Annotated in this window: 42 protein-coding genes (2 of these 42 running past the window's edge); 26 read left to right on the forward strand and 16 right to left on the reverse strand. The window is 40.9% G+C overall.

All coding sequences use genetic code 11. The features are described from left to right. The 5 genes from LXL81_RS04140 to LXL81_RS04160 form a co-directional block, all read left to right on the forward strand. Nucleotides 1–187: the final stretch of a hypothetical protein gene (locus LXL81_RS04140; RefSeq protein ID WP_234645441.1), read on the forward strand. 293 nt of this gene lie to the left of the window's left edge; only the last 187 of its 480 coding nucleotides appear in the window; its start codon lies beyond the left edge, outside the window; the stop codon is at nt 185–187. A gap of 66 nt (nt 188–253) precedes the next feature. Continuing rightward, the gene (locus LXL81_RS04145; RefSeq protein WP_234645442.1) at nt 254–3,280 is read left to right on the forward strand and encodes a two-component regulator propeller domain-containing protein; all 3,027 of its coding nucleotides are present in this window, start codon (nt 254–256) and stop codon (nt 3,278–3,280) included. 3 nt (nt 3,281–3,283) lie between these two features. Then, entirely contained in the window at nt 3,284–4,090 is an 807-nt protein-coding gene (locus LXL81_RS04150) for a LytTR family DNA-binding domain-containing protein (RefSeq protein WP_234645443.1), read from the forward strand. Between the two features lie 244 nt (nt 4,091–4,334). Then, entirely contained in the window at nt 4,335–4,808 is a 474-nt protein-coding gene (locus LXL81_RS04155; protein ID WP_234645444.1) for a DUF6252 family protein, read from the forward strand. A gap of 139 nt (nt 4,809–4,947) precedes the next feature. Continuing rightward, the gene (locus LXL81_RS04160; protein WP_234645445.1) at nt 4,948–5,376 is read left to right on the forward strand and encodes a DUF1810 domain-containing protein; all 429 of its coding nucleotides are present in this window, start codon (nt 4,948–4,950) and stop codon (nt 5,374–5,376) included. Nucleotides 5,377–5,440: 64 nt separating this feature from the next. Here the strand turns inward: LXL81_RS04160 and LXL81_RS04165 are convergent, their stop codons facing one another. Then, the gene (locus tag LXL81_RS04165) at nt 5,441–7,606 is read right to left on the reverse strand and encodes a PAS domain-containing protein (protein ID WP_234645446.1); all 2,166 of its coding nucleotides are present in this window, start codon (nt 7,604–7,606) and stop codon (nt 5,441–5,443) included. A 424-nt stretch (nt 7,607–8,030) separates the two neighbouring features. Between LXL81_RS04165 and LXL81_RS04170 the strand changes: the two genes are divergently transcribed. From LXL81_RS04170 to LXL81_RS04185, 4 genes are all read left to right on the forward strand, one after another. Further along, nucleotides 8,031–8,627 carry a TetR/AcrR family transcriptional regulator gene (locus LXL81_RS04170; protein WP_234645447.1) on the forward strand — a complete coding sequence of 199 codons (597 nt, stop codon included), beginning with the start codon at nt 8,031–8,033 and terminating at the stop codon, nt 8,625–8,627. 404 nt (nt 8,628–9,031) lie between these two features. Next, complete coding sequence (locus tag LXL81_RS04175; RefSeq protein WP_234645448.1) at nt 9,032–10,186, forward strand: efflux RND transporter periplasmic adaptor subunit; 1,155 nt, start codon at nt 9,032–9,034, stop codon at nt 10,184–10,186. Between the two features lie 40 nt (nt 10,187–10,226). Beyond that, nucleotides 10,227–13,409 (forward strand): efflux RND transporter permease subunit, encoded by a 3,183-nt coding sequence (locus LXL81_RS04180; protein WP_234645449.1) that lies wholly within the window; start codon nt 10,227–10,229, stop codon nt 13,407–13,409. A 44-nt stretch (nt 13,410–13,453) separates the two neighbouring features. Further along, entirely contained in the window at nt 13,454–14,860 is a 1,407-nt protein-coding gene (locus LXL81_RS04185) for an efflux transporter outer membrane subunit (RefSeq protein ID WP_234645450.1), read from the forward strand. A gap of 252 nt (nt 14,861–15,112) precedes the next feature. Here LXL81_RS04185 and LXL81_RS04190 read toward each other — a convergent pair whose 3' ends face one another. The 6 genes from LXL81_RS04190 to LXL81_RS04215 form a co-directional block, all read right to left on the reverse strand. After that, complete coding sequence (locus LXL81_RS04190; RefSeq protein ID WP_234645451.1) at nt 15,113–18,268, reverse strand: efflux RND transporter permease subunit; 3,156 nt, start codon at nt 18,266–18,268, stop codon at nt 15,113–15,115. Between the two features lie 65 nt (nt 18,269–18,333). Then, on the reverse strand, nt 18,334–19,473 hold the full coding sequence (locus tag LXL81_RS04195; RefSeq protein WP_234645452.1) for an efflux RND transporter periplasmic adaptor subunit: 1,140 nt from the start codon (nt 19,471–19,473) through the stop codon (nt 18,334–18,336). 22 nt (nt 19,474–19,495) lie between these two features. Then, nucleotides 19,496–20,863, reverse strand: coding sequence for a TolC family protein (locus tag LXL81_RS04200; RefSeq protein WP_234645453.1), 1,368 nt, complete (start codon nt 20,861–20,863; stop codon nt 19,496–19,498). Nucleotides 20,864–20,934: 71 nt separating this feature from the next. Next, nucleotides 20,935–21,588, reverse strand: coding sequence for a TetR/AcrR family transcriptional regulator (locus LXL81_RS04205; RefSeq protein WP_234645454.1), 654 nt, complete (start codon nt 21,586–21,588; stop codon nt 20,935–20,937). Between the two features lie 172 nt (nt 21,589–21,760). Next, nucleotides 21,761–23,473, reverse strand: coding sequence for a sodium:solute symporter (locus LXL81_RS04210; protein ID WP_234645455.1), 1,713 nt, complete (start codon nt 23,471–23,473; stop codon nt 21,761–21,763). Continuing rightward, nucleotides 23,470–23,613 (reverse strand): hypothetical protein, encoded by a 144-nt coding sequence (locus LXL81_RS04215; RefSeq protein WP_170982851.1) that lies wholly within the window; start codon nt 23,611–23,613, stop codon nt 23,470–23,472. The genes LXL81_RS04210 and LXL81_RS04215 overlap by 4 nt, the downstream gene beginning before the upstream one ends. Before the next feature lie 426 nt (nt 23,614–24,039). Between LXL81_RS04215 and LXL81_RS04220 the strand changes: the two genes are divergently transcribed. Next, nucleotides 24,040–25,551 carry a porin family protein gene (locus tag LXL81_RS04220; protein WP_234645456.1) on the forward strand — a complete coding sequence of 504 codons (1,512 nt, stop codon included), beginning with the start codon at nt 24,040–24,042 and terminating at the stop codon, nt 25,549–25,551. 79 nt (nt 25,552–25,630) lie between these two features. On the opposite strand, the gene LXL81_RS04225 is transcribed toward LXL81_RS04220, so the two are convergent. Beyond that, entirely contained in the window at nt 25,631–26,404 is a 774-nt protein-coding gene (locus tag LXL81_RS04225; protein ID WP_234645457.1) for a tryptophan-rich sensory protein, read from the reverse strand. A 341-nt stretch (nt 26,405–26,745) separates the two neighbouring features. Here LXL81_RS04225 and LXL81_RS04230 point away from each other — a divergent pair, with 341 nt between their 5' ends. After that, nucleotides 26,746–27,402 (forward strand): RNA polymerase sigma factor, encoded by a 657-nt coding sequence (locus tag LXL81_RS04230; RefSeq protein WP_234645458.1) that lies wholly within the window; start codon nt 26,746–26,748, stop codon nt 27,400–27,402. Between the two features lie 150 nt (nt 27,403–27,552). Next, the gene (locus LXL81_RS04235) at nt 27,553–28,689 is read left to right on the forward strand and encodes a BamA/TamA family outer membrane protein (RefSeq protein WP_234645459.1); all 1,137 of its coding nucleotides are present in this window, start codon (nt 27,553–27,555) and stop codon (nt 28,687–28,689) included. A gap of 18 nt (nt 28,690–28,707) precedes the next feature. On the opposite strand, the gene LXL81_RS04240 is transcribed toward LXL81_RS04235, so the two are convergent. Next, nucleotides 28,708–29,766 (reverse strand): tyrosine-protein phosphatase, encoded by a 1,059-nt coding sequence (locus tag LXL81_RS04240; RefSeq protein WP_234645460.1) that lies wholly within the window; start codon nt 29,764–29,766, stop codon nt 28,708–28,710. A gap of 324 nt (nt 29,767–30,090) precedes the next feature. Here LXL81_RS04240 and LXL81_RS04245 point away from each other — a divergent pair, with 324 nt between their 5' ends. The 4 genes from LXL81_RS04245 (at nt 30,091) to LXL81_RS04260 (ending at nt 36,389) form a co-directional block, all read left to right on the forward strand. After that, nucleotides 30,091–33,126, forward strand: coding sequence for an amidohydrolase family protein (locus tag LXL81_RS04245; protein WP_234645461.1), 3,036 nt, complete (start codon nt 30,091–30,093; stop codon nt 33,124–33,126). Between the two features lie 63 nt (nt 33,127–33,189). Continuing rightward, nucleotides 33,190–34,686 carry a M20/M25/M40 family metallo-hydrolase gene (locus LXL81_RS04250; RefSeq protein WP_234645462.1) on the forward strand — a complete coding sequence of 499 codons (1,497 nt, stop codon included), beginning with the start codon at nt 33,190–33,192 and terminating at the stop codon, nt 34,684–34,686. 317 nt (nt 34,687–35,003) lie between these two features. Beyond that, entirely contained in the window at nt 35,004–35,927 is a 924-nt protein-coding gene (locus LXL81_RS04255; protein WP_234645463.1) for a hypothetical protein, read from the forward strand. Between the two features lie 90 nt (nt 35,928–36,017). Then, the gene (locus LXL81_RS04260) at nt 36,018–36,389 is read left to right on the forward strand and encodes an OmpA family protein (protein WP_234645464.1); all 372 of its coding nucleotides are present in this window, start codon (nt 36,018–36,020) and stop codon (nt 36,387–36,389) included. Between the two features lie 124 nt (nt 36,390–36,513). On the opposite strand, the gene LXL81_RS04265 is transcribed toward LXL81_RS04260, so the two are convergent. Continuing rightward, nucleotides 36,514–37,860 carry a peroxiredoxin gene (locus LXL81_RS04265; RefSeq protein ID WP_234645465.1) on the reverse strand — a complete coding sequence of 449 codons (1,347 nt, stop codon included), beginning with the start codon at nt 37,858–37,860 and terminating at the stop codon, nt 36,514–36,516. A gap of 224 nt (nt 37,861–38,084) precedes the next feature. On the opposite strand from LXL81_RS04265, the gene LXL81_RS04270 reads away from it, so the two are divergent. Continuing rightward, the gene (locus LXL81_RS04270) at nt 38,085–38,711 is read left to right on the forward strand and encodes a hypothetical protein (RefSeq protein ID WP_234645466.1); all 627 of its coding nucleotides are present in this window, start codon (nt 38,085–38,087) and stop codon (nt 38,709–38,711) included. A gap of 62 nt (nt 38,712–38,773) precedes the next feature. On the opposite strand, the gene porV is transcribed toward LXL81_RS04270, so the two are convergent. The 5 genes from porV to LXL81_RS04295 form a co-directional block, all read right to left on the reverse strand. Then, on the reverse strand, nt 38,774–39,865 hold the full coding sequence (gene porV, locus LXL81_RS04275; RefSeq protein WP_234645467.1) for a type IX secretion system outer membrane channel protein PorV: 1,092 nt from the start codon (nt 39,863–39,865) through the stop codon (nt 38,774–38,776). 366 nt (nt 39,866–40,231) lie between these two features. Next, nucleotides 40,232–41,350, reverse strand: coding sequence for a transporter (locus LXL81_RS04280; RefSeq protein ID WP_234645468.1), 1,119 nt, complete (start codon nt 41,348–41,350; stop codon nt 40,232–40,234). Nucleotides 41,351–41,491: 141 nt separating this feature from the next. Further along, entirely contained in the window at nt 41,492–42,046 is a 555-nt protein-coding gene (locus tag LXL81_RS04285; protein ID WP_234645469.1) for a hypothetical protein, read from the reverse strand. A 137-nt stretch (nt 42,047–42,183) separates the two neighbouring features. Then, a complete protein-coding gene (locus tag LXL81_RS04290; protein WP_234645470.1) occupies nt 42,184–43,296 on the reverse strand; it encodes an AI-2E family transporter in 1,113 nt (370 codons plus the stop codon). A 40-nt stretch (nt 43,297–43,336) separates the two neighbouring features. Then, complete coding sequence (locus tag LXL81_RS04295) at nt 43,337–44,143, reverse strand: transglutaminase family protein (RefSeq protein WP_234645471.1); 807 nt, start codon at nt 44,141–44,143, stop codon at nt 43,337–43,339. Nucleotides 44,144–44,382: 239 nt separating this feature from the next. Between LXL81_RS04295 and LXL81_RS04300 the strand changes: the two genes are divergently transcribed. From LXL81_RS04300 to LXL81_RS04330, 7 genes are all read left to right on the forward strand, one after another. Then, on the forward strand, nt 44,383–44,961 hold the full coding sequence (locus tag LXL81_RS04300; protein WP_234645472.1) for a phosphatase PAP2 family protein: 579 nt from the start codon (nt 44,383–44,385) through the stop codon (nt 44,959–44,961). A gap of 206 nt (nt 44,962–45,167) precedes the next feature. Further along, the gene (locus LXL81_RS04305) at nt 45,168–47,141 is read left to right on the forward strand and encodes a DNA/RNA non-specific endonuclease (protein WP_234645473.1); all 1,974 of its coding nucleotides are present in this window, start codon (nt 45,168–45,170) and stop codon (nt 47,139–47,141) included. A gap of 177 nt (nt 47,142–47,318) precedes the next feature. Further along, nucleotides 47,319–47,849 (forward strand): hypothetical protein, encoded by a 531-nt coding sequence (locus tag LXL81_RS04310; protein WP_234645474.1) that lies wholly within the window; start codon nt 47,319–47,321, stop codon nt 47,847–47,849. A gap of 329 nt (nt 47,850–48,178) precedes the next feature. Beyond that, nucleotides 48,179–48,577: a LytTR family DNA-binding domain-containing protein gene (locus LXL81_RS04315; RefSeq protein ID WP_234645475.1), complete on the forward strand. Its 399-nt coding sequence runs from the start codon at nt 48,179–48,181 to the stop codon at nt 48,575–48,577. A 196-nt stretch (nt 48,578–48,773) separates the two neighbouring features. Then, the gene (locus LXL81_RS04320) at nt 48,774–49,634 is read left to right on the forward strand and encodes a sugar phosphate isomerase/epimerase (RefSeq protein WP_234645476.1); all 861 of its coding nucleotides are present in this window, start codon (nt 48,774–48,776) and stop codon (nt 49,632–49,634) included. Nucleotides 49,635–49,773: 139 nt separating this feature from the next. Continuing rightward, nucleotides 49,774–50,586 (forward strand): sugar phosphate isomerase/epimerase, encoded by an 813-nt coding sequence (locus LXL81_RS04325; protein WP_234645477.1) that lies wholly within the window; start codon nt 49,774–49,776, stop codon nt 50,584–50,586. Nucleotides 50,587–50,716: 130 nt separating this feature from the next. Next, nucleotides 50,717–54,958 (forward strand): hybrid sensor histidine kinase/response regulator, encoded by a 4,242-nt coding sequence (locus LXL81_RS04330; RefSeq protein WP_234645478.1) that lies wholly within the window; start codon nt 50,717–50,719, stop codon nt 54,956–54,958. 51 nt (nt 54,959–55,009) lie between these two features. On the opposite strand, the gene LXL81_RS04335 is transcribed toward LXL81_RS04330, so the two are convergent. Then, on the reverse strand, nt 55,010–55,759 hold the full coding sequence (locus LXL81_RS04335) for a DeoR/GlpR family DNA-binding transcription regulator (RefSeq protein WP_234645479.1): 750 nt from the start codon (nt 55,757–55,759) through the stop codon (nt 55,010–55,012). A gap of 68 nt (nt 55,760–55,827) precedes the next feature. On the opposite strand from LXL81_RS04335, the gene LXL81_RS04340 reads away from it, so the two are divergent. Further along, a complete protein-coding gene (locus tag LXL81_RS04340; protein WP_234645480.1) occupies nt 55,828–56,976 on the forward strand; it encodes an MFS transporter in 1,149 nt (382 codons plus the stop codon). A 52-nt stretch (nt 56,977–57,028) separates the two neighbouring features. Further along, a protein-coding gene (gene xth, locus LXL81_RS04345) for an exodeoxyribonuclease III (RefSeq protein ID WP_234645481.1) crosses the window boundary here: on the forward strand, nt 57,029–57,671 show its 5' portion. The gene runs 128 nt beyond the window's last position; only the first 643 of its 771 coding nucleotides appear in the window; its start codon is at nt 57,029–57,031; its stop codon lies off the right edge, out of view.

A 57,671-nucleotide genomic window follows, 5' to 3' on the forward strand; every position in this document is an offset into this window, starting at 1 on the left:
ATCAGAAAATGGAGAAATTACACGGACATTTCAGGGAGGATATCAAAAAAGAGCAAAGGGATTGATGTTGATTTCCGGTATCTGGAAAAGTACAAATAGTAAAATGATGTCGAAATCTGATGATGACAATATTTTGCCGGATTCTGATCTGTTTCAGGCAGTCTTTTTACCTGGTAAAAGGCAGTAAATGTTGACTTTAACCTTTTTTTTGCTTACAATTAAAAAGTAATTATATCAAATCCCTGGCTGATTTATGAGGTACTTTCAGGCATTCCTGCTCTTGTTTTTTACCTCAGGGCCGCTTCTTGCTCAAATGCCCTCTCTTACGCTCGAACATATTACAACCAAGGAAGGGCTTCCGTCCAACGAAGTCTGGTCGTTGACTAATGACAAACAAGGCTTTTTGTGGATTGGTACCGGCCGGAATATTTGCCGGTATGACGGATACAATTTTCTCAGGCTGGACAGTCTTAAACTGGGATATTGCTCGGGCGTATCGACCGACTCCAAAGGAAATATTTATACTTCCAACGATACCAAAGGTTTGTGTAAAATCGATGCGAAAACGTTGGCAGTAACCACTGTGGTGATCAATAATTATGATGATTCCGACCCAACCAATGATTTGCATGAACAATGCATGGTCGATAGCTTTGACCAGGTTTGGGTTTGTGATTACACGTCGGTGAAAAGATATGATACCACAAGCGGAAAACTTCACCGATACACTTTTTCACAAACGGCTTCCGGCGGTGATGTTTACCAATATGCCAGCTTTTTTGAAGATTCAAAACATACACTCTGGGTTGTTTCTGAAATAGGTCTTTATAAATATGATCGCCAAGCAGACAAGCTTGTCTGTATGCTTGGTAAGGAAGCAATTTTGGCAAAAAATCGTATACCGGTTCGATTGTCAAAAGCTTGTGAGGACAGTGAAGGGAATTTTTGGATAGGCAGTTATGAATATGGCCTGGTGCGTTTTTCGCCAAATGATCAGTCTTTTAATATACGAAAAGCAGGTTTTGAACATAACTATGTAATCTGCGTTCAGCAATCTCAGGACGAAAATGGTCAAAAGCTTCTTTTTGTAGGAACAAATGATGGGATCAGTATTTTTTATCCTGATCGTAATGCGTTATATCATCTGCCTGAATTTTATAAGAACGGAATAAGGGTGAAGGCCATGATTGAAGATAAAATCAACCGGATTCTCTGGATTGGAACCAGTGACGGCGTCTACAAATATCGATATGGCAATGCCGGAATTAAAACCATTGCAATTCCTGCTGGTGTGGTCCGGCTTCCGGTTCAGATCACCACAATTTTACCTGCACCGGACGAAACTTTTCTTTTAGGCCTTTCACATTCCGGCGCCTTAATCTGGAAACCTTCCGAAAATTTTTTTAAATTATTACCATACCCAGCCGAGGCATTCACACAGCAAATGCGATGGATTCTGGGCCGTCCTTATGCTTTTACAGATAAAGGTGTTTTTACGGGAGATCTTAAAAAAGGAAAGTTTACTGCCTTTCAACCGACATTGTCATTGTTCAAAAATACAGATTTCAGAGATGGATTGTTAGATAAAAAAGGCCGGTTATGGATTGCAAATCTGAATGAAGGATTAAAAGTGATGGATCCGGTTACGAAACAGGAAATCAAATTATGGTCCGCCAAAGAAAGCAGGAAACTGTTGAATCTGACTTATTTGAAGGGAATACTCGAAGGAGCAGATGGCCGGATCTGGGTTGCAACTTGCTCACGCGGGTTATTTTTTTTCGATGAAAAATCGGGGGAATTTGTGAACATAGAAACGCTACCAGAAAACAAAGGAAAATTAATAGGAGGGGATTGCATTAACGGAATGCAAAAAGGACCAGACGGATCCATACTGATTGCGAGCTGGGGCGGTGTTTCAAAAATTTCGCCGACCGGTAGGATTATAAGCACATTTGAGTTCAAAACGGATGCGCTGAACGATACCTATTGTGCCAATATCGCAGAAATGCCAGGTGGGAATCTTTGGTTCAGTACCAATGAAGGCATCCACATTGCCAACCCTAAAACCCACAACATACGTTATCTGACAACAATAGAAGGATTGAAAAACAACGCTCCGATAGGTTTTTATCACAGTGCGGGCAACGAACTTTTTTTAGGCCACACAAATGCCATTAACATACTGGATGTAAATCAGTTAAATAATAATGTGGTGACACCAGGTGTCGTTATTAGTTCCATTGAAATAAAAGGTAAAACATTACATCAGGATCTAACCAAAGAGATTTTTCTGGGACCGGATGATAACGCCATCACTTTCAATTTTTCAACATTAAATTATGAGCCTGCTTCAAAAAACTTTTTCAGCTATAAACTCGAAGGTTTTGAACCGAACTGGATTGACCTGGGCAATCAGCATACTGTTTCTTTTACCAATCTTCCTTCCAAACCATACCGGTTGCTGGTCAGGAGCAGAAATAGTTCTGGTAAAATAAGTGAAACACCGCTTGTCGTTAAATTCCGGGTGGAGCCTTATTTTATCAATACCTTGTTTTTCAGAACACTCATCGGACTGGCCATAGCAGCCATGATCGTGGCGATGATGCGGTGGCGGGTCAACACCCTTGCGGAACGTAACCGGCTTGATCTCCAGGTTGCAGAATGGAGACTAAAAGCCCTTCAGTCACAAATGAACCCCCATTTCTTATTCAATTCACTTAACTCCGTACAGAATTATTTATTAACCAACCGGGGCGTTGAAGGGGCTAAATATTTGTCAAAATTTTCAAAACTGGTACGGCGCATCATGGAGAATTCCAATCATCAGTATCTTTCCTTTGAACAGATCATTGATACGCTGCGCATGTATGTGGAGATAGAATCTTTTCGATTCAATCATGAATTTAGCTATACTTTTGATATTGAAGATAATGAAGCACTGCTGGATGCGCACCTGCCGCCGATGCTATTGCAGCCTTATGTAGAAAATGCAATATGGCATGGATTGATGCCAAAGGAAGGTGAGAAAAAATTGAAAATAACAGCCAGGATTCTGGATAAACATATTGTCTGCACAATTGAAGACAATGGTGTAGGCCGCACCTTTGCACCGCGGACAGAGGGGCATATTTCCCGCGGGGAGGAAATGACAAAGGGTATTTTTGAATCACTACGGCACAAAGACAGTGACGCAAAAATAGAATTTATTGATCTGTTTGATGCCAGTAATAATCCGGTCGGCACAATGGTGAGCATGACTATTCCACTTGAAAATGTATGACATATGAAACAAAATTTACGCGCTGTTATCATTGATGATGAAACCAACGCAAGGGAAGCGCTGGCTAACCTGCTCAGGTTGATGAATCCTGACGTTGAAATTTGTGGTGAAGCAAAAAATGCTGATCTGGGAATTGAGCTTATAAAAGAGAAAAATCCCAACCTCGTTTTTCTCGATATTCAGATGCCCGGAAAATCCGGATTTGATTTACTGGCCTCTTTCGAAAAAGTGGATTTTGGTGTTATTTTCACTACCGCCTATCAGGAATTTGCCATTCGTGCATTCCGGTTCAGTGCCATAGATTATCTTTTGAAACCTATCGATCCGGATGAGTTGCAGGCTGCCGTTGAGAAATACAAATCCCGGCAAGCCAGTATAAATCCGCAGCAGATTGCGATTTTACAACAGCAGTTGGACTCGCCGGGTACTATGCGTCTGGTTAATCGTCAAAAGAACGACAATCAACGGATTGCACTGCCAACAGCGGAAGGCATTCATTTTGTTCAGATGACAGAGATTATTCAATGTGAGTCACTGGGATCTTACACAAAGTTTCATCTTATCAAAGGACCGGCCATCGTGGTTTCCCGGCTTTTGAAGGAATATGAAGAGATTCTGGACAACTATTATTTTTTTCGCGTGCACCAATCCAATATCGTCAATCTTGAACATATCAAACGTTATGTCAAAGGTGACGGCGGCCAGGTGTGGATGAGTGATAATACTGAAATTGAGGTTTCCCGCCGTCGTAAGGATGAATTTTTGGCACTCTTGTCGGATTTTTATGTCAATTCCGGGAAGTTGAAATGACGTAATTGATTGATAGTTTTTGTAAAATATACCGCTTCAGATGATCTCAAAGATTACCATTTTTTAACCAATTGTGCAGCATTTCTCACCGGCTTTAAAGTAAAACCTGCCTTACATATATTCTGAAATTTGGAAGCTTTCGGTTGTATTAGTTTTGAAATGTCAAAGGGAAACAAAGACGGAAAATTAAAGTCTTTTTACTATTTCCCATGTTCTCATTCTTAACAAACAACTTTTCAGTATTATGAAAACTTCTTCAATTTTGGTATTTTTTGTTATGATTTGTCTTGTAGGTTTTACCTCTTGCAGTAAAAAATCGGACGATGTCACCCCGGATCCGGCTGCTGTGGTGGGCTTTAAAGTGAAAGTTGACGGAAATAATTACACACCGGATTATGCCTATGCACTGGCAAACTTTCCAGGAGCAAACGGCTATTATGCCATTTATGGAATGGATAGTAAAACGAGTGATGTCGTTGCAATTGCGCTGCCAAATTCCGCAGCAGAAGGAACATACCCGATCAACGAAGTAAATTTTGGTATTATCACAATCAATAAGGAAGATTTTTCAACGATAAATGGAGGAAGCGGAAGCATAACGGTTACCAAAAAAACAGAAACCAGCCTGACGGGTACTTTCAGTTTCACAGCTTATGACGCGTCAGGTTCTAAAAAGAGAACGTTAACAGAAGGAAGTTTTAACGTTAATGTTCGATAAGGTTTACAAAACGCTTCATTCAAACTAAGTTATCGGCTGCCATAAGGCGGCCTTTTTTGTTGGCTCGTTTTTTGTATCAGCGAACCAGAATTTTAGCAATAAGTTAAATTTTGATATTCGTTAAACAAAGGATCTTATTATGAAAGCAGAAAATGACCTTGATAAGTTTATAAACGCACAGCATCGTGATTATGAACCGGCGCTTGCGGAAATCAGAAACGGCAGGAAACAAGGCCACTGGATATGGTATATTTTTCCACAAGTCGCCGGTCTTGGCATGAGCAGTACTTCCGAATTTTATGGTATCACCGGCATTGAACAGGCCAGCCGCTATCTGGAACATGCGGTGCTCGGAAAAAGACTGATAGAAATTTCAAATGCTATTTTGGGAGTAAATGGAAAAACAGCTAATCAAATTATGGGAAGTCCCGACGACTTAAAGCTGAGGTCAAGCATGACTCTATTCAACCTGGTAAAAGATACCAATCCGGTGTTTCAGGCTGTGCTTGACAAATACTTTGGTGGAATTCCTGATCAGAAAACAGTTGATATCATTAAAACAACTTAAAAATTTAAAGTTACAGATGGACTTGCAGCTTAAACGTCAGGGGTAGTCTCAATCAGATTTAACTTCAAACAGGTAAATAAATACAGAAAGTCGCTCCTTCACCTGGTTTGCTAATGGCGGTAATTCCTCCGCCATGATTGGCTACAACGCGTTCACAAATGGCCAGACCAACGCCAGTTCCCGGGAATCGGCTTTGATTATGCAATCTTTGAAACACCTTGAAAATACGATCCAGGTATTGCGGCTCAAAACCGATACCGTTATCTGTTATATTGATTTGATGAAACTCAGGTGCGCTGCTGAAAGGCTGGACTTCTGCGGGTAATTCAGTCCTTTTCTTTTTGAAATGTTGAATCCTGATAGCAGGTTTTTGATCTTCTGGTGTAAATTTGATCGCGTTCGAAATCAGATTCTGAAACAAATGCACCAATTGGGATTTATCACCTTGCAGATCCGTCAGTTCATTGACTTCAATAAATGCTTTTCTTTGCTCAATTTCGAGCGATAAAGTTTCCAGCGCATCTGTTACAACAGCGTTCAACGAAACATTGTCAAATTTTTGCTGACTGTTGTCGACCAAAGAGTAAGTTAAAACATCTCTGATGAGCGACGACATTCTGGCCGCCGCAGCACTAATTCTTTGCAGCAGATTTGAAGACGGTTCATCAAGCTGATTTCCCATTTTTTGCGTTAACATGGAGCTGAATGTCTGTATTTTACGCAAAGGCTCCTGCATATCATGGCTTGCAATATAGGCGAACTGCCGAAGGTTACTGTTCAGACGGACAAGATCCTCATTCACCAGTGTTAGCTCCTGTGTACGCTGGTTAACGCGCTCTTCAAGCTCCTGCGAAAACTGACGATACCGTGCTTCGCTTGCTTCTATATTTTGCCGGTTTTTTACCTGACCCGTCACATCCGTGGCTATCACCAGTATACCTGATATTTTACCGTTGTTATTTTGCCTTGGCTGATAAGTCAGATCAACAAAAATCGTTTCCTTTTGATTGCCCCTTGTAATCATTACAGGCGTTTCGGAAACAATGTAAGGCTCGCCGGTTGCCATAACTTCCTTCAACAAATCATCAAAACCCTGACCCACCAATTCCGGCATTGCCACTAACATAGGTTTACCAATAAGTTGTTCCGGCGTCCGTCCTACCAGTTCTGCATAAAATGGATTAGCCATGGTGTATGTCAGCTCCGACTCGTCTATAAGCGCAATGGCCACGGGCGATTGCTCAAATGATGACAAAATCTGGCGCTGGGCTTCATCAATTTTTTGTTGGGCCAAAACCCGGTCAGTAACATCGATAGCCATATCCATAACGCCATAAATTTCTCCGTCTTTGTTGCGTACTGGCTGGTAAGTGAAATCAAAATAATGGCTTCTCAATACACCGTTTACAACAAGTTGCGCATGCATATTCACAGCTGTGTATGGTTCACCTGTTGTCAAAACATTATGAAGGATGTCAAGAAATGGCTGTCCTTTAAGTTCCGGAAGTACTTCTGCAAGAGGTTTTCCAATAGCCGAGGAGTTTCTTCCCCAATAACTTAACATCAGGTCATTTGCCAGCTCTATGTCGAAATTCTGGCCAGTTAATAGACAGGTTGCAACGGGGGCCTGATCAATAAGAGAACGGAAACGTGCTTCACTTTCGGCCAGCGCAGCCCTTATTTTTTTCTGCTCTTCAATTTCTGCCCGCTGGCGTTCGTCTTTTTGTCTTAATTCTTTATTTTGTTTTCGGATTTTAAGAAGATTGACTACCTGTCTGGCCAGAATTTTCAGCGCCGACTTTTGAGATTCACTTAATTCTTTTGGAACATTATCAATCACACACAAGGAGCCCAGGGCAAACCCGTCTTCGTCAACCAGCGGAGTACCTGCATAAAATATAACATGAGGATCTCCCGTCACCAGTGGATTATGCGCAAAGCGCATATCTTTTCTTGAATCGGTAATGATAAATGTTTCGGTAGGATTGTTTATCGCATGCGCACAAAATGAATAAGCACGAGGGGTTTCCCGCGCCGCAAGACCATGATTTGATTTAAACCACTGTCTGTCTTCATCAACTAAACTAACCAATGAAATAGGAGTTTGACATATTTCAGCAGCTAACTGAGTAATATCGTCATAGTCTTGTTCAGGCAAAGTATCCAGAATATCATAGCTTCTAAGGGCATTAATTCTTACGTTTTCCTCAGCAGATAGATATTCATTCATTGGGTATGAAAAATTTAGAGCATGACTTTGAGCTCATAGCGATATTTTTGAATCAAATTATGGCGGAATTAAAAATATCTAAAAAATGATGCCAGGGCACATTTATGGTGCAGGTCATCATTTGTTTCTGATATCGCGTGACCAAATGACCTTTTAAAATTGAACCCTTCTCTATATACTAAAAAACAGACCCATTAGATTTAATCGAATTCGTTATGACATTGGTTTTTTATTAAATGCCTTTTTCCATCGTTATAGCAGGGATTGTAGATGAAAAAATAAAACCAATAAATAATAATCGTCGTTTACTGTTTGATTTACAGCTGAAAGAAGAAAAAAATTAAGTCATAATATTAAAGTTTGCTATTAATCAAAATACGATTTACATTTGTTTGACATTTTAGTTAAACAAAATAATTAAACCATGGCGGTCAGAGATACGGGGGCGGAGCAAAAGATAAAGGATTCAGCGAAAAAGATGTTTTTTAGTGAGGGAAAACTGCATGCAACCACCCAGGACATCGCTGACGCGGCAGGTGTTAACAGGACTTTGTTAAACTATTATTTTCGAACGAGAGAGATTTTGTTTGAAACTGTTTTTAAAGAAGCAATGCAGGAGATGGGTGTGAAGCTGGATTCTGTATTTCTATCAAAAACTCCTTTTTACGAAAAAATTGAAATGTTTATCGATGTTTTTACGGCTGAAATTACTGCATATCCATACCGCGAAATCTTCTTGATAACCGAAATACATCGGCAGGATGTCAAACATTTGAATACGGGGCCAGGACATAGCCAGATTTTTAAAACATTTTTTGTCGAAGTCCAGTCGGCCATTGATGGCGGGATTTTGAGGGCTTCCACAACACCTTTAAATTTTACCATGAACCTGTTTTCAATCATGGCGTATCCTGTCATTATGGAGCCGCTGTATCGGAATATGTTTGATCTTAATGCAGAGCAATTTGCTGAAAATCTAAAAACCCGAAAGGCTGAGATTTTAGATATGCTTTTTAAATAAGTATATTTTTTTGACCAAAATTTAACAAAATTGTCAAACTAAATCGTTGAAAATCATGATTGAGTTGTTTATAATTTCAATGGTTTATCGGGAAATTTCGACGCTCTGTCGTGATTTTACTGGTTTGTAACCTGTCTGTTTTCTATTATAAAAGTTTATTTGTCCTTTTGTAATGAATTATGTGCTATCACTGGATAATGAAAGTGCAGGACTTAACGGCTGATAATCATCTGATTTCGGTCTAAACTTTCAAACAATTGGACAGTATAAACTAAATAGTAAATAATATTTTTTTCTCTCAAATCATATAAGTAGCGAAATGCCTTTATATCAATATTAACAAAATTGTCAAACTTAAAAGTTTATCTATTTAGATAAGAAATATGAATTTTAATCCTGAAAATATGAAAAATCTTCTCTCCCTGATAACAGCATCCCTGGCTGGTATTTTATTTTTGGCATCTTGTGGAGGTGAAAAAAAAGAGAACCAAGGACAGCCAGGTCCGCAGGCTTATAAAGTGCTGCAAGTGGAGCAGCGGCCAACTTCTTTATACAATGATTTTCCTGCATCCATCCAGGGTGAGCAGAATATTGAAATCCGTCCCAAGGTCGACGGGTTTATCAAGAAGATTTTTGTAGATGAAGGACAGGCGGTTAAAAAAGGACAGTTATTATTTACGATCGATGCGCCGCAGTATGAGCAGGATGTTCGCAATGCAGCTGCGGCAGTAAGTAGTGCCGAGGCCGCCGTAAATACAGCGCAGCTTCAGGTCAATAAAACGATCCCGCTTGTCAAAAAAGAGATCATCAGTAATTTCGAACTTGAATCCGCACAAAATTCTTTAAAATCCTATACTGCTGCCCTGGCGCAGTCACGGGCGACTTTGGCCAATGCTAAAACGAACCTGGGTTATACACGTATAGTTAGTCCCGTTAACGGTGTGGTGGGTGCGTTGCCCTATAAATTGGGCAGCCTTGTGAGCAGCACAACAACAGAGCCATTAACCACCATTTCAAACATCGGAAAAGTATATGCTTATTTTTCCATCAATGAAAAAACGCAGTTAACATTTTTAAGGGAGGCCCAGGGAAAAACTTTTGCTGAAAAGCTTAAAAATCTCCCTGAGGTTTCATTAATCCTTTCAGACGGAAGTGAATATGAACCCAAGGGCATTATTGAAACGGTGAGCGGGCAGGTTGATACCCAGACCGGTTCTTTTAATGTCAGGGCAACTTTTCAAAATCCGCAGGGCCTTTTACGCTCGGGAAACAGCGCTTCGGTCAGGATACCTTCGCGTACCACATCGGCGCTTTTGATTCCGCAAAGTGCGACCTATGAAATACAGGGTAAGCTTTTCGCCTATGTGGTTGGCGATTCCTCCGCGGTTAAATCGGTGGAATTAAAAGTTCAGGCTACACCTTCCGGACAGGCTTATGTGGTACAGTCAGGGCTTAAAGCCAAGGATATTATTGTAATTGAAGGTATTACCGGACTTGCCGAGGGGACAAAAATAAAGCCGGTTTTTGTGAATGCGGACAGTCTTAAAACACTGAAATAGTTGCTTTTTATAAAGGTTTTATAACTTAAAAAACATCGTTATGTTAAAAAGATTTATCGGGAGACCCGTGCTTTCTACGGTCATCTCGGTCCTTATCGTCATACTCGGAATTATAGGGTTAACCTCACTTCCGGTTTCCCAATACCCGGAAATCGCACCTCCAACGGTTCAGGTTTCAGCTTCTTATCAGGGTGCCAATGCCGAGGTAGTTTTGAATAGTGTGATCGTTCCGCTGGAAGAGCAGATCAATGGCGTTGAGAATATGACTTATATGACTTCCACGGCCAGCAATGATGGTTCTGCGTCGATCACTATCAACTTCAAATTGGGTACAGATCCGGATCTGGCTGCTGTAAATGTGCAAAACCGGGTTTCCCGTGCAACAAGCCTCTTACCACAGGAGGTTACCCAGGCGGGTGTGACAACGGCAAAAAGACAAAGCAGTAATGTTTTGATCTTTTCAATATATAGTGACAATGCTGCTTACGACGAGACATTCCTTCAAAATTATGCAAACATCAACATCGTTCCCGAGATTAAGAGGATCAACGGTGTGGGAGATGCGAGCGCATTTGGAACAAAGGATTACACGATGCGTATCTGGCTCAAACCAGATGTGATGGCCAGTTACGGACTTATTCCTGACGATATTAATGCAGCACTTTCTGAGCAAAACATTGAAGCAGCACCCGGCCAGCTTGGCGAAAAAGGGAAACAGGCTTTTCAATATACCCTAAAATATAAAGGCCGGTTAAAGGATTCGCAGCAATTTGGTGATATCATTATCAGGACTACGGCTGATGGAAATATACTCCGCCTGAAAGATGTAGCGCGACTGGAGCTCGGCGCGCAGAGCTATTCAAGCACAACAACGATGAACGGAAAAGCCGCGGTGGGTGTGGCCATAAACCAGACTGCGGGCTCCAATGCACAGGAAGTGATTGAAAATTCTGTTAAAGTGCTGGAAGAAGCCTCTAAAACTTTCCCAAAAGGAATTCACTATGAACCGCTTGTAAATGTCAATGACTTTCTGAATGCCTCCATTGAAAAAGTAATCCATACGCTGATTGAAGCATTTGTTCTGGTGTTTTTGGTTGTATTCCTGTTTTTGCAGGATTGGCGGTCAACGCTTATTCCCGCAATTTCAGTTCCGGTTGCTATTTTGGGTACCTTTTTCTTTCTCAATTTATTTGGATTTACCATTAATTTGCTGACACTTTTTGCCCTGGTACTGGCTATTGGGATCGTGGTTGATGATGCCATTGTCGTTGTTGAAGCGGTACATGCCAAACTGGATCAGGGTTATCGATCGGCCAAAAAAGCAAGTATGGACGCCATGAGTGAAATCTCGGGTGCTATTATTTCGATTACACTGGTTATGTCTGCGGTTTTTATTCCAGTAAGTTTTATCAGCGGTTCGTCCGGTGTTTTTTATAAACAATTCGGTCTGACACTTGCCATTGCGATTATTCTTTCAGCAGTTAATGCCCTGACATTGAGTCCTGCACTTTGTGCTTTGTTCCTAAAACCTCATACCGAAGGCGAGCACGCGAATAAGGGATTTGTACAACGCTTTTATCTGGCTTTCAATACAGGTTTTGAAAAAACAACCGATAAATATAAAAAGTCAGTCAGTGTTTTGATCAAAAGAAAATGGATTGGATTGGCTCTGATCGCTGTTTTTAGCGGCGTATTTGTTTATCTGATGAATACAACGCCGACTGCTTTTGTGCCGAATGAGGATATGGGAACGATCATGTCCGATATCAGTTTGCCAGCATCGGCATCTTTGGAACGAAGCGAAGAAATCACCAGACAGGTTCAGGAAATAGCTTCGTCAATTCCGGAAGTGCAGTCGGTTTTAAAAGTAACAGGCCGGGGAATGATCAGTGGTTCCGGAAGTAACTATGGTATGGTGATAATGAAACTGAAACCCTGGGATGACCGGAAAGAAAAGCAACAAAGTATAGATGCGGTGATCGGTCAGCTTTTTGCCAAAACGGCAGCAATCAAAGATGCACGGATAATCTTTTTTGCGTCGCCAACGATACAGGGTTTTGGAACTACCAATGGTTTTGAATTTCAGTTGCAGGATAAAAGTGGTGGCAGTGTAGCCAAGTTATATAAAGTCAGTCAGGATTTTCTGGCTGCATTGGCAAAAAGGCCTGAAATTCAGTATGCTTCAACGTCCTTCAACCCAAATTTTCCGCAGTATGAAATTCAAGTGGACGTAGCAAGGGTCAAAAAATCAGGACTTACGGTTAATGATGTGCTGGGGACTTTACAGGGATATTTCGGAGGGATTTATGCTTCGAATTTTAACCAGTTTGGAAAACAATACCGTGTTGTTTATCAGGCAGATGCCCGATACCGTGATAATCTGGAAAGCCTGAATGCGATCAAAGTCAGAAATGCAAGCGGCACAATGGCACCTATTAGTGAGTTTGTTTCACTTCAAAAAGTATACGGACCGCAGGCGATCAGCCGCTTCAATCTTTTCACGGCAGTAAGTATTAATGGTGCTCCAAATGCAGGTTACAGCTCAGGAGATGCCATCAAAGCCATTGAAGAAGTGGCGGCAAAATCGCTTCCTACGGGTTATGGATATGAATTTTCAGGAATGACACGGGAAGAAATGTCAGCTGGAAGCCAGATTGTTTTCATCTTTATGCTTTGTATTGTATTTGTATATTTCTTGTTGAGTGCTCAGTATGAAAGTTACATTCTTCCGTTTGCGGTGCTTTTATCTTTACCAATCGGTTTGGCCGGCGCATTCATTTTTGCGACTGTCTTTGGTGTCAGCAATAACATATATCTCCAGATAACGCTGATCATGCTGATTGGTTTGCTTTCGAAAAATGCCATTCTGATTGTAGAGTTTGCCTTGCAGAGAAGAAGAGATGGCGAAGATATTTTCCAGGCTGCCATTGACGGCGCCATCGCCCGTTTCCGTCCGATCCTGATGACTTCTTTTGCCTTTATACTGGGTCTTATTCCCCTGATGGTTGCTTCCGGTGCGGGTGCAACAGGTAACCGCTCCATTGGTACAGGTGCTGTGGGTGGTATGCTGATCGGGACGATTTTCGGGGTATTCGTCGTACCGGCACTTTTTGTGATTTTTCAGGGAATTCAGGAAAAAATATCCGGCCCTCCAAAGGATTATGATCTGATAGAAGAAACAGACAATCACGAAAAAACAATAGCCCAAAACATCTCTCAATAATCATTTTTTGATGTGAGAAAGTTGAAAATATAAAGAACAGGAAAATGAAACTGAAAACATCCAAACAAATCATCAGCGTTTTGCTTCTTACAGGAATTATGGTTTCCTGTAAGATCACAAAACCATATAGTACGCCAAACCAGGAAAATACGGGATTATTTAGAGGAGCATCCACGAATGATACGGCAACAATCGCTGATCTTCCCTGGCAGAAACTGATCTCGGACACCACACTGCAAAGCCTGATCAATGAAGGCTTGCAAAAAAATCTTGATCTGAAAATTGCCATTCAGCGTATCAATCAGGCTGATGCGTCTTTGCAGCAAAGTAAAGCTGTTTTTTTCCCAAGTCTGGAAGGTGGTCTGAAAGCAACTAATACGAAATCTTCTGCCGCTGCATTGAATTTTCCGGCAGGTCTTAATATCAATCTGAACACAGTTACTTATCAGGCGTTGTTAAGTTCAAGCTGGGAGGCTGATGTTTGGGGAAAATTGAAAAGCGGAAAAAAAGCAGCTTTGGCGACATTTCTGCAAAGTGAGGCGTCGAAACGAGCCGTGCAGACGCAGCTGATTTCTGATATTGCAGTCAGTTATTATGACCTTCTGGCTTATGATCAGCAGCTGGTTATAACAGAGCAAACTTTGAAAAACAGAATTGAAGATCAGGAGACGATGAAAGCTTTAAAAGATGCCGCCATTGTGACTGGTGCCGCAGTTGTGCAAAGTGAGGCCAACCGATATGCCGCAGAAGTATCCATTCCCGATTTAAAAAGAAGTATCCGGGAAACGGAAAACGCGCTGTCGATTCTTTTAGCCAGGGAACCCGGACCGATTGAAAGAACAAAACTTGAAGACCAGCAACCCTATACCGACCTATCCGTTGGTGTGCCGTCGCAGCTTTTAAGAAACCGTCCGGATTTGCAGCAGGCTGAATTTGCTTTCCGTGCTGCTTTTGAAAATACGAATGTGGCGCGTACCTATTTTTATCCCGCTTTAACGATCACAGCCAGTGGCGGACTTTCAAGTTTACAGGTTAAAGATTTTTTCAACAAATCCATTTTCTACACTTTGATAGGAGGGATCACCCAGCCGATCTTTTCACAGGGAGCAAACAAAGCGCGGTTGCGAACCAACCAGGCTCAACAGCAAGAGGCTTTTTACAGCTATCAGCAAAGCTGGCTTAATGCAGGGCAGGAGGTTTCCAATGCTTTGTATCTTTACAATGCCGCAACAGCCAAGGAAGATTCCAGAGCCAAACAAATTGCTGCCTTGCAAAAATCTGTTGAGTTTACAAAAGACCTGTTGCAGTATTCATCAGCGACAAACTATACGGATGTACTGACTTCCGAGCAAACATTGCTTTCCGCACAGCTGAGCGGCGTTAACGACCGTTTGCAGAAATTGCAGTCGGTTGTGCAGCTTTACAGGGCGCTTGGAGGTGGCTGGAAATAGGAAGTGATCCGTTGCTTGGGGCCACTGACATTTTAGCTTTAATTTCTGTCTTAGTAAATCAATCCCTGGCCTGCAATAGCAGACCGGGGATTTCCTTTTGATAACTGTGATGAAAGTTAATTCGCTGCTAACACGTTTTTAATCACCAATATTGAATTGATTCTGATCGTGATTGGTAATTTAAATCATAACAAAACAGGCGCGAATGCCAATGCATCCGCGCCTGTTTTGTTATATATTAAAGTCTGACTTTTAAATTAATCTTGACTCACGATCCTGTCTCTTTTTCTTTTGTTTGTAAGCAATTTTTTCAATCGCTACAAAAAGAACAGGTACTACAAAAATCGCCAGCGAGGTTGCTGCAAGCATCCCTCCGAATACCGTCCAGCCAATGGTTTTACGGGATTCAGCTGCTGCTCCACTTGCAAAGGCCAGCGGAAGTACCCCAAGGATAAAGGCAAGGGAAGTCATAATGATCGGGCGCAAACGAAGCTGAACCGCTTCCAGTGTTGCCTTCACTAATTCCATTCCGCCATCGACACGTTCTTTGGCAAATTCCACAATAAGAATCGCGTTTTTGGCTGCAAGCCCGATCAGCGTAATCAAACCGATCTGCGCATAGATGTTATTGGTAAGATTTGGTAGTAAAGTCAGTGTAATAATCGATCCCAAAGCACCGATAGGTACTGCAAAAAGTACAGAGAACGGAATTGACCAGCTTTCATAAAGCGCAGCAAGGAAGAGGAATACAAAGACAATGGAGATGGCAAAGATGGTCGTCGTTGCATCACCCGCTTTTATTTCTTCCGAACTCATACCTGAGAATTCATAGCCATATCCATCCGGAAGCGTTTCCGCTACTTCTTTAAGCGCCTGAATAGCCTGACCAGAACTGAAACCTGGTTTTGGAACACCGTTGATTTCAACAGAACGATATATGTTATAGTGGGAGATAAGCGCAGGGTTTTCAACTACCTTGCTGGTAAGGATCGCAGATAACGGAATCATATTACCTTGCGAATTTCTCACATAAAACTTGTTAAGCTGGTCCAGATTTGAGCGGAAACTACTGTCGGCCTGCACCATAACCCGGAAGTTACGTCCGTAAAGGTTGAAGTCGTTCACATAGGTACTACCCAAAAGCGTAGACAAGGTACTGAAAACGTCATTTACCTGAATACCCAGTTTTTTAGTCTTGTCACGATCCACGTCAATTTGGTATGATGGCGTTTTCGCGTTAAAGAAAGTATAGGCCATTCCAATTTCAGGACGCTGGTTAACAGCGGCAAGGAATTTCTGAGTTACGCCTTCAAACTTCTTGATATCATCCGTACTTGTTGTCTGTTGCAGTTCAAAAGTAAAACCGGAAGTCTGACCAAGACCAGGAATTGCCGGAGGAGCAATGGCAAGAACCCGCGCTTCTTTGATATCGGCTGTACGCTGCTGAATTTGTTTGATCACAGACTGCACATGGTGTTCTGCTCCTTTACGATCAGCCCAAGGCTGAAGCGTAACAAACATAGTACCCACATTGGATTTATTCGAGAAGCTGATTACGTTAAGACCCGCAAGACCACCGACTGTTTTAATTTCGGGTATAGCCTGAACACGTTTCATAACTTCTTTGATCATCGCAATGTTACGCGTTGTGGAAGCACCTTCCTGCATTTCATAGGTTACAAAAAGACGTCCTTCATCTTCAACCGGGATAAAGCCGGAAGGTTTGTTTTTAAATAAAAATACAAGTCCGACGATCAGACAAACCATCATGATCAAAACGTAAGGCGTTCCTTTAATCCATTTGGCAACGCCTCTTGTATAGGATCGTGAAACACCATCGAACCATTTATTGAATTTGTCAAAGAATTTTTCCAGCCAGTTCTTTTTCTCATTGGCACCTTTGGTTGGTTTAAGCATCATCGCACAAAGCGCCGGTGTTAAAGAAAGGGCAACAAAAGCGGAAAGAAGTACTGAAACTGCAATCGTGATTGCAAACTGCTGATAAAGGCGACCTACAATACCTGGTACAAAACTTACCGGCACGAACACCGCCGCAAGAATAAGAGCAATCGCAATTACCGGTCCGGAAATTTCATCCATCGCTTTTTTGGTCGCGTCTTTTGGAGACATCCTGCCGTGGTCAATATTATGCTGGACGGCCTCCACCACCACAATCGCATCATCCACCACAATACCAATCGCTAATACGAAGGCAAAAAGTGTCAGCGTATTAATCGTAAAACCGAAAGGAATAAAGAATATAAATGTTCCGATCAATGATACCGGGATCGCAAGAATCGGAATCAATGTTGCCCGCCAGTTTTGAAGGAAAAGGAATACCACAATGACCACCAGAATCATCGCTTCGGCAAAGGTGTGTAATACTTCTTCAATCGAAACACGCACAACGGATGCCGTTTCAACAGGAATTACGTAATCTATATCTTTTGGAAAAGTCTTTTTCATTTCCGCCAGTGCCGCCATAATACCGTCGTAGGTATCAAGCGCATTTGCACCCGGTGCCTGATAGATCAAAACGAAGGCAGCAGGTTTTCCATTAACAAAGGCGTTGGCATTGTAGTCAAACTTACCAAGTTCAACACGGGCCACATCTTTCAGATATACTACGCTTCCTTCACTTGGAGAAGAGCGAACGATGATGTCATTAAATTGCTGCTCCGTGTTTAAACGGCTGTTTGTAAGTACACTGTATTCAAAAGCCTGAGCCGTTGGCTGCGGTGTTGATCCTACGGTACCTGCTGCAATCTGAAGGTTATTTTCTGCTAGGGATGCAATGATATCCGAAGGTGTCATGTTTAAACTGGCAAGCTTGTCAGGGTTCAGCCAGATACGCATACCGAAGTCATCCGCGCGGGAAACAATATCACCCACACCTTTAACACGCTGAATTCTGTCTTTCAGATAAATGTTGGCATAGTTACCAATAAACTGCGCACTGTGTGTTCCTTTTGGTGAATACAAAGCAACGGCAACCATGATGGCAGGCTGTCTTTTACGCACCGTAAGTCCCAATCTTTTTACCACATCCGGAAGAGCCGGTTCAGCCACACTCACACGGTTTTGCACATCAAGTGCAGCAATGTTAACATCCGTACCAATATCAAAAACAACGTTAATGCTGCTTTGACCGCTACTGGTACTGTTAGAAGACATATAACTCATGCCGGGCGTACCATTCACCTGCGTTTCGATTGCAGTTGTAGTCGTCTGCTCGACCGTCTGGGCGTCGGCACCGGTAAAAGTACCCGAGATGGTTACCGTTGGCGGCGTTACATCAGGATACTGGGCAACGGGCAGTGTCGTTAAGGAAATAAGGCCAACCAGTACAAGCACGATTGAAGCAACAATCGCTGTAACGGGCCTTTTTATAAAAATATCTGCAATCATTTTTTTAGTATTTAAGGAAATCAGAAGGAGGCTGATATGATAATATCAAATCCTGTTTGTCTAACTTATTTTTTTGCAGGGGCTGCTGCTGCGGCCGGTGGTGTTCCCGTAGAAATTTTTGCTCCCTCACGTAAATTCTGAACACCTTCCACAGCAATTTTTTCTCCTGGTTTCAAGCCTTCTTTTACAATAATGTTAGTGCCGATCGGCTCTCCTAAGGTAAGTTTACGCTGACTGACCTTACTTGAATCCGCTTCAACATATACAAAGAATTCACCCAATTGCTCTGTTACTGCCTTGTAAGGAATCATTACAGCGCCTTTTGAAGCAGTATTCAAAACCCTTACTGTTCCTGTCATCCCGGCACGAAGCATGTTATCTTTATTCGGGAAAGTCAAACGTGTTTTGATAGATCCGGTCTGAGGATCAACCGCGCGGTCAATCAAAAGAATTTTACCAGGATAAGGATAAATATCAGTTCCAAAAGCAATTGTAAACGTTGAGTCATTCGATTTTGCGTTTTTCAAAAGATTGGTGAAACGGTAGATTTCCTTTTGGTCAACGTTAAAATCGACGGCAAGCTGTCCGTCTGATGAAACCGTATTCAGAACAGTTTGTCCGGCAGTGACAGCCGCACCCACTTTTACAAGCGATATTCCAATCACACCATCAAAAGGCGCTGTAACCTTGGTATATCTGACACTGGTATTTGCCGCTGCAATATTTGCTCTGGCTGCATCTTCCTGTTTCTTAGCTACTTCAAGTGCTGCATCAGCATTGTCAACAAGCTGTTTTGCAACCGCATCGTTTTTGTCAAGCTCATGATAACGGTCAGCATCTTTCTGTGCTTTAACCGTGTTTGCTTTTTGTACGTTTAAATTGGCAACAGCCTGGTCGTAGTTTGCAGAATAAAGCTGCGCATCCACTGTATAAAGCAATTGTCCTTTTCTAACACGTGCACCGTCCTGAAAATGAATGCCAGTAATAAAACCAGTAACCTGAGGGCGAAGCTCCACAACATTAAGCGCATTTACGGTTGCAGGATACTGATCATGATAAACAGCATCGGTAGATTTCACTTCTTCCAAAGTTACGTTGACCGCCGGCGGACCTTGCTGAGCAGGCTGATCGTTCTTTTTTGCGCAGGATACCATTACCAAAACTGATAATGCCGCTGTATAATATTTTGTTGAATTTAAAAACATGGTATCAAAGGGATTTCAATAATTAATAGTTTAACTGGCCCAGGGCTTTTTGTACGTCGATCTTGTTGGCTAACACCTGATAGAGTGCGTTGTAATAATTAATTCTGGCCAGACGCAGATCGGTTTCAGAAGTAATTACTTCCAGATAGGTTTTGATACCTGATTTATACTGAAGCTGAATCACATCGTATACTTCCTTTGCCAGGTCAACATTGTCTTTCTGGGCTAGAAGCGTAGCAAGGCTTCCTTTATAATAACCAAGCGCACTGGCATATTCCGAATTCACATTGTTTTTCAGATTCGTTATGTCAAGATTGGTCCTTTTCAGCTGCCACTCTGCGGAGTTGATATTATACTTTCTTTTCCCGCCCTGAAACAGAGGTAAACTTAGAGTTACCGCAGCAAAAGATTGAGGATAATTATTAATGTAAAGATCTCCAAACTTGTTGTTCTGATAGTTTAAGTTATAAGCTCCGTTTGCCGCTACTGTTGGGAGGAAACTCATTTTATTATAACTGACATTAGCCTCCTGAAGTCTTTTCTGTGTTGTTAAAAGCTGATATTCAATTCTGGAATTCAAATCCGGACCCTGAATGGTATCAATCAGCATTTCTCTTTCCATCTGAAGCGTGTCGTAGGTAATCTTCAAATCCTTCTCAGCCGGATAACCCATCAGTGCTTTCAGATATTCAAGTTTCCCTTTCAGAATATCTTCGTTGCTTTTCTTGGATGCCTTGGTGTTGTTAAGAGAAATCATCGCTCTTTTGTAATCAATCTTGTCAGTCACACCTGATTTGTATTGATTCTGAGCATCCTGCAAGCTTCTTTCCAGGCGAACTATATCTTCCTGGGAAACATAGATTTGCTGCGAAGTTGCCAATACGTCATAAAATGCTTTGGAAACATTTACTGCCAGATCAACTTTGTTTGCCGTTGTAGTCTGGCTGGCCTGAAGCTGCACATCTCCGCGGGTTCTTTTTGCCAAGAGCACATCACGGTTAAAAATTGCCTGTGAAAGTGTAAACTGGGCAGCAGAAGTATTATTCACACCAAGTTTTACAGGGTTTCCGCCAATGATACTCGTCTGAATTAAAAAGTTGTGCTGCAAGCTGTAATTGAAATTGATCTGCGGATACCAGTCAGCCAGTTTAGTTTTAACTGTGTTTTCTGTAATGCGCTCGTCAATAACAGATTGGCGGATCAACGGCTGGTTTTTCATAGCATACTGAAGAATTTCTTCCAGCGTTCCGTTTGAAATCGAACCTTGCTCAGTGCCTTCAGTTGCAGTCACTACCTTAAACTGGGCGGCTGCAAACAGGGGCGATAAAAGCACAAGGGTAATACTTAGTGCTAAAAGCCTGATTGTTTTAGCGTTATAATAACAATTCATGAAAAGGAGAACGTTAATTGGATAATGATAAAAATGGTGTTAATACGTCCAGGGGTCAGTCTATTCTAGCTCTAACCGTCAATTATGTGGTTTAATTCCTGAACAAGCGTGAAGTGAAAAAATTTTTTGAGGTGAACACTGAGTTTTTGCCTGAGATGATTTTCCAGATCCTGCTGCGTGGCATTCTGAAGACCGTTAACTTTCCTGTAAAATCGCTGCGTGCTAATCGCCTGATTAATAGTGCCAAAAAGGGTTGTTGACAACATCAATACATCCACATCGCTTTTAAATTCTCCGGAAAGCTGTCCTTCCTCAATGATTTTTGTCATGGCAGCAAGGTTGTTGCTCTTCATTTCATCCAGCAGATCAGAGATTATCGGCGTGCGGGAATCACCTGCCAGTTGCTCGCGCAGCACAACATTATGGAAGCACTGCTTTTCTATTAAACGGTTAATGACCCAGTCGATCATCAGATTGACTTTCTGAACCGGCGACAGGTCAAGATCTTTTAACAGATAATCAAGTTTGGATATAAACTCGTGCGAACGGAGAGAGAAAAGGGCTTCAATGAGTTTCTCTTTTGAGCCGAAATAATACGATATCATCGACACATTCACCTCTGCCTCCTGGGAAATATCTCGGATAGAAGTTCCTGAGAAACCTTTCTCAGAAAATAGCTTTTCAGCTATTTCGATAATCTTTAATTGTTTTGGATTGTATTTCATCTTGGCTTTACCGGCATTTGATAGTAAGCAATTGCCAGATAACAGGCCAAAGGTAGAAGAATAGAATATTAAATCAAACGTTTGTTTGAAAAAATCAAACAGTTATTTGATAAATAGAAATTAATATTTGTAAAAGACAAATAGTACAAAAAACAAATACGCCAAATATAATTTATATAGCAGCCTGTGAAGAATTTTCAGATGATTGCTGCGGCCATATTTTTTCAATAATAAAAGCAAAACCGATAACAAGAACGCATCCAATCAGGTTTAGCCACAGAAATGCGGTTAGATCCTTCCAATAACTGAGCACGACAAAGATCTCGCCGAGAATTGAAGCGTAAAAAACAGCGCGGCCACCAATATTTTTGAAGTAAAAGGCAACCAGGAAAATTCCTAAAATCACACCATAGAATAATGACCCCAAAACGTTAACTGCTTCAATCATACTTCCCAAACGACTGGCATATTGCGCAACGACAATACAGAAAATGCCCCAGAAAAAAGTTGCCCAGCGGGAAGCTTTCACGTAATCTACATCTTCATTATCCTTATGGTACATGCGTTTGTAAATATCCATCACAGTACAGGAAGCGAGTGAATTATACGCCGCAGCAACCGAGCCCATGGACGCAAGCAGGATCACGGCGATCAATAGTCCAAGCATACCGACCGGCAAATAATCGATCACAAAACGCAGAAATATATAATTTACATCATTCACCTCTCCGCCATTCGCTTTTGAAAGTAGTTTTTGTGCCTTACCACGAACTTCCTTTACCATATTTTCGTCAGCAGCCAAAACAGTCCGCGCTTGGTTCACCGCCGACTCATCTTCTTTATTAAGCGCACTCGTAAGTGCCAGCACGTGCGGACGTTTTTCTTTTTGTATTAAAGCATGCTGGTCTTCTAGTATTTTAAAATCCTGCGCGAATTCAGTTTTTCTGATCTTATCAACTTCAACCTGATTAAAAAACAGCGGCGGATTTGTGAATTGATAAAATGCAAAAACCAGTACACCAACCAGCAGTATCAAAAACTGCATCGGTATTTTCAGCAGACCATTCATCGCAAGTCCAAGTTTGCTTTGTCCCTGCGAGCTTCCGGTAAGGTATCTTCCGACCTGCGATTGATCCGTTCCAAAATAGGATAATTGTAAAAAGAAACCGCCGATAAGGCCAGACCAGACATTATATCGATTGTTTAAATCGAAGCTGAAATCAATCAGATTGGTTTTGCCCATTTTTCCTGCAACATGTAAGGCATCAGTAAAGGAAACATTGTCCGGAAGTAGCTTTACAACCATAAAACCGGCAATGACCATTCCCACAGTGACAATACCCATTTGTTGTAAATGTGTATGCGAAACGGCCTGTGCACCACCGGAAACGGTGTAAAGCATTACAATTCCACCGGAAATAATATTAGTAAGTGTAATGTCCCAACCTAAAATTGATGATAAAATCAGCGAAGGCGCATAGATGGAAAGGCCTGTTGAGAGCCCTCTTTGCAATAAAAAAAGAAACGAAGTCAGTGTGCGGGTCCGCAGATCAAATCTGCCTTCCAGAAATTCATAGGCGGTAAATATTTTGAGTTTCCCAAATTTGGGTACAAACGTGATACAGAGCACAACCATTGCCAGCGGCAGTCCAAAATAAAATTGCACAAAACGCATTCCGTCCGTATAGGCCTGCCCGGGTGCTGAAAGAAAGGTGATCGCACTGGCCTGTGTCGCCATCAGCGACAAAGTAACATGATACCAGGGCAGCGATTTGTTGGCAAGTAGATAGGAATCGATACTATTATTTTCACGGCTTTTGTAAATACCGTAGGCAACAATAAACGTAAGTGTCAAAGAAAGTACAATCCAGTCAAGATAGCTCATTCGAAGTGGGTCATAAACAGGTAAAAAAGAGCAATAAGCACGACCAATGTGGCAATCAGAAGTTTGTAGAGCTGAGGCCAGGAACTGACAAATGGCGGCAAACCATCGCGGTCCGGGTCGGTGCTTTCTTTTTTATCCATTATAAAGGTTCAGGGTTTTGTTTGACAGCAGTTTTTACTGTTTTGCAAAAATAGAACGGTTTTTGGTTTGTTTTAGCATAAAAATCCGGACGATCTGGTCCATTATCATTTGTTAACAACTTAAAGGTGTAAAGCTTCAATCCTGGGAATAGGCCGCAAAGGCTCTGCGTCCAGGCAATTTTATGATTGTAGAAAAGATGGGTCAATAAAATCTTAAACGTTGTCTTTCATGGTCAGCTGTACTCTTTATGCCTCATTTATTACAAAAACATAGCTTATCTCGCTTTAAAAAGCATGTTTATAGTTTAAAAATTTGACTAGGAATGATCAATTTCTTGAAATGATTACAGTTTTAATCGGGTTTTTTCAATTCTTTTCATAGGTACAGTTGTTTGATATGACTTTTAAAAATCAAATAAAAACAATATGAAAAAGTTATTTATCATCAACATAGCGATCATTTGTTTCTCCATAAGTGCATACGCTCAGGAAGTAAATAAGGATTCGCTGCAATCGTTAAAGGACGAAAAGAAGAACATTGAGATCAGCAAAATTATCAATGACCGCAAGACTGAATTAGCGAAAAACCAGAATGATCTGACTGAAAAATCGAAAGATGTAGAGAAGACGGCTGCGGAAGCTCAAAAGGCAGCAGATGAAAATAAGGCACTGGCAGCCAGGTTGGGAAAAGATCCTCAAAACAAGAAGTTGGCAAGCGAAGCCAGCAAGGCAGCGCGTAAAGCAGAAAGAAGCGCGAAAAAAGCAAGAAACGCAGCGGACGATCAGGAAAAATTAACCAAAGATATTGCATCGTTACAAAGTAAAATTGCAGAAGATGAAGCAAAACTTGGCGTACAGTCCACGGTGGTATCATCAAGTTCGCAGCCGGTAAATAATGCAGATCAGCGTGGCAATGCGCAGCCAATGGCTAATGGTGCCATGCAAGCATCCCCTGCAACTTCTTCTTCGCAGCAAGGAAATTATGGAACGACAGCTCCCCAGGTTATTACACAAAATATTAATGTAGACTCGTTGCGGTCCGTTCAGGGTGCGCAGGGAATTGCTCAGAAAGTAGTTGAGTCTACTTATAAAAATTATCCGCAGCAAGCAGGGCAGCCATCAATTATTATTAATAACATCATCATTCCGTCTGATTATGAGCGTCCGAAAGGTGCTGCTAATAATGGCCGGCCTGAAATGACTCAAATGAGTGCTCAGGAACGTGAAGATTATGAAGATTACCGGGCATGGAAGAGACAAAGAAATGCTCAAAATTTTGATAAGGCAGACAAACGCCGTTTTTCGGATAACCGTAAGGAAAACCAGGAAATGGAAACTGAGGAAATGCCTTCAAAAAATGACAGACTAACTTTCAAGGAACGTTTCGGTGAAAGAGCACCAAGAAATTCTGGTTTGTGGGTGATTCCTGTTGTGGGTGCGCATGCGTCAAGTTTCAAAGCTGATTTTAGTGATGGAAAGGCGGATGGCCGTATTGGCTGGAATGCCGGTCTTGATTTCCGGATTCATGAAAAGAGATTTTTCATTCAGCCAGGTGTGCATTATTTCAGCTCTTCTATGCAGATCAGTACGGAAGACAGTTTGTCAAATGCTCCATTACTTTCCGGCCCGAGACTTCATTCTCTGAAAGTACCGTTATTACTTGGAATTTATCTTACCAAAGCAAACAAAGGATTTTTCAAGATGAATATTAAAGGCGGTGCAACGGGTACCTATGTTCTGGCTGTTGATAAAAGCAACCAGAGACAATTTGACAGAGATAATATCGAGGATTTTTCTTACGGCTTGAATGCAGGTTTAGGTCTGGAATTTGGTCTGATCTCTTTGGATATTTCACATGAGTGGGGTATGACAACTTTGTTCAAAGACAGTAACAATAAAAACAACGTGCTGAGAGCTACCATCGGTTTGAAGCTATAATTTTAATTGATATAAAAAATGCCCGTGAAGAAGATCTAATCTTTTTCAAGGGCATTTTTTTTATAAATCGATTATTAGTTTACATAATGAAAGCTTTCCCCCGGTTCTTGTAACTGTGCGCACCGCAGCTGATAAAAATAATGACAGAAGCAATGATAGCCGCATAAGCCACAGATTTATCAACTTCCCAGTTTGCCACAGCCACTGCAATTAGCGCCCAGATTCCAACGGAAGCAGATTCACGCAAATTGCGGGTCCAGGTTACAAAAAGATTGATCATCATCGCTGCTACGATCATGATTATGGTCCAGTTCGCAGCAGAAATTCCGAAACCGTCCCATTTGATTTTAGTAAGATAAGCAGCAATGTTAGCTATGATGGCGACGGTGATCCAGCCAAAATAAATGGCAAACGGCCACCATTCCAGTGCCACCCTTTTGAATGTAATCAAGTCAAATTCCATTCGCGTACGAACTACGATACTGCACAGTGAAAGCAGCAAGGCGGTCATGATAATGACGGAAGCACCGGTATAATCATATAACCAGGCCAGAATCCACAAACAGTTTGCTATACAGGAAATCACAAACATCCATCCGATTTTTTCAACTACATCCGGCGTTTCTTTTTGATTGAAAAGTCCCCGGCTTTGATAAATCGCGAAAGCGATCAGGCCGATATAGATCAGTCCCCAGATCGAAAATGCATAACCCGCCGGGGTAAATAGATTCTGATATTTCGCCGAAACACTCGCCATTGTACTTTGGTTGAAAACACCTGTATTTGACAGGTAATTCATGATAATGGTGATCATCAGCGCAATGATATTTGATAATTGCAGAGTCTTTTTCATAGTTGGATTTTTGAGAATTATGGATCGCCAGGCCTTGGTATTGTACTGTTTTGTAATTGTACGTATAAATAGCCAGCATGCCAAAAACGGACACTTCTTCGCTATTAAAATTATACCGCTCCCGATAATTTCAATTAAACAATATGGAATTCAGAGGTGAAATACGCCTCTTTATCTGGTATTTCTTTCTCTTGGTCAGAGTGGTTTTCTTTTGTTGGCGCTAATGATTCCCTTTGTAACATAGAAATACAAGACCTGACGCTGCTGTAAATTATAAACTTCTCTTATGATTAAATTTTTTACAAAAAGACACCGTAAGCTTGGTCCTAAATTTGTGAACAATGAATATTATCAGTTTTAAAAACAACCATAAAGGTAGCTCAAACAGCGATGAGCAAAATTTCGAAGCCATCATAGCAGGCTGCATAGCGCAAAATAATCAGGCGCAGCGACTTCTTTACAAGCAGTATTTCGGGTATGCAAAAAGTATATGTTTGCGTTACACATCCTGCGCCGAGGAAGTAGACGAAGTTTTGAATGAGGGTTTTTTGAAGGTTTTTACGCATTTGAAAGAATATGATTCCACCTACCCTTTCAGGGTCTGGATCAGGACGATCATGATCAATACTGCAATAAGTTATTACCGGAAAAATAAGAAACATAATGAAAAACGGGCGTCTTATGAAGATGCGCCTTATCTGGGATTTGAAGAAGATATCGTCAGCCAGATCACCGCAGAAGAAATCCTGCTGCTGATTCAGAAGATCAAACCAAAATACAAAAATGTCTTTCTTCTGTATGTCGTGGATGGCTATAACCACAGGGAAATAGCAGATCTGATGGAAATGAATGAAGCTACTGTCAGGTCACATTATGTTCGGGCCCGTGTACAATTACAACAATTGATCAAACAAAATTACCCGCACCTTTTTCCTGTTGACTGGTCGGCGAGAATAGCTCAGGACAGATATTCTGATGCGATTCAGGCAGCTGGCTGATCTTTTCAGCATTACCAGATTAAATGATTTCTTTACAATCGTTTGGAAACTTGATTTTCGAATCTGATTACTGCCGGAAGTTTATAAAAAACGTATGGCTCAATTTTTTAGTAAGATTTAATATCTACTCAAACTAAAAAATAAGGCCTCTTGAAGCTAAGATACATTTGTTTGTTTTTGTTTATATGTATACCCGTTGAAGAAATTTTCGCGCAGAAAAAGCCTGGATTTATAAAACGTTTTATACAAAAATCTGTTTCAGATACGACTTCCCCCGGCAAACCTAGCTTTCGGATCTATCCGACCTTGGCCTATGCACCGGAAACCAGCTTTGAATTCGGATTTTCTTCGCTTTTTTTATTTCAGGCCAAACAGGATTCTTTAAACCGGCTGAGCGAAATTCAGGCTTTTACTTTTGTAACACTCGAAGCGCAGTATGGCATCTGGCTCGATAATGCGATTTATGGAGACAAGGACAAATGGTTTATCCTGGGGAGAACACGGTTTCAGCGGTTTCCCCTTTTGTATTATGGCATCGGACCGGAAACAAACGGAAAAGAACCGGCATTAATTGATGCAAATTATATTTTGCTGAAACAGCGGGTTTTAAGAAAAATAATTCCAAATCTTTTTCTGGGCCCTGAGGTTGATTATCAGCAATTATACAATACAAAATTTAACCAGCCCGATGGTCACGATGTTTACGAGCCGCCTCTGGGAAGCCATGGAACGAGAAATCTTGGACTCGGAGCGGCACTTGTTTTTGACAACAGACATAATGTACTGAATGTCAGAAAAGGATTTTTTGGTGAAGTTTCATTTCTGAAATATAATCAGCGGCTTGCCAGCGATTATAATTTTTACGGAGTCAATCTGGATATAAGGTCTTCGCACAAAACAAATGACCGCAATGTATTGGCCTGGCAGCTGTATGGCAATTTTATGACGGGTGATATTCCTTTTAACCAGCTTGCGTTGATGGGTGGGGAAATGATCATGCGCGGTTTTTATACCGGGCGTTACCGTGACAAAAATATGCTCGCCTTTCAAACTGAACATCGCTGGCTTCCATTCAAATTCAGCAAGCGCATAGGAGGGACGGTTTTTGCCGCCGCGGCGGTGGTGGCTCCACAGGTAAATGAATTTAGCTGGAAACATATCAGGCCTTCCGGCGGTGTGGGATTAAGGTATTTATTGTTTCCCAAAAAAGACATTTTCCTGAGACTTGATGTTGGATTTACCAAAGAAGGCCCCGGGTTTTATCTTTTTACCGGAGAAGCATTTTGATGGTTAAAAACAGATTGGTTAATAAGTCAGTTTGCGGATCAGCTCATTTCTTAATTTGTCATTGATCTTCAATTCATTTTTAATGAAGTTATCGATGCCGCCATATTTTTTGTCGATAACCTCAAAGGTTGCATAGAGATATTGCTCGTCTACTTTCATAAAGTTTTCAATCACTTTTGTATTGATGTTACGCTTGACAAGTTTGGCCAGCTTTATCTTTCCCAGCATTTTTTCGATCTTCTCTTTGCGGTAATAATTGGAAAGAAGATATTCATCCATAATCGTTTTTCTATCCACTTTCAGTATCGACAGAATCAAGGCAGAAGTCATGCCGGTGCGGTCTTTTCCGGCTGAGCAATGATATAAAACCGGCTTGTCGGAGGCCAGGATTTTTTGAAGAAGATTACGCACCGTCGGAAGATTTTCCAATACACATCCTTTGTATAGTGCAAGGGTAAGTTCAATGGATTTTTCCTCAGAAATTTCACCGTTCAAAACTTTGCTTTTCAGCTGAGCGAGTAAATCGCCATTATCTTTAACGGTTGAAAAATGAACATAATGAACATTCTCAGGCAGCCGATCTTCTTTTCCCTTTATTTCATTTGCCGTTCTTAAATCGTAAACGGTCTGGATATGCAGATCATTGAATTTCCGGAATTCACTTTTCCGCAACCCGGCCAGATTATCAGAACGGAATATTTTACCCCATCTGACGGTTTTTCCTTCCATTGTTTTGATGCCGCCGAGATCCCTGAAATTGATTACATTTTTAAAATAAATGTACCGGTTCGAAACAATTATGGTATCCTCTCTGGAAATTAAATTGAGGTAAGGTCTTGTCTTATAATTTTTTAAAACGACAGGACCGTCATGCTGATCCCATTTATAAGTTTCAGATGTATCCCGGAGACTGATTTTGGAAACTTCGTTTTTATCAAAATGCAGCGTATAATCATTCCGGTAGTTTTCCAGATAATTTTCCTCTTTCAGAGATTTTTCAGTATATGAATTTGGAAGTTTTACACTGCATGAAGAAAACAGAAGTAAAAAATAAAATATTAAAAACAGATTCCTCATTCTGAAAAAATAGCAATTGATTATAAATGAAGTCTTTTTTTATGGAAATAATTCCATTGACTTTATTATGTCATCAGCAGGCTACTTGGAGCATTTTGTGTTCAGATCTTCAATCACAACATGGTAATTGCGGGGAACATATTTACACATATTTTGTATAATTGGATTATATGGATATAATATATTTTAAATTTTGAATTATGATTAGTAGTTAAAATATAATTCTGTTATTTATCGATAAAATAAAATTTTATATTGAAATTGATTATGAAGTAAGTTGAAATCTGTTTAAACTAAAAAACTTAAATATAAAATCAGTTTCAAATGATAAAAACCGCCGGGTTATTCAGGTCTTTTTCAAACAAAAAATACATTGAACGTTTTCTTGCATTTACTGTGCTTTGGGGAGCTATAATATTTTCAGCCAATCATGCAAAAGCAGGCATTGCTGCTGATTCCATCAAGGTCACATTGACGGAAGGTACCAACATGGCCACCGATTTATCTCCCGACAAAAAACTTATAGCAGTTGATATTCAGGGAACTATATGGACTATTCCGCTTACCGGCGGTGATGCAAAAGCATTGACTGACGGAATGGGCGATGACCGCCAGCCACGTTGGTCGCCGGATGGTAGCCGTATTGCCTTTCAGTCGTTTCGTGATGGGTATTATCATATCTGGGCCGTCAATAAAGATGGTTCGGGATTAACCCAATTGACTTTTGGCGTTTTCGACGAACGCGAACCGGAATGGTCGCCGGATGGTAGGTTTCTTGTTTTTTCATCAGACCGGGGCGGTAATTATGATATCTGGAAAATGGATCTTTCCATAAGAGCCATGACGCAGTTGACGACCGATCCTGCCAATGATTATTTCCCGGCTTATGCCAGTGATGGAAGTAAAATCGCTTTTGTTTCTGAACGTAAATCTGCACCCGGAATTTATGTTTTAAATACAGATGGTTCTGAGAAAGTGGTCGTTAAAAATACAGCTAAACTAGCCGGGCCATCCTTCAACCAGGCAGGAACGCATATTCTTTTCAACACATTTACCGGTGATTATAGTAATTTGGAAAGTGTTGAAATTTCAACCGGTCAGGCGACAGCTTTAACACTTCACGGCGAAGATGTATTTCCTTTCCGCACAAGCTGGATATCTCCCCAGGAATATTTATACAGTGCCGACGGAAAAATCAAACGGGCAAAAACAGGTGAAAACACAGGCCGGAGTATTGCTTTCAAAGCCATTGCTATCGTAACAAAACCGTCTTACACCAGAAAAACATACGATTTTAATAGTGGTAAACCGAAAAGGGTAAAAGGAATAAAAGGACTGAATGTGTCGCCTGACGGGAAAAGTTTTGTGTTTTCTGCCTTGGGTGATCTGTGGATTTTGCAAAAAGGAACAATGATTCCAAAACAATTAACGAAAGATGCTTTTCTGGATGCGGATCCAACTTTTTCACCGGATGGAAATACGATAGCGTTCCTTACCGACCGTTCGGGAGCGATGAATCTTTGGCTTCATGATGTAAAAACAGGAAAACAAACACAACTTGCAAAAACAGAATACGATATTAATTATCCGGTTTTCTCACCGGATGGCACAAAAATCGCCTTTTACCAGGCCGATTCTAAAAACGCCTGGGGACGGGGAACACTGCAGACAATTGAAGTAAAATCGGGAAAAATTGAAAAGATACATGAATCACTTTTTGTACCCAGTCAGCCAAGCTGGTCGGCAGATGCAAAAACGATCGCACTTTCGGGATTAGAAGTTTATTCGACACGTTACCGTGAAGGAATTAATAAGATTTTATTGGTATCACTTGATAAAAAATCAGACCGTTTCGTGTCTCCGGTAGCTGAACGGTCACTCGGTATGCGTGCTAAAAACGGACCGGCCTGGTCGCCGGATGGAAAAATGATGGCCTATGTTCAGGATGGTTTGTTGTGGGTAATCGCTGTCGATCCTTCCGGGACAATCGTGGGTCCGCCACGAGGTTTAACGCATGAATTATCGGAGGTGCCAAGCTGGACAGGCGATTCAAAAATGCTGGTTTATATGGCCACAGATACCATCAAACAAATCCGCGTTTCTGATGGAAAGGTCGAGTCAATTCCTATGAATTTCAAATGGGATTATAAACAGCCGAAAGAAACGATCGTGATCCACGCCGGAAAAGTTTTTGATGGCAGAAATAAGGAATATGTCAAAAATGTTGACATCATTATTGAAGGAAACCGTATTAGCGAAATCCTTCCGCACAAAGCTGGCCGAGCCGGAAAACTGGTTAACGCATCAGACAAGACCGTCATTCCCGGACTTTTTGAAATGCACACACATCAGCACGCCATGGCTGGCGCAAAATTGGGACGTTTATGGCTTTCCTATGGTATCACTTCTCTGCGGGAGACCGGTGCGGATCCGTATGACGCTTTGGAAAGAAAAGAATCCTGGGATAGCGGGACGCTGACAGGTCCGCGCGAATTTTTTACGGGTGGTTTAACTGACGGGAGCCGCATTTATTACGGTCTTGCTAACAGCGTACATTCCACAGCCCAGCTTGATCTCGAATTGGAACGTGCTTCCCGATTGGGTTATGATATGATCAAAACCTACGTCCGGATGCCAGATATTTTGCAGCAGCGCATTACCAGTTATGCGCATAAAATTGGCATTCCGGTCTCGTCTCATGAGATATTCCCGGCGATGCGTTATGGCGTAGATGCGGTGGAGCATATCGGTGGAACCAGTCGTCGAGGGTATTCTCCAAAGATTTCCCAGATGAATTTCACCTATCAGGACGTAACTGAACTATTGGTAAAATCACAAATGAATATCACGCCTACGGCTTCATTGCAAGGCGGATTTTATGCCATGGCCGCAAAGTATCCCGATTATTATGAAAACAAGCAGTTCAAGGTTTTTTATTCAGAAGAATTCAGAAATGGATTGAAAGAGGGGGCTGCTCAAATTGAGAAAACATTTCCGGGATATCTGTCCAATTTTGGTATGATTCAAAAAACAGTCAAAAACCTGATTGCAAGCGGCGCCAGGGTCACGGCTGGTACGGACAGCCCATTTGTTCCGTACGCCATGAGCCTTCATTCTGAACTTCAATGCTGGGTTGACGGTGGTGTTTCGCCATTTGAGACACTTCGTTCGGCAACATTATGGTCGGCAGAAGCAGTAGGGGTGAGCAAAGATCTGGGAACGATTGAAAAGGGAAAACTGGCTGATCTGGTGATTGTAGACGGTGATCCGCTTGTGAAAATCGAAGATGCCTGGAATGTGAAACATGTGATGAAAAACGGTATTCTTTTTTCGCTGGAAGATCTTTTAAAACAGCCTTAATTTATTTGAAATAAAATGGTTTTAAAATTGATAAAAACAACATACGCTGCACTATTACTAACTATGTTATTAATTAGCAGTCAGTTAAATGCCAAGAAGATTCCGGAAGAAAATAGTGATGCAATTATTTCAAAAATGATGTTTCCGGCTTTGGAAGAACTGAAAGATTACGTTTCGATTCCAAACGATGCGCTCGTAGCTGAGGATATTGATAAAAATCTTGCCTGGTCTGAAAAAGCATTCGCCAAACGCGGATTTAAAACGGCTGTTCTTAAAACCGGGAAACTGCCTTTATTTTCAGCTGAAAAAACCTATCCTAAAAACACTAAAACAGTCCTGTTTTATTTCCATTTGGACGGACAGGCAGTTCGTCCGGCTGAGTGGTTTCAGAAAGATCCGTATTTGACAGTTTTGAAAGAAAAAAGTGCGGATGGGAATTTTAAAGAAATTGACTGGAATTTACTGAAAGGAGAAAAGATCAATGATGAATGGCGGATTTTTGCGCGTTCAACTTCTGATGATAAAGGCCCGATTGTGATGCTTTTACAGGCGCTTGATATTTTGTCTGCCCGAAATCAGCAGCCTCCGTTTAATGTGAAGATCGTTTTGGATTGTGAAGAAGAAAAGGGCTCTCCCGGATTGAAAGCGGCGTTGGCACAGTACAAAACCCAGCTGATGGCAGATTTTCTGATTGTGATGGACGGCCCGATGCACGCCACAAACAGACCGACACTTACTTTTGGCTGCCGGGGCGGTACCGGTTTTTCGCTTACAACCTATGGAGCGATTACCCAGCAGCACAGCGGGCATTTTGGAAATTATTCTCCCGATCCAACTTTTAGTCTTGCCAAAATCATTTCAACGATGAAGGATGATGACGGGAGAGTATTAATTGACGGGTTTTATGACGGTATTAAATTCGATGCCGAAGCGGTAAAACTTATGGCCGCTGTTCCTGATAATCTTTCTGAAATCAATGACCGTTTGCAGATTGCCGAAGCAGAAAAAGTTGGAAAAAATTACCAGGAATCCATGCAGTATCCTTCGCTGAATGTCAGGGGTTTAAAAGCTGCTGTAACGGGGAAAGGTGGCGGATCTATTATTCCGGAAGAGGCACTGGCAGAATTTGGTATTCGTCTGGTGCCGGAAACTGATGGAGCGCATATGACTTTGCTTGTTAAAAAACATATTGAAAAACAAGGTTATACCGTTGTCGATCATGTGCCTTCGAAGCAGGAACGGATGGCGCATAAAAAACTGGTTTTCATGAGTGGCGGAGGAGCCGGAAGTCCGGCTTTTCGTACCGAAGTAAACTCACCGATTGGTAATTGGTTGAGAAAATCAGTCACAGAAAATTTTAATGAACAACCAGTGATTATCCGTATTATGGGCGGTTCTGTTCCGGTGGTGCCATTTATTCAAACCCTTGGCGTTCCGGCTGTGATTGTTCCGATGGTCAATATGGATAACAATCAACATAGTCCAAATGAAAATCTACGGATCGGCAATTTGAGAATGGGTATCAAAACCTGTCTTGCAATTTTGACGACACCGATCTGATTTACCCGTGTTACCCGCCTAAGTATGCTTAAAAGCGGCTTATATTATGTCACATATTTAAACCTTTTGCACGGCAGGAAATGTAGGGACGAGATAAAAGTTTTGATTAACGTTTTTTAAGATACGATCAGAGAGGCATTTAAGTAGTTTTCATTTATTCCAACTATTTTTATACTAATCGTATCTTTTTAAAAAATGCTATTCAGTTGTCGCGCTATAATCAGGTGATAAGTCAAAATAAGATATCTTACAAAAGTAATCCACTCAGCATTTTGGGCAGATTTTACTTTTTACAGTTTTTGATTTTTTGTTTTTATTTGATCAATATCAGCAATGCACAAACCCTGCGTGTCTGTTATATACCTGACGCGCGCTCAACGTATCAGGATCATGGCTACACATTTGACGGGCAGTATATGGCTGGAAGTGGCGCACAGAAACTTTTAAACGAAGAGAATTTTGGTAGTAAAGGAATTGTAAAACATAAGGTTACGCTTGTTGCTCTTAGTGATATTCCTATTTCGCTGTCTACAATTTCAAAGGCGAATTGTGGTGCCGTTTTTGTAGGCATGTTTTACAATCCGCAAAGTCCGGAAGTGATCAGGGTATCTGAATTGAACGCAATCCGGGATTGGTCCTTGCAGAAAAAGGAAAATCTGGCTGTAATTTGTGAATCGCATGCCGCTGTCTGGGGTTATGAAAGAATGGATAGTGAATCCAAAATAAGCATGGCAACTGGGGAGGGCGAAAAGACAAAAATTTTTGACGGGCCTTTTGGGAAAGTACCCAGGTTTGTACAAGGCGGACATGCGATTGGCTGGTTAAAGGGCGGGGCGCCTGTCATTCTCTCAAAAAATGAACAAGGCAATACTTCCATGGCCTTTGACAAGGTAACGGGTGATATTATTTTAGGTGATGTTGATATTCTGACTTCGCTCGGTGGAATTTCTCCCGGCGAATCCATAAACAACAATAATGATATACTTTTTGCCAATATATGGGCTTATGCCCAGGAACTGACAAAGAAACCTATACCGCCCGGGAAAGTTAAAATAGCCTTTCGGGTTTTTGACAAAATTACCTCTGACAAAATTGTTGCTCCTGTAATCATTACAGACAAAGCCGTTTCCAGTATTGAAATTGATTCAGATAGTTCTGGTATCACCTCCGTATCGTTAAATAATAAGCAGGTTTATCGGTTTCAGATCAGAGCAGCAGGTTATCAGGATTATTTTACCTAGAAATATGTGAGTGATACAATGAGCGGAGTTTTTGACTTTGCGCTCACTCCGAAGGTGCAAAAGGTCGAAAAAATTGAAAAGCCAATAGTTATGGAAAACACAGAAAAAGTAGTGAATTTAGAAAGACCGGCAGTTTTAAATCATCTGTTTTTTGAGCAGTCAAAGTTCAATATTCTGCCATCATCTTTTGAAGAACTTGATTCTCTGGCTGCAAGTTTAAAGGCGGAACCGAATCTGAAAATTGAATTGCGCGGCTATACAGATAAAATTGGTCCGGCAGATAAAAATCTTATACTCTCAATTGACCGTGTTAAGGCGGTAAAACAATATCTGGTTAGCAAAGGAATCGATCCCATCAGAATCCGGACAAGAGGTTTCGGAGATACACAACGCGTTTATACAGGACAGGACACAGAACTGAGGATGAAGAATCGGAGGGTTGAAATTGTTTTTGTGCGTTGAATTGGAAATTTCGATAGGTTGTGTGCAGCTTAATTGAATTTTATATCGTCGGATTTGAATCCGGTATTATTATAATATTGTGGAATTAGAATCCGATAATATTATAATATTTTGGTACTCCAATCTATAAATTGCCTAGTTCAGCTAATTTTTTCTTCAACGCGTCATTATGAAGATTTCTGGCCACAATTTTTCCATCGGGTCCGATAATCAGATTGAAAGGAAAACCCTGAACATCATACGTTTCCATAAGTTTGTTTGTCTTGTCAGAAAGGATTTGTGGCCATGGTAAGGGGTGTTTTTTTAAATAATCAGATAGTTTTTCCGGTGAATCAAGGCAGGCTATGCTTATAAATTCGATGTTCTTCTTATTTACTGTTTTGTAAGTATTTTGAAGATCTGGTAATTCTTCAACACATGGCTTGCACCAGGTTCCCCAAAAATCAATAAATACATACTTACCCTTGTAATCCGATATTCTGAGGATTTTTCCAGTTTGAAATTCTTTACTTTCGAAAGGTTTAAACAAATATCCGACCTGTTTCGAGCTTTGCTTTTTGTCATTTTTTACAATTTCCAGTAGCAAAGTTCGATGATCGGGGTCAACACCAAGATTGCGGAAATTGGCCGTATTGGACGTTTCATTTAGGGAAAGCAGTTCACCTTTTCCGATACCGTCAAAAAAGCTGTATTTTTTAATGGAGTCCTCTTTATTGATTATTACAATTTCCGGGGCCTCGTAGTTTGGTGCATCGAATCCCCTTCTTACAGCTAGTTCGTAAACCCTGCCTTCATGTTTTAAAATGGTTTGAGCATATTGTGGAATGCTGTATACATAATTTCTATTTTCCGGCTGATCAGGCAGATATTTAACAACCAGGGGTAATTGTTTTTTTTGTGTTTTTCCTTCACGAAACGTTTCATAGGATACCTTCGTAATGTTGGAAATGTTACGCATTGCTGGACCAAACCTGGCAGATTCCGGGTAAAACGGATTCTCATCTTCAAAATCAAGATTATTGTTGGTGTCTATCATAACAGCTACTTTTCCTGATTCATCCAATCCTCTAACTACATAAACAAAACATTTGATTGGTGTTTTTGAAAGATATTTTTCATCAGGTTTCCATTCCCAGGATTCCTGAAAATTCTCGTACGTGTTTTGATTTAAATTTCCTGACTGGTAATTCTGGTAAATCAATTGCTTCACGTCAAAATTGACCATCGATTTGACAACGTTTTTCCAGTTTTTTGGTATTCCTTTTACAGGCAAATAAGTTTTTGTCCAGATGTCTCCATTTGGATCGCCTGCCCTGTATTCCGGTGAAAGAAGTAAATAGTCGACATCAAATGGTCCGAATCCATCAACAATTGTTAATGGCAGGCTGATAATTTCTCCGCTTTGATCATGTTTTTGATTACAGGAAACTAATAGCGCAAAAGCGCAAAGAAAAACTGTTTTACATTTCATAATAGGGAATTAAACGTTTTATGCTTTTCCGGAAAAATGTATACTTTTCTAAATATATTAAATCGTAGGCTGTACTTTTCGAATGAGATTGATAAAAACAGAAATTTTTTCGACGGCAGTTATGAATAATTCTTCCCTTTACTTTTTTATAATCAGCAGTTATAAGTCAAACATCCAATTATCTTAAAAAATAAAATTACCTTTTCACACCAAATAACAGTTCGATGAAAAAACTATACGCAACACTAAAATACAAACTACTACTACCGCTTTTGACCCTTTTATCTTTTCAGGCATTTTGTCAAACGGCGCCCCCTTCACCTGCGGCAGACTCTCTTAAAATGGGCCTGAAATTTAAAACCGCCCCAATTTATGCCAGGCTTATGCCTTTTGCCATTTACACGGGTCCGGGCATAACCACCGACCGGATCGCGCAGATGATCGAAGTTGGAAAAACTTTTAATGTCGTCGACGTTGGAATTGCTTTTGGGCGGAATTCGCTGAGGCCTGATACTTCGTTATTTTTGGAAGGTAAGGTAACAATGGACGTTGGTAATATCGGTATTTTTGCCAACGAAATGACCATAGGAGCAGGACGGGTTTTTGACAATAAAGGAAGTCTGATGCTTGAACTTTCCTACAATTTATTTGCTCAGCTTTCAAAGAATTTTGGCGTCGGACTTACAACGGGTTATTACGATTTTAGCAATCAGACATACGGCAGCTCTAAAAGTTTCTTCGGGGTTTTTATCAGATATGGTTTGCAGCGCAGCGATTCCGGAGGAATTTTGGGTTTAGGAAGAGGAAGGCCCGGACGACGCCAGGGACATCACCGGGGACGGGGGCGATGAAATCAAAGGCCGGTAAGAAATCTGTTTTACCGGCCTTTGATTTTTGTAAAATATAGATTGATCTAATTTTTACCAAGGTATGCGGATACCGTAAATCGCATGGTTTCAGAAAATGGACTTCCCTCGGAAACCGGTATAAGATATGAAAAATCGGCACCGTAATTTTTCAGGATCAGAAAACCTGCCCCAAGCGTTATGTATTTTTTGTTGGCTTTGTTTTTGCTTTCTGTATGATAACCACCACGTAAGGCAAAAGCAGATTTGTACCAATATTCACCACCAAAAGAAAGTGCCACTTCTTGCAGTTCTTCCTTCAAACCACCAGGTGCATCAGAAAATGATTTAATCACACCCTGCAAAGCGGATTGATTAGTTGAATAAAAAGAATATGTTGTCGGGACCATCAGCTTGCTGGCATCTAAGATAAAATTGAAACGATGCTGTACATTGGGAGAGATAGAAACCCCGCCGCCAATTTTTAAAGTCGTTGGAATAAATCCGTTTCCATAAGATGGCCCATAATCTATTTTGCCTCCCAGATTTGAAAGTACTGCGCCAAAGGTATAGGTCAGATTTTTTCCGGAAGGATCATTAATGACTTGTTTTCGGTAAAAAGCACTGACGTCTGCTGCAATGACTCTACCGGTTTCAAATACCGTCCCTGATATCAAGCCCTGGCCTGCCAGGTTGGACGAGATATATTTCATCGTCAGACCCATCGAAAAATTTCTACCCAGTTGCCGTGAATAAGTAGCATTTAAAGAAATATCAGAGGGATTTTCAGAAGAAGAATTTCCTCCACTTCTGTAATAATTCACAGAGCCTGCTATGGCCTGTCCCTTACCGATCTTTTTATAAACGCTTGCGTAGCCAAGCCAAATATCATCTGTTAGTTTAGGTAACCAGGGCGTGTAGGAGAGAGAAGCTCCAAAATCTCTATCTGCGAATGTAAGTTTCGCTGCATTCCAGTAAGTCGAATTTGCATCCGGGCTTAAAGCAACACCTCCTTCTCCCATCGCCGAACTGCGTGCATCGGGCGAAAAGGTCAGAAACGGGATTGGAGTGTAAGGAACTGCGGGGCCGGAAGTCTGGGCTAACAATCCACTACCTGATAAAGAAAATACCAGGCAGGTACTCAGTAAGGCTTTTTTCATGCTAATATATTTTTAGAGGTGATTTACGCAGTTGCAGTATCAATAATGGCAGGAAATTTTATAATGAAATAACCTGATTTTATCATACTCTTCCTTTATTTCGGAACGTAACCGAAAGTGATTTATTATGCACATAACCCCAAAAAATCTATTGTATAAAAGTTGTCCTGACTCTGTTGGCTTATTGGAATTCAGGATGGAAAAGCTGAATTAATTCTGAATCGATTGGTCGAAAGTGGCGAATGGGAAGTTATTTGAGATAGATTAATTTTGAATTGCATCTATAAGTTTTGAACGAACTTAATTTATAACCAAAAACAGTTTCCAGTCATGACCGGAAACCGTTTTTGTGGATTAAATATCTTATTAGAATTTAAAAGAAATCCCGGCGTTCACCGAGTAATCTGCAAAGGCTGCATCCCCGCGGACGTAGGTATTGTAGGTGATAGAATTTTCTTTATCCGTTACGCTCTGCGTTCTGTTTCTTGCCAACGCAATAGGTACACTCACATAGATGCTATACTTTTTTGTCGAATAATTGATACTCGGTTCTGCGCTCCAAACGTAACCGGGACGACGGAAATCACCGCTTCCGCCAACGATGTCATGAACAGGAATTCCTTCCAGACGTGCTCCGGCTGCCACAGTCAGGCCGTGAACAACATTGCTCAGAGAATAACTAAAACCACCTCTTGCCATATACTGATCCGGAACGCTCATGATGGCTTCGTTGGCCAGGCGCGGTGATAATGTTTCACGATAAGTCCGCACGCCATTTTGTTCTCTTGGATTAACCAGATAGTAAAAATTTGCATATACCCCAAAGTTGTGAGATACATTATAATACGTATTTGCCTCGATCGTAAAACCTGTACCACCGTCTCCAAGCTGTATGGATTGATCGACAGTACGAAGTTCTTTGCTTCCGTTAGGGCCAACATTGTACCAGTAATCCTGATAATCATAGTCTCCTGTCGGAAGTTTGATACCCAATCCAAGCTGAATATTACCACGTGTACTTTTCTTTGGATCAAAGAGCCAGTGATAAGCAGCGATTCGCATGTCGCCAATGCCAAATGAATGGGTGCTATGGCGCTGGTTAAATTTGTTAACACCGTTGATTAGGCCATGCTCGTATAAAGATGAGCGGGCATTGGAGATAACCGGCAAATCAATCATGATAGACCAGCGGTCGTTCAAAATTCTGGTAAGATTAATGTCCAGGGAGGCCGTGTGATTAATCACTTCTGTATGCTGTTTTAGCCGGTCTTTGTTTTCTTCTGTACCTGAATAATGGCGGAAAGATTTGAAATAACGGGCGCTGGTTGTCAATACCCATTGTTGATGATCTGTACTGTCGGCATGCGCAAGCATACATACATTTCCTGTGCTGCGAATGGCAACACAACCCTGTGCGATAGATTTCTGGGTAAAAAGCGAGGTAACAGAAATGATCAGGCAGAAAATAAATATAAGTTTTTTCACAAGATTGTCTGGTAGAATTTAATGGATAGAACTGTCTGATTAAAATTTTACACTATTATTTCAAATGAATAAATAGCGCATTTGAAGTCATTGAAATGGGCTTACATTTCAATGAGCAAATTTGTTTACACAAAAAATAAATCAGGCTTGTTCAGGTGGGGGAGACAAAATATTGCGGTATGTTTTGGAGGTATGATCCGCATATTGATCATGCACAGGCAGATGGTTTTCAGACCATTCCAATAAATAGAATACATGTTTTCTGTCAGAAGCCATATATTCTTTTACGAAGTTTTTCAAAACAGTTGCATGCGCGTTTTTATGCGCATCTGACGGTGTGCCTCCAATTTCGTTAAGCATATTTGACACCAGCGAACTAAACCGCTCACGTGCATTCTGATCAAACTCGCAATGCACATAAAGCGTGTCATTGATCAGTTGCCGGGTTTTCATCTGGTAGTAGTTACCATTATGCTGAATCATTCCTTCCACCGATTCGGGGGATTTCCAGTTTGTCTGATAGGGGAGCGCAACAGGAATTTTTATAACGATATCCTGGGAGTAAGAATCTGTTTCTATATAATTCTGTTTTTCGGAGCTGACAGTATTTTTATTTTCACACAAATAAACCACAGAGTAGCCCACTGTATTATAAAGTAAAAGCCCGAAAAGCAGAACTGACAGAATTCGAATCAAAGAAATATGGCATTTAGTACAATCCTGTGCAAATTTATAAGAATGTTAATAGTTTGCAAGTGATCAACTGCCGCGCTTATTGTATTTCTTAATCAATAGATTGATAATGAGAACCATTAAAATCAATGGTGAAATTTTTATTCATCAATCTTTCCTGGTTTTGAAACCACTGCTCTCTTTTTACGGGATTCTGGAAAAATCATTGGACTATGTTCGGGACGTTCATCACCCAGCAAAATTCCCCATTGCCTGAACATATCTGTACGGTCGAAAATAACTTTGAGCACAGCGATGATCGGCATGGATAAAAACATGCCTGGCACTGCTGCAATACTTCCCCCGACAATGACTCCAAGGATAGCAAAAAGCGCGTTGATCTTTACTTTGGATCCAACAATTCTTGGCATCAGAATATTGTTGTCCAGAAACTGAACACCTGCAATTACGCCTAAGACAGTAAATATCGGCCAAAGTTCTGTTGAAGAAGTCATCGTCAGGATAACGCCAATAACATTACCCATCAAAGCTCCGACATAAGGTATCAGGTTTAAAATCGCAAAAATAACTCCGATCAAAAGTGCATGTTTAATGCCGATGATCATCAAAATTCCACCCACCAGAACAGTCATGTAAGTGATCTGGATCAGTAGACCAATCAGGTAACTTTTTATAATCAGTTCGCTTTCATAAATGGCATCCTTCACATTGGAGTGATGTTCTTCACTAAACCACATGAAAATAAAACGAAGCAGGAGATCTTTGTAAAAAAGGATCAGGTATATGTAAATTGGCAAAAGCCCTACAAAAACGAAAATAGAACTTAGCGTCAGTGCAAATGTGCTGACACGTTTTCCGGCAAAACTGAGCAGCTCATTCGTGTTTTTGTTTAGAAAATCGAGCTGTTCTTTTGTCGAATAATGCGTTATGCCGGATACCCAGTTGCTGAGTGTGTTGAGGTGAATGCTGACGTTACTTTTTATTTTTGGAAAATCTGCCACAAGTGAACCGACCTGTGCGGAGAAGAACCATATTATCCCGCCGAGCAAAAGAAATACCAGAAGGATAGGTATGACAATAGCGATGGCTTCCGGAAACTTTCTTTTTTTTAAAAACCTGAAAACCGGAAGAAGTACCAGGCTGATAAAAAATGCCATGATGATAGGCATCAGGATACTTCTTCCAATATAAAAAATTGCAGTCAGAAGTACGAGCCCGAGCAGCTCGATTGATCTTCTGACAGTTAGGGGCATATTATTCATGTATATTAATCAGTTCTGTAATAATGCCGGGTCAGTTTGTTGGAATAGGTTCCAGCAATTCAACCTCAACATGTAGGGAATCCAGCGTAGCATTTCCGTATTGGGTAACCATGGCAACATCGGCCGCATCACGGCCATGAGCGATTTCTATGCGGTAACCCTCTGTTTGTTCCTGCACAGCATCAAATGCATACCATTCTCCGCCGATGTAAACTTCAAACCAGGCATGAAGATCCATTTCCTGAAGTTTGTCAAGATATCCAACGGTCATACGTGCAGGAATGCAAAGATTTCTGCAAAGTGCGATTGCCAGATGCGTAAAATCACGGCAGACGCCTATACGGTTACGAACGATATCCAGTGCAGTGGTGGTGGCATCGGTTACACCATATTGATATTTGATATTGTTATGAATCCATTTTCTGATCTCTTCTACCTGGTCATAGCCGGGTACAAAATTTCCTGCGATTTCCATGGCGAGTTTATTAATCTCCGGAAGATCAGACTGGCAGTAACGGCTTGGAAGTATAAAATGCATTACCTCATCGGGTAAGTTACCTACAAGCACATACGCAGGAACCGGATTTGGAATTGGTTTGGTCACGTTCACCTGAGCCTGTACTTCGGTCGTGATTGTTACCTGCCCAACCGGCAGTATAGCGCGTTGACAAGGATTTCCGTACAGATCGGTATATTCCGAAAATTCCACGGAAGGATCAATACTAAAACCTTCCTGTAAAATAGATTGGCCGTCCTGTCTTCTTGGACGCAGCATCGTAGTAACATTTGTTGGCGAATAAACACTGTAAGTGATTACGCTCCTTCCTTTCATTTTCATAAAATCCGAATTAAAGCTTTTGGTTAAAAAACACGTTAAAAATTCATGCCATGGTAATAATTTGCATTTTGTATCTGATAAAAGTTAAATATTTTTATGAATGCACCCTATTAATCTTTGGAACTTAAACGATCGGATTTTGGCTATTTAAATCGAAATATTCCTTCTGATTAAATTTACAAGATAGAAAATAGAATGCAACGAGATACTCGCCTGGGCTTTATTATTATTTTTATCGGATGAAGAATGTATTTTTATTTTACTGGATTTTCTGCTTCTCAGCTGCACAGGCGCAAACTGCTGTCGATAATTTTGATTTGGCTATTTTGCAAAAACTGGAAGCAAGTCGCACGGATGGCCAGACCAGGTTTATGAGAGGGATTTCTGATGCCAATAATTATGTCAATGCAGGAATACCTGCCGGATTGTTTGTTGCAGGCATTATTGACCACAACAAAAGTATGCGGCAGAATGCTTTTTATGTATTCAGCAGTACAGCCTGCACCGCTATTTTAAATCTTTCTTTGAAAAAAATCTTCAAAAGACCCAGGCCTTTCAACGTGCATTTATCGCTCACGCCTGTCTATAAACCGGGCGAATATTCTCTGCCATCAGGCCACACCTCGGCGTCATTCAGCACGGCCACATCATTATCCATGGCTTATCCAAAATGGTATGTTATTGCACCGTCGATGTTATGGGCAGGAACGGTGGGATATTCAAGAATGTATCTCGGCGTTCATAATCCCTCAGACGTAGCGGCTGGTGCGGCACTTGGTGTTGGAACAGCACTTGGTTTCAGTTTTATGAGGCGATAATCTCAATCAGAATCCTGGGTTGTGTGGGATTTATTCCTGTTTAGTTCGAAACTGGAATTGAAAATATTCCAGGTGGCTTTTAGGTTTAACATGTATTTTGCCGTTCAGTAATATTAACAAAGCCTTAATATTTAAGGTGCTAATTTGCAGTGTCTTACTATGCCGTTTAAACGGTGAGATCATTTTAAATTCAAATTGATATAGCCATGAAAACTTTCACCTCAGATTATTCAGAAGATTTTGCAAGTGAATTAAGATCTAGCAAAGCGAGTGCACGGATTCCGAGAGAAGATGCGGTTATGGATCTTGCCAAAAGGGTAGGGCAAATGACTGATAGCGGCGCCGGCGTTACCAGGATTGATCTGGAAAGATACATGGGGAGAAATGATCTTTTACGGATCAATTATCTTCAAAGAGGGGTCAATGCAGCCAGAGCGGTTTGCCGGATTTATATCCCTGATCTTTTTGGAGCTCAGGGCGAATGGGGAACTGGATTTTTGATTACGCCAAGGTTGATCATAACAAATAATCATGTCATAAAAGACAAAGCTGCCGCCGCACGAGGCTTTGCAGAATTTGATTTTGAAGCGGATGTGAACGGAAGGATGAAGTCCAGCAAAACCTTCTCCTTTCTTCCGGATGAATGTTTTATCACCAGTGGTGAAGATCTGCTGGATTTTACCATCATTGCAGTGGCTGATCAATCGGAAGATGGAAGCGTATTGCTTGAAAGTTTCGGGTTTTTAAGGATGATTCCGGCATTGAATAAAATCGATGAAAAGGAATTTGTGACAATCATTCAACACCCGGGCGGTGGTGAGAAATATATTGCGGTACGAGAAAATGAAGTGATCAAAATCGGGGATGCTATTGATCCGCTAAAAGATAAAAGACTTTGGTATTCCAGTGATACGGCAACGGGATCTTCGGGGGCGCCGGTTTTTAACGATCAGTGGCAGGTTGTGGCCTTGCATCACAGCAGCGTTACCGAGTCAAGAATAGTAGATGGGAAAAAGCAGATTCAGCTGAACGACGGATCATGGGTTGATGAAAATGAACTTGCCAAATTTTCTGATGAGGCCATTAAATACATTGCCAACGAAGGAATCAGGACGAGTAAGATCATTGAAGAAATCAGCATGCAACATGCCGCTGCGGGTGAAGATCGGTTTATGTTGATCCAGCAGCTTTTGGATGATGTGAATGGGGTAATTTTAATCAGCGGGTCAAAACCCAAAGAAAGTATTGTTCCGGGCAAAGATCTTGCTCAGACGGCCAGTTCGTTTGAAAAAGCCTTGGCAGCAAAAGCAAAGGGAAATCTGCGTGACAAAACTTATTACACTGGAAGAACCGGGTTTGACGATAATTTCCTGGGAATGAACATTGGCCTGCCATTAATTAAGGATACAAACGATATCGCAGTCGTTGACGGTACCAAGGATAATGTGCTCAGATATACGCATTATTCAATTGTTTATTCCAAAACAAGAAAAATGGCTTTTTACGCTGCGGTCAATATTGACGGAAGCAAGTCAAACAGCCTGAACCGGGGAACAGATAAGTGGTTTAAAGATCCCAGAATTGATTTGAGTATTCAGGTAGGTGACGAATTTTACAGTTCTGAACCAGGAAGTTTGGGCAACAAAGGATATTTTGACAGGGGTCATTTGGTGCGAAGACTGGATCCGGTTTGGGGTGATGAAAAAACTTCTATTCTTGCCAATGACGATACTTTTCACTGGACAAATTGCAGTCCGCAATACTGGCAGTTCAACCAGGGGCAGGATCTTTGGCAGGGACTTGAAAATTATATCTTGTACAATACGGATGAGGAAGATGTTATGGCCAATGTTTATAACGGACCGATATTTTCTGATGACGATCAAAAACACCGTGGCATTCTGATCCCCAAATATTTCTGGAAAGTGGTTGTGGTAAAGGATAAAAATGCTCGTATTTTTTCTAGTGCTTACGTGGTTGACCAAAGCAAATGGGCGACGAATATTCCTTTTGAAATAATACCAACCGGAGATTTTAACCACTTCCAAACCACGGTTGAAAAACTAGAAAAACAGACCGGACTTACTTTTTCAGATATCATCAGAAACTCGGATGTAAGAAAAAACAAAGCGGATAAAAATCTGCGGAGTTTGTCGGATATTGATCACCCAAGGAGATAAGTTTTAGAGAATGATAGTTTTGACAAGACCTGATTGTCAGGCTTTAGAATATTTAAATTATATCAAAATAGCTTTTTAATCCATTTATAAATCCAGTTAACCTTTCAGCCATTTTTCATGATAAAATCCTGGGGCATTTTTGTTATTTTATTCTGTAACAATTAACACCCAATAGCCATGAAAATAGAAAAAAGTTATTTCACCGCAACTGCTTTTGCAGCCTTTATGCTCCTGACCGGTTTAAGTACCAACGCCCAGACTTTGGCCAAAAATACGGCCTGGCTGGAAAAACAGCTTAATAAACTGGTCAGTGAAGACGAAAAGCACAACTTAAAAAGCAAGGACAAAAAGGCAGTTCCTAAATTTAATTTTAAAGGTTGCCAGATGAATATGGTGCTTGATAGTAAAGATGAAGATGTGTCTTTTGGTATGAACATGGCCTGGCAGCTCAAGGATGTCAGGAAGGTAACTTATAAGCAAAATAAGGACGGAGAGTATACGCTGATTCTGGATGTTCCGGCCGATAAAATTAAAATGAATATGGGCATAGGCGGATTTTCGGGTTCGTTTAATATGGATGATGAAGACATTAAAGAATCAGGTTCGAACAGTTCGTTTACTCTCGATACAAAAGATGAAGGGCTGGTTAAAGAGATTAAACAAAAGTTTGAAGAATCCGTACAGCTTTGCCGAAAAACCAATAGCTGACAGACTGAAAATTCAAGATAATTATTGACGTAAATCAGTCAATAAACAATTTTTAAAGGTAGAGATAATTCGAACAAGAGTTCCGGGATCGGGGCTCTTGTTTTTGTGTTTAGTGCTTTATCTTTTAATCCATTAAATTACCAGAATCGAAGGTTTTTATGCCACTTTTATCTTTAATTCCACCGTGTTTAAAGTCAAAAGGGCCTTTTACCTATTCACAGATTTATGACTGATCGGCTGTATTAATTTTGGGTACGAAAAACGAAAGACAGATTAACAATTTTGTCGCCGTTTAATCACCCATTTCTCACCCTGAATTCTCGCTCAGCATGAAAAACTTTACAAGATCAGAAAAAAGAAAAACAACAAAAAAAGCCCGTGAGACGGCCGGTACAGATATTCTTGTACACCATATGGGAAGTTCAATCACGGTCTTGATCAATTCGATTACCTTTTTAGAAGGGTCTGGAAATTATACTTTTATTTACACAGATGCAGGCAAAAAGTATCTGGTATGTAAAACCATGAAGCTGCTTTCTGAAAATCTGAAACAAAATTTTATACGTATTCATAAATCTTTTCTTATCAATTCAGATCTTATTATCGAACGTATAGAAGAAGACCGTTTACTCAGGATGGCTTGCGGAAGAAAAGTGACGGTTAGTCGCCGGAGAAATAAACAAATTACTAAAATCCTCAATCATTCCCAATTGCAGATCAGTGCCTGAATTTTATAATCAGTATTTTTAGGATGCAATCTTCCAAATCTGGCGGATTGCATTTTTTTATGGTTATTGTTCAATTTATTTTTGAAACTTGTTGCGCAGTCGATTTTGACAGGGCAACTTCTGGTTTCTGTCGTCAGTATTGATAAGCTGAAAAATCGGCTGACTGAACTACCAAAAAATACTAAACTTGTTTTATATGAAAATTAAACACCTGACTTTTCTTGCTCTTGCATTTGCCGCGGGAAATATTCCTGTTTTTGCACAAAAAGGGAAACCACTTTTTCCCGAGCAACCGGGTATGGTATCTTACACATTTCGTAAAAGTCTGTCAAAAGATGCAGCTGCAACGCTGGATACATTGAAAAATCTTGGCATCAAAGACATGGAGTTTTCCAATTTGTTTGGTAAAACAGCAGCAGATCTTCGTAAATTATTAGACGAAAGAGGTATCAAAGCTTCCTCATTTGGGGTCGGTTATGCCGATGCACTTGATAAAACGCAGGAAGTGGGTCAAAATGCAAAAACCTTGGGAGCAAAGTTTGTCCGTGTAGCCTGGATTCCGCATCAGGGCGCATTTACACTGGCGATGGCGGAAAAAACAGTGGCAGATTTTAACCAGATCGGCAAGCGTTTGAAAGATGAATTCGGTCTTACTTTTTGTTATCACAACCACGGCTATGAATTTGAAAAATATGAAGACGGCACTTTAATGGATTATATCATCCAGAAAACCGATCCAAAATATGTGAGTTTTGAGCTGGATATGTTATGGGCATTTTTCCCCGGACAGGATCCTGCGGCTTTGATCAAAAAATATCCTGGCCGTTTCAAACTGATACATATGAAAGATCTTCGCAAGGGTGTTCAGGGAAATATGTCAGGTGGGACACCGGTTGAAAATGATGTTGCTCTGGGTACGGGACAGCTGGACATTCCAACAATTTTGAGAGCTGCCAAAAAATCGTCGATCGAGCATTTTTATATTGAAGACGAAAGTCCAAGTTATGCTACACAGGTGCCACAAACGATCGCGTATCTGAAAAGCCTGACATACTAAAAATGTTTTAACCACCTTTTAGGACGGATCAAACCAAAAAGTTGCCGTTGGCGCTGAGAAGTCAGTTTTAACGGCAATTTTTTGGTTTAACTTTATCAGCAACTTTCGAAAACATAATTTAAAGAAATTCATATCCAAAATGAACATCAGCTTTTATGCGCCGCATTGGGGAAATACCCTTCCTTTTGATACGTTTTGTAAAAATGTTAAAACCGCAGGATATGACGGTGTAGAAATGGATTTGCCTTTTGATGAAAAGGAGAAGCAGAAAATTCTGTCTGTTATCGCGGATCATGATCTTAAATTAATCGGTCAGTACTGGCAGTCGTTTGAGAAAAATTTGAATGAACATTTGGCGGGTTATGAAAACTATCTGCGTCATCTCATTGCAGCTAATCCGGTTTTTATCAATTGCCAGACTGGCAAGGACTATTTCAATTTCAGCCAGAATAAAACGCTTTTTGATTTGGCCGACCGCCTTTCACAGGAATCCGGTATAGCCATTATCCACGAAACTCATCGTGGTAAATGTTTGTATGCAGCCAACATTACGCATGATTATCTGACCAGAATTCCGGATCTGCGCATCACGCTCGATATTTCGCATTGGTGTAATGTGCACGAGTCCCTACTGGAAGATCAGCAGGAAGCAGTCGATCTGGCTATAACACGTACTGCTCATATTCATAGTCGAGTGGGGCATCCGGAAGGTCCGCAAGTTAACGATCCCCGTGCTCCCGAATGGGCAGAAACGTTGGAAAAGCATTTGAAATGGTGGGATAAAATCGCGGAAATTCATAGCAAAAATAATACTGAGCTTACCATCACCACAGAATTTGGCCCGGCTACATACATGCCTGTGCTGCCATATACCCAGTTGCCGGTGGGCGATCAATGGGAAATCAATGTGCACATGATGAACCTTTTAAAGGCGCGGTATCAGGTATTTTGACTTCTATTTGGAAAAACAGGTTTTAAACAATCTTCAATTTGCAAATTCACCACAAATGGAATAGAGTTAATAAAATCTTGTATATTACTACAAAAAATGCCCGCCCTAGAATATGTCGCTTTGTAAAGCAATGAAGAAAGAAGTTTTTTGTTCAATATGTTTTGTAGCAATACTGCAACTAATCAGCACCGTAGTTTTTGGACAGAACAGACCTATCCACTTCAAAAAAGTAACCACGGAAAACGGGCTTTCGAGTAATAACGTCAATTGTATTTTTCAGGATAAAAAGGGATTTATATGGCTGGGCACCAGAAATGGGCTAAATAGATATGACGGCAGCAAGGTGAATACTTTTCGAAATAATGAAAAGGATCCGTTTAGTCTGAGCAATAATTATGTGACCGGTATTGTTGAGGATCATGCCGGCAATATCTGGATTGCAACAGTTGGCGGCGGATTGAATATGTTTGATAGAAATACCGGCAAATTTTACGCCTACAAACATATTGAGAAAAATAATAAAAGTATTGTAGCCAATTATATCACCCGGCTGGAAACCGACAAAGACGGAAAACTCTGGGTGGCAACATCAGAGGGTCTGGATTTTTTTGATCCTGAGACCAAGTCTGTGATAAAACATTTCCGACATGATAAGTCTGACCTGAAATCGATCAGTGACAATAATGTTTTTGCTATTTTTTGTGACCGGGAAAATAATATCTGGGCCGGAACGGCAAACGGACTGAATTTTCTTGACCGAAAAACAAATGTTTTTAAAAGGTTTGTGTCAGATAAAAATATTTCCTCTCTTTCGGGAAATGATATACGGAGCATCTTCCAGGATACGCTTGGCAGGATTTGGATCGGAACTTTCGGTGATGGATTAAATCTATATGATCCAAAAGACAATACTTTCACACACTTCAAAAATGATCAGGCAAATCCTGCGTCGCTGTCGAATAACAACATAACGGGCATCAGGCAGATAGACGGAAATTTATACATAGGAACTGAAAATGGCGGGCTCAATATTCTTGATATGAATAATTGGAGCTTTACCTCTCATGTTCAGGATGATATTGACCAAAGTAGTTTATCGTCAAATTCTGTTGACTATATTTATAAAGACCGGCAAAACAACCTTTGGCTTGGTGTGTATGGCGGCGGCGCTAATGTCTATGTAAGAAGTAATAATTTTGATCATTATGAACATAGCAGCCTTCCCGGCAGTTTATCCCATAATTTTGTGCTTTGTTTTTTTGAAGATGCAGAAATTAATTTCTGGATTGGAACAGATGGCGGCGGATTAAATTTATATGATCGAAAAACGGGGCGATTTACTGCCTATAAACATTCGGAGTCAGCGCAAAGCATCGGCGGGAATTACATTCTGGCTATTGTTGAGGATAGTCAGCAAAAATTATGGATAGGCACCTGGGGCGATGGTGTAAGCATATTTGACCGGAAAACCGGAAAATTTACAAAGCTCAAAAATGATAAAAAGGAGCCGAATGGTCTGCGGAATAACGATGTGTACTCCATTGCTATTACACCCGACAAAAAATTGTGGTTTAGTACTTACGGTGATGGTGTTGACTCCTATGACCCGGAAACAAAAAAGTTTGAACATCATTTACATGATCCGCTCGTTGCCGGAAGTCTTTGTAATAACATTGTCAATACTTTGTTTACGGATCATTCAGGACGACTTTGGATCGGTACCGAAGATGGAAAACTAAGTCTTTATGATCCGAAGACGGGAAAGTTTATAGTCAAAAATATTTCTGACAAAAATGTCAATGACAATCCTGTAATTTCCATTTCCCAGGATCATCTTGGTATTTTATGGCTTGCAACCGTCAAGGGGCTTATCCGTTATGACCCTAAAACAGAGCTGCACAAAAGATACACGACCGAAGACGGCCTGATCAATAATATGACACAGGCCGTAGTCGAGGATAATCAGGGAATGATCTGGGTAAGTACCGCTGCCGGACTGTCAAAGTTCGACCCGGTCAGGAAAAAGTTTACACGTTACGCTGCCGGATATGGCCTGCAGGCAAATGAATTTAAGCAGAAGTCGGGCTACAAGGATTCAAATGGTATTTTGTATTTCGGAGGTGTTAATGGATTTAACAAATTTGATCCGAGAAAGCTAATTCCGGGAGAACATACCTTCCCGATTGTATTGACAAATTTGAAAATCTTTAATAAGAAAATTAAAGTAAGTACGGACGGAAGTACCCCATTGGAAAAGGATATTTCTCAGACTTCTTCCATCCGGCTTTCCCATGATCAATCATTTATTTCGCTGGAATTTGCTGCGCTGGATTATACATTTTCGGGAGAAAAATATGCTTACATGCTGGAAGGATTTGATCAGGAATGGAACTACGTCGGAGCAAATAATTCAGCTGTTTATACAAACCTGCCGCCAGGAACCTACACGTTTAAAGTAAAAGCCCAGAACTTTTCAGGAAGCTGGACCGAAGGGGAAAATCATTTAACCATTACCATTACACCTCCGTTTTACAACACATGGTGGTTTTGGATTTTGAGTATTTTAATTCTTTCCTGGCTTGTGTATGCTATTTACAGATACAGGATCAACGCCATTATTACTCAAAAAGCAGATCTGGAAAAGCTGGTCCAGCAGCGGACACTGGAGGTTAAAAAGCAGGCTGAGGAGCTATATGAGCAGTCTGAACACCTTCAATCTTTAAATGAAGAATTGCAGGCACAGTCCGAAGAGTTGAGATCCCAGACCGATGAGCTGTTTATTCAACGCGAACAGGAGCAATCTGCACGGGAGGAAGCCGAACGCGCCAATCAGGCAAAAAGTATATTTCTGGCCACAATGAGCCATGAAATCCGGACTCCCATGAATGGCGTAATTGGTATGACAGCACTGTTGTCAGAGACTGAATTGACACAGGAACAAAAGGATTATACGCGTACTATTGCAACCAGTGGCGAGGCTTTATTAAATGTGATCGATGATATCCTTGACTATTCCAAGATTGAATCGGGTAATATTGATCTTGAAAAACAGGCGTTTGATCTGCGTATTGTGATGGAAGAAATCATGGACCTTTTTTCATTACAGGCTTCCAGGAAAAATATTGATCTGCTTTATTTTATAGAAGAAAACCTGCCGGACTTTATTATCGGCGATAGTTCCAGATTGAAGCAGATTTTAACCAATCTGATCAATAACGCAATAAAATTTACGACGAATGGAGAGGTTTTTGTTCATGTTCTGAAACTTGGTGATGATCCGGAAAATGGATTGAATATTGGATTTTCGGTGAAAGACAGCGGAATTGGGATTCGTCAGGACCAGATGCCTAATCTCTTCAAAGCCTTTACTCAGGTCGATTCTTCCATTAACCGAAAATATGGCGGCACGGGTCTTGGGCTTGTTATCTGTGAGCGACTGGTCAGGATTATGGGTGGCGAAATTGTGGTCAAAAGTGTCTACGGGCAGGGCTCTGTTTTTTCTTTCAGTATTCAAACGCAGGCCGGTACAGGGCTGGAAAGAAATGTTACGGAGAGCCTGAAAATAACAGAGATTTCGGGAAAAAGGGTATTGCTTGTCGGTGGGAGCGAGACCAGTCAGATGATTTTGAAAAGTTATTTCAACCGATTTAAACTTGTTACCAGTGCTGTTTTTTTAGAGAGCGAAGCTGTTGAAATGCTAAGTGAAAACAAACTTATTGAACTGGTCATTGCACAAATGAGCCTGACCGGATCTGATGGTTTAAGTTTGGCTCGCACGCTGAAAAATAGTGTAAATTCCAGACCTGTTGTTTTGCTCCATACTGCGGGAGACGATACTGCTTTCAAATTTCCGGATTTATTTGCAGGCAGTTTGACTTTGCCGGTTAAAAAGTCAGCTTTGTTAAATGTTATTCACAGAGCTATAACAGATCATAAAAACGTTAATCTAAATATTGCAAAAGACGTCAAAATTCTGGACAGCCATTTTTCAGAACAATTCCCGTTAAAAATTCTTGTTGCAGAGGATAACCTTGTTAATCAAAAATTTATACAATATGTTTTGCAAAAGCTGGGTTATGAAATCGTAATTGCCGACAATGGGATTGAAGCTTTAAAGAAACTTTCTGAAACGTTTTATGATGTGATTTTAATGGATATTCAAATGCCGGAAATGGATGGTTTTGAAGCGACGAAAATGATCCGAAAAGATTTTGGAACAAAACCCTATATCATAGCATTGACAGCCAATGCGATGCAGGAAGACAGGAATAATTGTTTATTGGCCGGAATGGATGATTATGTCGCCAAACCTATAAAACTGGAAGTTATCAAAGAAGTTTTGCAAAAGGCGCACAGTGTTGTTAGGCAGTGAAATCCTCAGAAATCACCGATTAAAGTAAATAATGGTACTTGAATTGAAGATTTACAGTATTTTGATTCCTGCATTTTTATAGGTTTCAAATCTTGCATTATGAGCATCCATTTCAGTAATTACGTAATCCAGTGACTGCAAAGAGCATACGCGGTAGGGCTCAAATGTTTCGAGTTTGTCAAAAGTACTGAGCGCGACGGACATGGATGAGTGTTGCAGCATAGTCTGTTTAAGTTCTGCTTCCTGCACGTAAACAGCGGTAACACCTTTTTGCAGATCCAGTGCACAGACACCCATGAAATAAAGATCGGCCTGAAAATTTTCTGCCATTTTAATAGCCTGATATCCAACAATCGTTTCAGATTCTTTTAAATAATGGCCGCCCAAAACAATGACTTCGATACCGCTGTAAGCTGATAGGATAGGGATAATGGCGGTATTATTAGTAATAACAGTCAGTTTAATATCGGTGGAAAGTAGTGAAACCAACGTATAAATAGAAGTGCCGCCATCCATAAAAATAGTCTGGCCGGATTTTATCAAAGTTTGTGCTTTCAGGGCAATAATTTCTTTATCATCTTTAAAATGACCGATACGATCTTTGAATGACAGCGGATTATGCGAACGCGGAATTGCACCACCACGAATTTTTAATAATAGTCCATTGTCAGCCAGCATGTCAATATCCCGCCGGATGGTGTCCTCTGATACGTTCAAATCGCCGCTTAGCTTGCTGAATTCAACTTCACCATTGTTCTGCAATTTTTCAAGAATATAATTGAAGCGTTTTTCTCTGACCATGTTAAAATGTTTTTGCAATATTATGCAAATTTGCATAATATTGCAAAATATCTCGCGCAATACAACCAATGAAAAACCTAGAATTTACAGAAGATAAGAGAACAAAGGCGGCCAGAAGAGCCAGTTTATTAATTTTTCTGGTTTGTGGAATTGGTCTTTCCAGTTGGGCACCTATGGTACCTTTTGCCAAAACTAATCTGGGGCTGGATGATGCCGCCCTCGGACTTGTGCTGCTATCACTGGGGGCCGGGGCGATATTGACTATGCCTTTCACTGGGTTTTTTATCAATAAATTCGGTAGCAGAAAAGTAATGCTTGCTGCTGCGATCATGATTGCCATAGCACTTCCGATATTGCTATTGACAAAGTCTGCCTGGGAATTGGCGGCGGTGCTGTTCATTTTTGGTGCTGCAATCGGCTCCATTGATGTGGCTATGAATTCACATGCAGTTTTGGTACAGGAAAAATATGGCCGGCACATTATGTCTTCTTTCCATGGTATGTTCAGTCTGGGAGGCCTTGCGGGTTCTATCGGACTCGGTTTTTTGATCAAAATGGGTCTATTGCCTTCGGTGGCTGCGGTAAGTATTTCGGTGATGCTGGTGGTTATTGCCGGTAGTCAGTATCAATATCTTTTTGCCAAAGCAGAGGAAAAAAGTGTTGATTCTTTTTCATTTAGTCTGCCAACCGGACCGGTTGTAGCATTAGGGTTAATGTGTTTCGTTTTCTTCCTGGCCGAAGGCGCATTGTTAGACTGGAGTGCTGTTTTTCTTCAATTCAACAGAAATTTTGAGCCGTCGATGGCTGGGTTAGGTTATGCCGTTTTTTCGGTATCAATGGCTGTGATGAGGCTGACCGGTGATAACATTATTCATAAGATTGGCTCGTCAAAAGTAGTTTTGTATGGAGCTTTGGTAGCAGCTGCCGGTTACTTCATAGCCGTTTTAATTCCCTGGCCTGGTGCTGCGCTCATCGGTTTTGCTCTGGTGGGACTGGGAGCGGCCAATGTGGTTCCTGTATTTTTTACAGCAGCGGGAAATGTTCCCGGAATTGCTCCGTCCGTTTCGTTGCCTGCGGTCACCACTTTGGGTTATATGGGCCAATTGGCAGGGCCAGCTATGATCGGTTTTATTGCTGACGCCTTTTCCCTTTCTATTGCCTTGGGATTTGTCGGGGTATTACTTTTAATTGTTGCTTTTACCTATAAGGAAAAATAACATTAAATTACATTTGTTGAGGATTTTATAAAAACTTTGACATAATTGTATCATGATCATAGCTACCTATAATGTCAATGGTGTCAACGGCCGTTTACCGGTGCTGCTTCGCTGGCTTCAGGAAAAGCAACCTGATGTCGTTTGCTTGCAGGAATTGAAAGCGCCGCAGGAAAAGTTTCCTGAAAAGGAAATAAATGATGCCGGTTATCATGCAGTCTGGCACGGTCAGAAAAGCTGGAATGGCGTCGCTATTCTTTCACGTGGGGTTGAACCACAAGAGGTTAGGAGAGCTTTGCCGGGAGACGATGAGGATGATCAAAGCCGGTATATAGAAGCAGTTGTCAGCGGAGTTTTGATTGGGTGTTTGTATCTGCCAAACGGAAATCCTTCTCCCGGATCAAAGTTTGATTATAAATTAGCCTGGTTTGAGCGGTTACATTCGCATGCAAAGTATCTGCTTCAAGAAAATGTTCCCGTCGTTCTGGCGGGAGATTACAACGCGATTCCTACCGAACTGGATGCTTACAAACCGGAACGCTGGGTTAAAGATGCACTTTTCAGGCCGGAAACCAGAGCCGCCTATAAGTCGCTTGTTGACTTGGGCTGGACAGACGCGCTCAGACACCTGCATCCTGATGAAATAATTTACACTTTTTGGGACTATTTCAGAAAAGCTTATGACCGTAACGCAGGGC

Origin of the sequence: Dyadobacter sp. CY356 (assembly GCF_021440195.1) — a bacterium.
Lineage (GTDB): Bacteria > Bacteroidota > Bacteroidia > Cytophagales > Spirosomataceae > Dyadobacter.

Coding starts and splice junctions, on each gene's coding strand:
- LXL81_RS04145 (WP_234645442.1), top strand. CDS start 254: ATGAGGTACTTTCAGGCATTCCTGCTCTTGTTTTTTACCTCAGGGCCG.
- LXL81_RS04150 (WP_234645443.1), top strand. CDS start 3,284: ATGAAACAAAATTTACGCGCTGTTATCATTGATGATGAAACCAACGCA.
- LXL81_RS04155 (WP_234645444.1), top strand. CDS start 4,335: ATGAAAACTTCTTCAATTTTGGTATTTTTTGTTATGATTTGTCTTGTA.
- LXL81_RS04160 (WP_234645445.1), top strand. CDS start 4,948: ATGAAAGCAGAAAATGACCTTGATAAGTTTATAAACGCACAGCATCGT.
- LXL81_RS04165 (WP_234645446.1), bottom strand. CDS start 7,606: ATGAATGAATATCTATCTGCTGAGGAAAACGTAAGAATTAATGCCCTT.
- LXL81_RS04170 (WP_234645447.1), top strand. CDS start 8,031: ATGGCGGTCAGAGATACGGGGGCGGAGCAAAAGATAAAGGATTCAGCG.
- LXL81_RS04175 (WP_234645448.1), top strand. CDS start 9,032: ATGAAAAATCTTCTCTCCCTGATAACAGCATCCCTGGCTGGTATTTTA.
- LXL81_RS04180 (WP_234645449.1), top strand. CDS start 10,227: ATGTTAAAAAGATTTATCGGGAGACCCGTGCTTTCTACGGTCATCTCG.
- LXL81_RS04185 (WP_234645450.1), top strand. CDS start 13,454: ATGAAACTGAAAACATCCAAACAAATCATCAGCGTTTTGCTTCTTACA.
- LXL81_RS04190 (WP_234645451.1), bottom strand. CDS start 18,268: ATGATTGCAGATATTTTTATAAAAAGGCCCGTTACAGCGATTGTTGCT.
- LXL81_RS04195 (WP_234645452.1), bottom strand. CDS start 19,473: ATGTTTTTAAATTCAACAAAATATTATACAGCGGCATTATCAGTTTTG.
- LXL81_RS04200 (WP_234645453.1), bottom strand. CDS start 20,863: ATGAATTGTTATTATAACGCTAAAACAATCAGGCTTTTAGCACTAAGT.
- LXL81_RS04205 (WP_234645454.1), bottom strand. CDS start 21,588: ATGAAATACAATCCAAAACAATTAAAGATTATCGAAATAGCTGAAAAG.
- LXL81_RS04210 (WP_234645455.1), bottom strand. CDS start 23,473: ATGAGCTATCTTGACTGGATTGTACTTTCTTTGACACTTACGTTTATT.
- LXL81_RS04215 (WP_170982851.1), bottom strand. CDS start 23,613: ATGGATAAAAAAGAAAGCACCGACCCGGACCGCGATGGTTTGCCGCCA.
- LXL81_RS04220 (WP_234645456.1), top strand. CDS start 24,040: ATGAAAAAGTTATTTATCATCAACATAGCGATCATTTGTTTCTCCATA.
- LXL81_RS04225 (WP_234645457.1), bottom strand. CDS start 26,404: ATGAAAAAGACTCTGCAATTATCAAATATCATTGCGCTGATGATCACC.
- LXL81_RS04230 (WP_234645458.1), top strand. CDS start 26,746: ATGAATATTATCAGTTTTAAAAACAACCATAAAGGTAGCTCAAACAGC.
- LXL81_RS04240 (WP_234645460.1), bottom strand. CDS start 29,766: ATGAGGAATCTGTTTTTAATATTTTATTTTTTACTTCTGTTTTCTTCA.
- LXL81_RS04245 (WP_234645461.1), top strand. CDS start 30,091: ATGATAAAAACCGCCGGGTTATTCAGGTCTTTTTCAAACAAAAAATAC.
- LXL81_RS04250 (WP_234645462.1), top strand. CDS start 33,190: ATGTTATTAATTAGCAGTCAGTTAAATGCCAAGAAGATTCCGGAAGAA.
- LXL81_RS04260 (WP_234645464.1), top strand. CDS start 36,018: ATGGAAAACACAGAAAAAGTAGTGAATTTAGAAAGACCGGCAGTTTTA.
- LXL81_RS04265 (WP_234645465.1), bottom strand. CDS start 37,860: ATGAAATGTAAAACAGTTTTTCTTTGCGCTTTTGCGCTATTAGTTTCC.
- LXL81_RS04270 (WP_234645466.1), top strand. CDS start 38,085: ATGAAAAAACTATACGCAACACTAAAATACAAACTACTACTACCGCTT.
- porV (WP_234645467.1), bottom strand. CDS start 39,865: ATGAAAAAAGCCTTACTGAGTACCTGCCTGGTATTTTCTTTATCAGGT.
- LXL81_RS04290 (WP_234645470.1), bottom strand. CDS start 43,296: ATGCCCCTAACTGTCAGAAGATCAATCGAGCTGCTCGGGCTCGTACTT.
- LXL81_RS04295 (WP_234645471.1), bottom strand. CDS start 44,143: ATGAAAATGAAAGGAAGGAGCGTAATCACTTACAGTGTTTATTCGCCA.
- LXL81_RS04300 (WP_234645472.1), top strand. CDS start 44,383: ATGAAGAATGTATTTTTATTTTACTGGATTTTCTGCTTCTCAGCTGCA.
- LXL81_RS04305 (WP_234645473.1), top strand. CDS start 45,168: ATGAAAACTTTCACCTCAGATTATTCAGAAGATTTTGCAAGTGAATTA.
- LXL81_RS04310 (WP_234645474.1), top strand. CDS start 47,319: ATGAAAATAGAAAAAAGTTATTTCACCGCAACTGCTTTTGCAGCCTTT.
- LXL81_RS04315 (WP_234645475.1), top strand. CDS start 48,179: ATGAAAAACTTTACAAGATCAGAAAAAAGAAAAACAACAAAAAAAGCC.
- LXL81_RS04320 (WP_234645476.1), top strand. CDS start 48,774: ATGAAAATTAAACACCTGACTTTTCTTGCTCTTGCATTTGCCGCGGGA.
- LXL81_RS04325 (WP_234645477.1), top strand. CDS start 49,774: ATGAACATCAGCTTTTATGCGCCGCATTGGGGAAATACCCTTCCTTTT.
- LXL81_RS04330 (WP_234645478.1), top strand. CDS start 50,717: ATGAAGAAAGAAGTTTTTTGTTCAATATGTTTTGTAGCAATACTGCAA.
- LXL81_RS04335 (WP_234645479.1), bottom strand. CDS start 55,759: ATGGTCAGAGAAAAACGCTTCAATTATATTCTTGAAAAATTGCAGAAC.
- LXL81_RS04340 (WP_234645480.1), top strand. CDS start 55,828: ATGAAAAACCTAGAATTTACAGAAGATAAGAGAACAAAGGCGGCCAGA.